Below are 57,671 nucleotides of genomic sequence, written 5' to 3'. Positions count from 1 at the left end.
GCATCCAGCCAGGCCAGGTTGCCGTTGATCGCCCAGTTCGGGCTCGGCAGCCACTGGTACTCGACCTCGACGCCGTCGACCGTGCCGGCGCCGGCATTGGTGAAGTCGCCGAAGAACGCATCGTCGGTACCGTCGCCGTCGGAGTCGTAGGCGGTGAACACCGACAGCTGGATGTCCTTGTACTCGTTGTGGAACGCGGCGAAGTTCAGGAACAGGGTCTGGTCCAGCAGCGCCATCTTGGTGCCGATCTCGTAGCTGTCGACGATCTCGTCGTCGAACGGCTCGGCCGAGCGCGGCACCGCGGTGGCGTTGGCGCGGATGTTGAAGCCGCCGGACTTGAAGCCGCGCGACGCCGAGCCGTAAACCATGATGTCCGGGGTGACCTGGTAGTCCAGCGAGACCTTCGGCGAGGTGTTCTTGAAGTTGATGGTCTTGTCGAAGTCCGCCACCACCGCGGTCGGCGTGGTGTAGCTGCCGTCGCTGTAGCTGCGGTTCAGCACCACCGCGCGCTTGTCCTCGTCGGTGTAGCGGGCGCCGACATCGAGCTTGAGGCGATCGGTCAGATCGAAGGTCCAGTCGGCGTAGAGGGCGACGCTCTCGGTGTAGACGGTGCCCTGGGTGTCGCCGAACAGGCTGCCGAGGAAGTTGTTCAGGACCTGGCCGCCGGCCTCGCCGTCGAACCAGTACAGGCCCATCACGCCGCGGGCGCGGCCGCCGCCGTCGTAGTTGACCTGCAGCTCGTTGCTGACCTGCTGGTCGCTGTAGAACGCCTTGACGTCGACGATCGGCGCGGTGGTCAGGTCGAAGTCGATGTTGGTCTCGGTGTCGGACTCGCGCTTGGCGATCACGTACTTCAGCGACCAGTCGTCGTTGACCCGCCAGCTGGCGGTCGCCGACAGCCCCTTCATCGAGGTGTCGTTGATGTTGGGCATGCCGTTGCGCACGTCGTAGCGGTCGTCCAGCGGCGGGAAGTCGCCGTACTGCGGGAACAGCGCGTTGAACGGGTTCGGCGCCAGCATCTGCGCGCCGCGCACGCCGGACTGGTCGTCCATCCAGTCGTAGGCGACCTGGATGTTGAAGTCGTCGCTGACGTAGGCGCCGAGCTGGGCGCGCATCGCCAGGATCTCCTTGTCGCTGACCTTCTGCCCGGTCACCCGGTTCTCGCCGTAGCCGTCGCTGTTGAGGCTGGCCACCGAGATGCGGCCGCGCAGGGCGTCGTTGCCGGCCAGCGAACCGCCGATGGCGGCCTTGACGTCGAGCTTGCCGTGGCTGCCGGCGGTGACCGAGGCGAAACCGTCCAGACCGGTCGGCAGGCCGCGCGAGACGTACTTGATCGCGCCGCCGATGGTGTTCTTGCCGTACAGGGTGCCCTGCGGACCGCGCAGCACCTCGACCCGCTGGACATCGAACACGTCCAGCAAGGCCCCCTGCGGACGGGCGATGTAGACATCGTCCAGGTAGATGCCGACGCCGGGGTCGACGCCCCACAACGGATCGGACTGGCCGATGCCGCGGATATAGGCGGTGACCGTGCTGCTGGAGCCGCGCGCGGCATAGATGGTCAGGTTCGGCACCTCGGCATCGAGGTCGGAAATGTCCTCCACGCCCATCTTGTCGAGCGCGTCGGCGGTGAACGCGGTCACCGCGACCGGCACGTCCTGCAGGGTCTCCTCGCGCTTGCGGGCGGTGACCATCACCGTGTCCAGGGTGGCGGCGGCACGCTGCTCGCCCTGCGCGGCGCCGGCGTCGGTCTCCTGCGCCCAGGCGCTGGGCGCCAGCAGCGCACAGGCGATCGCGATGCTCAGGTGTCTGCGGTTCATCTCGTATCCTCTCCCCAAAGTGCAGTACGTGCTTGTTGACTGCCGGCTGTTGACGGCCGGCCGGTGGCGGCGCCGGTCGTTTCGCTGACGGCGCAACCCGCCATGGCGCCAAAGACTAGGTACGGGGACGGTCAACGACAGCTGTACCTTCGGACAATGCCCCTGTGTGGCCGGCTTGCCGAGACTCTTGCCAAACCAGAATCTGCGCCTTTCCGTCGCCGGTCCCGCATCGGCGGACCTGCCGGGAGGGCGATCCATGAGGCTGGCGGCACCGCCGTCCGCCCACGTACCGGGGATTTTCGATGGCGTTCGTGATCGTGCTGGCCGCACTGTGTTTCCTGATGTTCGTCGCCTACCGCGGCTACAGCGTGATCCTGTTCGCGCCGGTGGCGGCGCTTGGCGCGGTGCTGCTGACCGACCCGTCGCTGGTCGCTCCGATGTTCACCGGCCTGTTCATGGACAAGATGGTCGGCTTCATCAAGCTGTACTTCCCGGTGTTCCTGCTCGGCGCGATCTTCGGCAAGCTGATCGAGATATCCGGCTTCTCCAAGTCGATCGTCGCCTCTACGATCAAGCTGGTCGGCGCACAGCGGGCGATGCTGTCGATCGTGCTGGTCTGCGCGCTGCTCACCTACGGCGGCGTCTCCCTGTTCGTGGTGGTGTTCGCGGTGTACCCGTTCGCGGCCGAGCTGTTCCGCCAGAGCGACATCCCCAAGCGGCTGATCCCCGGCACCATCGCGCTGGGCGCATTCACCTTCACCATGGATGCGCTGCCGGGCACTCCGCAGATCCAGAACATCATCCCGACCGCGTTCTTCGGCACCGACTCCTGGGCGGCGCCGGTGCTGGGCGTGCTCGGCGGCGTGTTCATCCTGATCGTCGGCATGACCTGGCTGGAGAGCCGGCGCCGCAAGGCCGCCAAGGCCGGCGAGGGCTACGGCGATCCGGCGACCCTGCTCAACGAACCGCCGCCGTTCACCGGCGGCAAACTCGCCAACCCGTTCGTGGCGATCCTGCCGCTGATCCTGGTCGGGGTGTCCAACAAGGTGTTCACGATCTGGATCCCGCAACTGTATGGCGCCAGCCACAGCTTCGAACCGGCGGTGGTCGGCAACGCCGCGCCGGTGGTGCAGGAAGTGTCGAAGATCGCCGCGATCTGGGCGGTCCAGGGCGCGCTGCTGGTCGGCATCGCCAGCGTGATCGCGTTCGCCTGGAAGCCGGTGATGGCCAGTTTCGCCGAAGGCACCAAGAGCGCGGTCGGCGGCGCCCTGCTGGCGTCGATGAACACCGCCTCGGAGTATGGCTTCGGCGCGGTGATCGCCGCCCTGCCCGGCTTCCTGGTCGTCGCCAACGCGCTGGGCGCGATCCCCAACCCGCTGGTCAACGAAGCGGTCACGGTGACCGCGCTGGCCGGCATCACCGGTTCGGCATCCGGCGGCATGAGCATCGCGCTGGCGGCGATGGCGGACACCTTCATCGCCAACGCCGACGCCGCCGGGATCCCGATGGAGATCCTGCATCGGGTCGCGTCGATGGCCTCCGGCGGCATGGACACCCTGCCCCACAACGGCGCCGTGATCACCCTGCTCGCGGTCACCGGCCTGACCCACCGCCAGGCCTACAAGGACATCTTCGCGATCACCGTGATCAAGACGATGGCGGTGTTCGTGGTGATCGGCCTGTTCTACGCGACCGGCTGGGTGTGAAGCCCTGCCCGCCTCATCGATAACAGGCGCCGAAGCCCTCCCGCGACCGGGCCTGTCCCTGAAACCTCATCGCCGCTCCTGCGGTCGCGCACGCCATCCGAACCCGAGCGTCACGGTACGTCCCGGCGCCGGCTCGAAGAATCGGCGATTGCCCTCGTTGACGATCACCGAACCGGCGAAATCGCGGTCGAAAAGATTGTCGATGCGGGCAAAGCCATGCCAGCCGCTGCCGGCATGGCGCCAGTCCAGGCGCAACGCGACCCGCGCGTGACCGGGCGCGGCATCGCTGTTGATGTCGTCGACCGGAACCGATGACGCCAGCCGCGTCTCGACCGCGGCGCCGAAGCGGTCGTCATCCGAACGCCAGGCCAGCTCCGCGAAGCCCGACGCCCGCGCCACGCCGGGCAAGCGGTTGCCGTCGGCCACCGTGCGGGTCTCGGCGACGCCGTTGCGCACGACACGGTAGCCGAACGCGTGGACGAAGCGCGCATCGATCCAGTTGGCGGCGAGCACGTACGACCATCCGGCACCGATGTCTCCGTCCAGCCCCAGCTCCACTCCCATCCGGCGGGTCCGGCCGGCGTTGGCGTAGCGGGTCCGCCCGCCCTGGCTCAACGCCGGCACGATCTCGTCGCGACCTTCGATCCGGTACAGCGCCAGCGAGCCGCGCATCGCAGGCCCTCGCCAGCGCAATCCGACCTCACCGGAACCGAAATGCGCAGGCACCAGTCCGGTATTGAAGCCGGCACCGCCGTCGGGCCGGTATGCCAGCTCGGTCACCGTCGGGGTCTCGAAGCCGCGGCCGACACTGGCGAACAGTTCGCCGCCGGTCCGGTCGTCGCCGAATCGCCGCGCGACACCGAGCGAGACGGCCTGCTCGTCGTAGTCGAGCCGGCCGCTGTCGTCGCCGTTGCCGGCAGCGATGTAGCGATCGTCGGATGCGAACGCGACCCGGCTCGCCCGCACCCCCGCCAGCGCCGTCCACGGCCCCGCGAATCGCCAGTCGCCGACCAGGTAGGCGTCGCGGGTGCGGACCCGGTTGTCCTCGTCGCGGCGCAGGCGCCCGCGGACGCCCGGCACCGGGTTGCCGTCCGGACCCGCCACGAAGTTCTCGTAGCCCTTGCGCGCCTCGTCCAGCCAGGCCGCCTCCACGCCCAGCGCCAGCGACGCCGTCCGCCATTGCCAGCGATGCCCCGCTTCCATCCCGTGCGACCGCCGCGCCACGTCGATCACGCCGCCGCCACTGCCCGGGGCGGCCTGCGCGCCTTCCGGGATCGCCAGCACCTGGACGATGTCGCGCTGGATCGCATGCACACCGATCCAGCTCTGGTCGCCATCGGCGGCATCGTGCTGCCAGCGCAATCCCAACTGGTGGTTGTCGATCCGCTTGCGGGTGTTCCAGCGCAGCGCCGCCGGATCGGTGCCATGACGATCGCGTCGCCACGTCTCGCGATCCAGACCGAGCGGGTCGTCGGTATCGGGCTGGACCAGGCTCTGGGCGGCGATGCGGACAAGCTGATCCGGATGCGGCTGCCATTCCAGTACCGCGCCCAGCTGGGTCCGCCGCGCGTCGCTGTGCGGGCGTTCGCCCTGCACGTCGAGCCGGCTCGCACCGGCCCGCCAGCGCAGCCGCCCGCCGTCGCTGCCGGCACGCGCGGCCAGGCGGCGGCTGCCACGATCGTCGGCCCATGCATCGATGCCGCTGCGCGGCTCCTGCGACAGCTCGGTGTGGCCGACGATCACGCCGCCGGCGGCATTGCCGTACTGCAGCGCCAACGGACCGCGCAACACCTCGATCCGGTCCAGCATGTCGAGCGGAAAGGTCGCCGCCTGTCCCTGGCCGTCCGCGGCACTGCCCGGAATGCCGTCGACGACCAGGCGCAGTCCGCGCACCCCGAAGCTGGAACGGGCACCGAAGCCGCGACTCTGGACCTGCAGGTCCTGGGCGAAGTTGTGCCGGTCCAGCACCGCGATGCCCGGCACCCTGGCCAGGGGTTCGGCCAGGCTGCTCTCGCGCTGGCCGCGATGAAGAGCATCGCCGGACACCACCGACACCGCTCCGGGGAAGTCCGCCAACGGGCGGACCCGGCCGAGGACGCGCACGGTGTCGAGCGTGGCCGCGTCCTCCGCTGCCGGGGCCGAAGCCTGCGCCCCGGCCTGCGTCGCCAGCACCAGCAGTTGCAACGCGACAGCGGACACGACGACACGGCGGCGGCAGCCGTGCGCGATCAGCGATGACGAAGCCATCAATCCCCCAGCAGACATTCAGATCCCAGACCCGTTCCAGGCGGCCATCTTGCCCGCTCGCCCCGCTCGCGGCGACCCGCCCCGCGCGGTTCCATGCGCAAGCGGCTCTGGCCATGTCGCGGCCGGCGAATTAGTATTTTGACTAACCGCGCCACCCTCGTAGCACTCGAACCGTGTCCGCCCCCACCCGCAAGATCGTCCACGTCGACATGGATGCGTTCTACGCCTCCGTGGAACAGCGCGACGACCCCGCGCTGCGCGGGCAGCCGGTGGTGGTCGCCTGGCGCGGCGCGCGCTCGGTGGTCTGCGCGGCCAGCTACGAGGCGCGCAGGTTCGGCGTGCGCTCGGCGATGCCGGCATTGCGGGCCGAACGGCTGTGTCCGCATGCGGTCTTCGTCGCGCCCGACTTCCAGCGCTACAAGGCGGTGTCGCGGCAGGTCCGCGAGATCTTCGCCCGCCATACCGAGCTGATCGAACCGCTTTCGCTGGACGAGGCCTATCTCGACGTCACCCGGACCAAGACCGGGATGCCCTCGGCGACGGCGACCGCCGAGGCGATCCGCGCCGCGATCCGCGAGGAGACCCGGTTGACCGCCTCGGCCGGGGTCGCGCCGAACAAGTTCCTCGCCAAGATCGCCTCGGACTGGCGCAAGCCCGACGGTCTGTTCGTGCTCAAGCCGCATCAGGTCGAGGCATTCCTGACCCCGCTGCCGGTCGGCCGCCTGCCGGGCGTCGGCAAGGTCACCGAACGGCGCCTGGGCAAGCTCGGCATCGCCACCGTCGGCGACCTGCGCACGCTCGGTGGCGAGCAACTGGAGACGATGTTCGGCCGCTGGGGCGCGCGCCTGCACCGGCTTTCGCTGGGCATCGACGACAACCCGGTTGAGCCCAGCCGGCCGACCATGCAGGTCTCGTCGGAGGACACCTTCCCCGACGACCTGCCGCTGGACGCGCTGGCGCCGCACATCGAAAGGCTGGCGGAGAAAACCTGGGCGGGCTATGCCCGCGAGCGCGAACGCGACCCGCAGCGGATCGCGCGCACCGTGGTGCTGAAACTGAAGACCGCCGACTTCCGCATCCTCACCCGCAGCCTGACCCTGCCGACCCCGCCCGAGGGCGCGGCGGCGCTGGCCGAGGTCGCCTGCGGCCTGCGCGAACGCGTCGACCTGCCGGCGGACACGCTCTACCGGCTGGTCGGCGTCGGCGTATCCGGGTTCGCCGATGCCGACGAAAGCCTGGCGCAGACCGATCTGTTCGAGGCGGACCGGGGCCGGCGATAGCCTGTGGACGATCAGTCGACCGCCATGCCCTCGATCGGCACGTCGTAATGGATCCGCTTCGAGGGCTCCGGGTCGAGGGTGTAGTGCCACCATTCCTGCGGATAATTGCGAAACCCGTGCCGTTCCATCGCCGCGCGCAGTCGATCGCGGTTGCCGCGCTGTTGCGGGCTCGCCTGCGGCGAGTCGGTATTGGCGCGCGGATCGAAGAAATCGAACGGCGTGCCCATGTCCAGCGGACGACAGGCGCCGTCCCGGTCGCATTCGAGCAGGGTCAGGTCGACCGTCGCGGCGCGGCTGTGGCCGGACAGCGCCGCGATGTATTCGCCGCGCAGCGCGCGCTTGGGCAGGTTCGGGTAGTAACGCGCACGAGCGACCGGGTCGTCGTCCTCCTCGATCCAGCGCATGAAACGGCGCACCGCCCGCACCGGTCGATAGCAATCGAAGATCCGCAGCCGCAGCCCCTGCGCGCGCAGGTCGGACTCGACCGCGGCCAGCGCATCGGCCGCCGGCGCCAGCAGATAGCAGCGCGCCGCCGCGTATCCGTCCACCGGTGCCCCGGTGAAGTTGTCGTCGCCGGCGTAACGGATGTCCAGATCGATATCGGGAACCCGCTCGCGGATGTCGACCAGGCCCGCCTCCGCGGCGGTCGTCGCGGTGGAGAACATCGGCGCATCGACCGGCGCGCTCGCCGGCTCCGCGATCACCGCGCCGGCGCCACAGCCGCTCGCCAGCGCGATCGCCAACAGCGCCGCCGACGCGACCCGCATCCGCGTGCCTCCGGCAACGGTCTCAGCGTTCACAGCCGCGCACCCGCACAAAAGCCAGGTCCTCGTAGTCGGAACTGAAGTCGCCGTCGGGATCGACCTTGGCCAGGGTCATCCGTGGCGACGAGGTGGCGGTGGCCGGATGCAGGTCCATCCAGGCCTCCGGGTCGATGGTGTCGTCGTCCCAGTCGATCAGCGCGCGCCCATGCACCCGCATGATCCGTCCGGACAGCCGCGGCGACTTGGTGGCGACGAAGCGCACACCACCGTCGGCTTCGCACAAGCGGGCCTCGCCCAGCCACGGATCGCGGTAGACGCCCAGGTAGGCGCTCATGTCGATCGCGTGCGCGGGACGCCGACCGGACGTGTCCGGCAGGCGCGATCGGCGCGGCCCTTCCTGCTCGCGCTCCAGCGCCGCGGCGAGCGTCGCCACCGAGGTGCCCGACTCCGGCCGGACCAGATAGTCGAGCAGGACCGAGGTCAGCACCGTGCGCGCTGCGCTTCCGTCGCCGTTGATCATCACCACGAAGCCCGAGCGGCGATCGGGCAGCAGCATCAGCACCGAGTACATGCCGGCCAGAGTGCCGGTGTGCGAGACCGTCCACTCGCCGTGGACGTCGGCCAGTCGCCATCCGTAGCCATAGGCGCGTATGTGGGTATCGTCCCAGTCGCGACTGCGTGCCGACAACGGCAACGGCGTGTGCGCCGTCCACAGCGCCTCGCGCTGCGCACGCGGCAGCCATTGCAACTGTTCGGGCGTCGGCACCAGCCAGTTGCGCGCCCAGGCCAGCATGTCGTCGAGGCCGCAGCGGATGCCGCCGGCCGCCGCCGAGGTGATCGCCGGCACGGTGTCGCCGTCGACCCGGATCGCGACATTGCCCTGCCCGTCGCGCATGTGCGGCTGGGCGACGCTGCCGGCATCGGCGCGGGACCACTCGCCGACCCGGCAACCGGACAGCCCGAGCGGTTCGAACACCTCCCCGCGCAGCAGCGATTCGTAGGAGGCGCCACCGGCCGCGGCCGCGACCTCGCCAGCGACCACGTACAACAGATTGTCGTAGGCATAGCCGGACCGGAAGCTGCGCTCGGGCTTGAGGTGGGCCAGCCCGGCGATGATGTCGCCGCGATCGAAGCGGTTGGGCTCGGGCCACAGCATCAGGTCGCCGGCACCTTCCGGCAGGCCGCTGTTGTGGATCAGCAGGTCGCGTACCTGCATCTGTTCGGTGACCCAGTCCTCATGCATGCGGAACCGCGGCAGATGACGGGTGACCGGATCGTCCCAGCGCAGCTTGCCGGCATCGACCAGCCGCGCCAGCAGCGCGGTGGTCATGGCCTTGCTGTTGGAGGCGATCTTGAACAGCGTGGCGTCGGTGACCGGGTCGCCGGAACCGGCGACGGTCTCGCCGCCGGTACGGGTGTAGACGACCTCGCCGTCCTCGATCACTCCCATCGCCATGCCCGGCAGCCCGAACCGCGCCATCGCATCGTCGAAGGCGCGGTCGAGGGCCGAAGGATCGCGGGCGGTCGGGGGTGTTGCGGCGCCGGCCGGCAGCGCCATCAGCAGAGCCAGGCAGGCACCGACCGCCGACCTTGTGCGGCCAGTGCCCTTGCGGCGTGCGGCTCGCTTCCCGCAGTCGCTCAGAAGCTCCACGATACGATCAGCTGTCCGTACCTCGGCGACTGCAGGAAACGCTCCTTGCCGAAGAACTCGTCCCGATCGCCGACACCCGGCTCCAGTTCCTGATAGACCCACACCGGCTCCTGGCGGTTGAACACGTTATAGACAGAGAACTTTGCCTCAAGCTTGCCGGCATCGAAAGTGCGCTCGTATGCCAGGCTCAGGCCGAGGTCGATGATCCACGGCATGCGCCCGGCGCCGCCCCGCGGAGAGTGCTCGAACACGCGGTCATCAGTGCTCCAGGTGTCGCCGTCCTGCGCGTTCTCGGGCGGCGTGCAGTTCTCCACGCAGATGAAGTAGCTGTGGTAGCTCTTCCAGTTGTACGGGTTTCCAACGCCGAGTGCGGTGATCGGACCGCCCGAACGCGCATCCAGCGTCGCACCGACCCGCCAGTTGTCGTTGAATGCATAGGTGCCGCGCAGCTTGATCTGATGACGGTGATCGTTGGCCAGCGGGCCGTCTCCGCGATAGTTGACGAACGGATCGTCGAAGTTTTCGGTGCGACCGGTGTCACCAAAATTGGTGTCGGTGTTGACCGGCCCCTCGGCGTTGCCTTCGTTCCACGACAGGGTGTAGGACGCATTGAGTGCCCACTTGCCATCCCAGGCGCGATCGACCTGGAACTCGAGCGCCTTGTAGGTACGGTCGGGCTTGACCCAACCTCGCTGTCCGGTGGGTGTCGAACCGACATACTCCCATTCGCCATTGATGTACTCGTAGTTGTCGGCCTCGGTCCAGTAGCCCGCCTTCGAGGTATCGATCGTCAGGTAGCCGTCGTCGACACCGTCGCAATCGGTATCGCCCCAGACAGTGACGTCCTCGCCGGGATTGGCCATCACCCAACGGCTGGCGATACGACCGCAGTGCGTCGCGGTGATGTTCATGTCGTCGATCGCATTGTTGAGCTTTCGATAGATGCCGCGCACCCCCCATGACCATGTCGAGTTCAGCTGCTGCTGGAAGCCCAGGATCAGTTCGTCCTGGTAGACCGGGTCCATGTCCTTGTCGACCTCGGCGCGCAGGTCTCCGACGCTGCCGTCGCCCTGACTGTTGTCGAAGCCGAACTGGGTGCCGAGAATCGGCACCGCATACTGCACGCCATCGCGCTCGCGAATCTCCCAGCCATCGAATCCGTAATAGGTACGCTCGTCGAGCAACGCACCGCCTTGCTTGATGTTGATCACATTGGCGACAGGCAGGAAGTAGCGACCGATATTGCCGAATACCTTGGTGGTGGAATCGCCCCTGACATCCCAGGAGAATCCCAGCCGGGGCGCCCACATATCGTCCATTTCGATGTAGGTACGTCCCTCGGCGTCGCGATTGTCGAAGCTCTCGTTGCGGATACCCAGATTCAGCACCAGGTTGTCGCTGACCGACCAGTTGTCTTCGAGATAGAAGGCTTCGTTGACGCTCTCGAACTCGCCGAATATGGAGTATCTGCGAGCCCGCACATAGGCGGTGTAACCGGGCGGCACGATGCCCGCTCCCGGAATCTGGGCACCCGGCGTGGTCGAGTAGACGTTGTACTGGATGCCACCGGGACCGGCATAGACCTGGTCAAGATCGGAGGTGTTGCTCTCACGATCGATGCCGAAGCGCAGCAGGTGATCCCCCATCGCCCATTCGAAATCGGCCCGGGCCTGCTCGCGCTGATCATTGCGATCATAGATCGTCGCATTGTTGGTACACCCCAGGGGCACCCCTGGATCGGGAACACCGGAAGCCCGGGTGACGTAGTTGCAATCGCCATCGCTCGGTGAGGCGGTGATGTTGTCCCTTTCGCTGTTGCCGTACATCAGCTTCATCGACAGGTTGTCGCTCAGGTAGGACGTCCAGGTCAGGGCCCAGTTGTCTCCACCATTTTCCGAGTACGACCTGCTGAGCCGGTCTCCGACACGGTTGTCGTCGAAATCGTACGCAAAGGTCTCATTGTCGACGCGGTTCTTGTTGGAGAACGCCATCAGGCTTAGCAGATTGTTGTCGTTCAACTGCCAGTCCATCGTCGCGCCCCAGAAGCCGTCGTCCGACTCCCCGCGCGTGAAACTGGTGCCCCCGTTGTTGGTGCTCTCGGGCGATATGTCGCGTCCCTCGTACATCGCAAAGAAGAACAGGCGATCGCGGACTATCGGTCCCGAAGCCCAAAGGTTCACGCGCGCGGAATCGGTACTGTCCCGGCTGCGCGTAAGATACCGATCACCGTCCAGATAGCTGTCGCGGGCGGAGGACTTCCAGGCGCGCGGCGAGAAAACGAGCTTGCCGCCACCATGGAACTCGTTGCTGCCCGACTTCGCCAGCGCATTGACCACACCGCCGGTGGTGCGGCCGAACTCCACCGAGTAGCCGCCGGTCTTGACCTGGAACTCCTGGTAGAAGTCGAACGGGGCTTCGGAGAAACCGACCCGGTTATAGAAGTCGGTGACGTTCAGACCGTTGATGTAGAACGCGTTCTCGGCCACCGACGAACCGCCGAACGAGATGCCGCCAAAGCCCGCCGAACCACCGGCCACGCCCGGCGCCAACAGCGCGACCGAGGCGACGTTGCGGTCCACCGGCATCCGCGCGATTTCCTCGGCGGTGATGTTGGTCGCCGACTCGGTCGAGCTCACGTCCACCGGCGAGATCACCCGCGAACCGATGACCTGCACCGCGGCCATGTCGACCACGCCTTCGGCACCAAGATTGACGGTAGTGGCGTTGCCCAGCGAAACGCTGACGTCGATCGCCTGCCCGACCGCCTGGCCGTCACGGCTGACCTGCAACGTATAGTTGCCGACCGGCAACTGGGACAGGCGGTAGCTGCCATTGGCGCCGACCGATACCGAACGGGTCAGACCCGTTTCGGGATTGATGACGGTGATCATGTCCCCTGCATTGGCGCGGCCGGCAATGGCGCCGTTGACGTTCTGGGCCAGCGCCGTCGCCGGCGCCATCGAGGCCAGGCAGACGCCCATCGCCACATAGAGCGCTGTCTTTCGCAAAGCCGTGCCGTACATGTCGTCTAGTCCCCCGAGCATTGGTTGTGATTGAGGTATGCGGCGTCCATGCCGCAGAAGCCCGGACAAGGCCATCCCCGCCTTGTCCGGACGGGTCGGCCCCGGCATCCGCCGGGCCCGTTGCCACCGGGTCGTCCATCCGTGCTCCTGAGCGGTGAACGCACCGTCCCTGGCGCGCAACGCCTCCGCTTCCCGGCAGAGGCTTCCTAACGCGCGTCCGGGTCGGGACCCAGGACCTGGGCACTGAACCGGTAGTCCCACTGGTCGAAGTAGAGATTGCCCCCCTGCCACTCCACTTCGCCGCGCTGCGAGTCCACCGTTTCCGAGCGGAAGTGCCGCTTGGGCGGAAACAGTGGCTGCGAATAATCGTCGTTGAAGGCGATCCGGTACGCGTCCAGGCCACCCAGGTAGAACCAGCGCAGGTCCTCGTCGTCGCTGTCGAGCAGGCCACTGGTCACGTCCATCGGCACCCAGCCGTAGGGCGCCAGGTACATCCAGCCCCAGTCGTGCAGGTTGTCGTAGTCGCCGTCGGAATAGACCATGCCCGACTGCCAGCGGGTCGGAATGCCGTTGAGCCGCAGCAGGCTCATCAGCAGCAGGGTCTGCTGGCCGCAGTCGGCATGGCCGGTGCGCAGCGCGTAGTCGCTGATGTTGGAAATCGTCGAATACTCGCGCGCCGAGGCCCACGGAATCCGGTCGACCGCGGCAAACAGCCTGCGCGCGATCCTGTAGGGATTGCTTTCGTCGCCGACGACCTGCTGCGAGAAGCGCCGCAACTCGTCGGTGAACACGATGTGCGGCGCACGCTCGGCCAGGAACGGCGCCAGCCCGGCATCCGCCTCGGTCGCCACCACCCGCTCGGGATCGATCGCATGGTACTGGCCGCGCACGGTCATCTCGTACTCGACCGAGAACTCGGTCGGCTCCCCCGCGACCGCCACCCGGCTCATGTGCACGGTGCGTTGCAACGTCGCCTCCGGCGCCAACACGTGCGCCTCGGGAGTCGTACCCAGCAGGCGGATGTCCTCCTGCTGGCCCGGGATCGCACGCGGATACGGAATCCACGCGCTCAGCGGCTCGCCGGCCGGCACCGCGTCGGCATCGACGATCAACGACTGGACGACCCGGATCCGCCGGGGCGCCACGTGCACGCGCCCCTCGGCCTTCGCCGCATCGCGGACCTCGGCATGGTGGGCGTTGAGGGTTTCCATCGGACCGGAACCGCCGCCGCGCGGCTGCGCGCGCCGCGCCGCGGCCTCGGCATTGACCCGGAACAGGTTGGACACGGCGCGCGCGAAGTAGCGTCGCTCGCCGTCGATGAGCAGGTGTTCCAGCGCACCGGACGCATCCCAGGCGGCGAACTCGCCCGGGCGGAGATCGGGGATCTCCCGTCGCAGTCGCGCCATCACTTCGGCCGCGTCGTGCGGAAAGTCCAGGCGGATCCTACGCATCCGCTCACGCTCGAACGCCAGCGCCCGGCGGATCGGCGCCGGCGACTGGGGATCGGCGAGTCGCTCCCCGATCCGCGCCTGCGCCTCATCGAAGCGTCCGGCATCGACCAGGGCGGTCACTTCACGTACGGTGTCCGCAGCCATCGCCGATCCAGGCAGGATCATGGACAGCATCGCGACCAGGACCAGCAGATTCGCCAGCGCATGCGCCAGCAACCGGCGCGCGCGCGCGGCCGGCGGCGCTGTGGCGCGCCTGCCCCCGTCCCGATCCATGAACCCACCATTCGCCACGACACTGCCCCTGCCGCGTCAGCACGCCCTCGGTGTAACACGGTCGACACGGCAGGGTCAATAATTTATTCCAAGTTGATCATATTTCTGAAATAAGTATTCTCAGGGCGGTCCGGAGCGATCGGCCGGTGGCGATCGCTGCCGCCAGCGCCGCGGATCGTTTCGCAGTGGCGATGCGCACGCGGGTGCGCGCAAACCAGAGGGATGCAACTCATGCGAGCACGCGTGCCTGACTCACCCCGGTCGCAGCAGCGCCCTGCCGGCCCGCCATGGTCCGGTCCTGGCTCCAGACCGCGAATCCGCACGCCGCTGCTGGCCGCCGCCTTCGCCGTCGCCTGCATGCTCGTGGCGATGCCGGCGACGGCCTTCGAACGCCCGCGCCCGCATCCGGTCGACGCCGAAACCGGGGCCACCGGAATCGCCGGCGTGCGGGCCGAACAGCTCACCCCCGAGTTCTGGACCCGGCGCCTGTCCGACCCGGACCGTGTGGTGATGGACCGCGCCGCGATCGCGCGCCAGAACCTGCGCCTGTTCGCCGAGGATCGCTCGGTCCGCGACCTCGACGCCCTGCCGGCACAGATGCCGCGGGCCGAGGTCACGCGCTGGATCCGCGCGGCTTCGTCGCCACCGACACGCGAGCTGTTCGACGCGTCCGGTGGGAGCTTCGACGGCATCGACGCGCTCGAGTCGGCGCTGGCGCTGGACCGCATTGCCGACACGGTGACGGTACGCCACGGCCTGGTGGTCGAACGCGCCGACATGCGCGGCTACCCGACCGCGATGCGGGTGTTCAGCGCACCCGGCGATACCGACATCGACCGATTCCAAGAGACCGCGCTGTTCCCGGGCACACCGCTGGCGATCCTGCACGAGAGCCGCGACGGCGCGTGGTGGTTCGCGGTCAGCCCGCGCTACGCCGCCTGGATCCGCAAGCAGCACGTGGCGACCGGCGATCGCGACCGCGTACTCGGGTACCGCCATCGCACGCCCTACCTGGTGGTGACCGGCGCCACTGTCGACACCGTGTACAACCCGGAAGTGCCGCAAGTGTCGGAGCTGCAACTGGACATGGGCGTGCGGGTACCGCTGCTTGCCGACTGGCCGGCCGATCGCCCGGTCAATGGACAGGCGGCCTACACCGGCCATGTGATCGAACTGCCGATCCGCGATGCCGACGGAAGCCTTCGCTTCACCCCGGCGCTGCTGCCGCGGACCCGCGACGTCGCCGCCGACTACCTGCCGTTGACCCAGGCCAACCTGCTGCGACAGGGCTTCAAGTTCCTCGGCGAACGCTACGGCTGGGGGCATTCCTACAACGCCCGCGATTGCAGCGGCTTCGTCTCCGAGATCTATCGCGCGTTCGACGTGCAACTGCCGCGCAACACCAGCGCCCAGGGCGTGAGTCCGGTATTCAACACCGTGCGCTTCGACGAGAACGACGACCGCCGGAAACGGCTGGAGGTACTGCGCACCCTGCAGCCGGGCGACCTGATCTACATTCCCGGGCACGTGATGATGGTGATCGGCCAGTACCAGGGCGCGCCCTACGTGATCCACGACGTCACCGGCATCACCCTGGGCGAAGCCGATGGCTCGCGCCGCCGCATCGCCCTCAACGGGGTCTCGGTGACGCCACTGGAGCCGCTGCTGGCCAGCGGCGACGCCGCCCTCGTCGACCGCATCTACAGCATCCAGAAGATCAGGCCTTGAGCCGGACGCCATGACCAACGCACCGGGAGGGGAAACGGGTGATTCGCAATCGAAGATACCGACCGCAGCGGCCGACGGCTTCGCCCCGTCGCGCCAGGCATTGACCCGCAGCCCGATCAGGACACCCGAATGAAAGTCACCGACATCCGGATCGGCATGCTGCGCGTGCCGCTGAAGACCCCGTTCAAGACCGCGCTGCGCACCGTCGACACGGTCGAGGACATCGTGGTGATGGTCCATACCGACAGCGGCCACGTCGGCTACGGCGAGGCCGCCGCCACCGCGGTGATCACCGGCGACACCCACGGCTCGATGATCGAGGCGATCCGCAAGTGCATACGTCCGCGCCTGATCGGCGCCGACGTCGCCGACCTCAACCGCAACACGCGGATCGTGCAGACCGCGCTGGAACGCAACTTCAGCGCCAAGGCGGCGGTCGAGATCGCGCTGTACGACCTGTTCGGACAGCTCTACGGCGCGCCGCTGTACAAGCTGCTGGGCGGCGGCGACCCGGTCATCACCACCGACATCACCATCAGCGTCGACTACATCGACAAGATGGTCGCCGACTCGCTGAGCGCGGTGGAGCGCGGCTTCGAGTCGCTGAAGATCAAGGTCGGCAAGGACATCGGGCTCGACATCGAACGGGTCAAGGCGATCTACGCGGCGGTCGAGGGCCGCGCCCTGCTCCGCCTCGACGCCAACCAGGGTTGGAGCGCCAAGCAGGCGGTCTACGCGATGCAGGCACTGGAGGATGCGGGGGTGCAGCTCGAGCTGCTGGAGCAACCGGTGAAGGCCCAGGACATCCGCGGCCTGAAGTACGTCACCGACCGCGTGCACACGCCGGTGATGGCCGACGAGAGCGTGTTCGGGCCGACCGAGGTGATCGACCTGATCAAGATGCACGCCGCCGACATCATCAACATCAAGCTGATGAAGACCGGCGGTCTGTCCAACGCGATACGGATCGCCGACATCGCCTCGCTCTACGGCGTGGAATGCATGATCGGCTGCATGATAGAAACCAGCATCAGCGTCGCCGCCGCCGTCCACCTGGCGGTCGCCAAGTCGGAGGTGATCACCAAGGTCGACCTCGACGGCCCGTCGCTGTGCCGCTATGACCCGGTCGACGGCGGGGTGATCTTCAACGAGTCGGAGATATCGATCGTCGATGCACCGGGGCTGGGCATCCGCGAGGTCCGCGGGCTGGAGATGCTGGAGGAGTGACGGCGACGCCGCCATTCCGCCACGACCGCGTTTCGGAGGTATGCTTCTGGACATGTCGCCCCTGCTGAAGATCCGCGCCGAGCGCGACCGGATGTCGGCCATCGAGCGCCGGATCGCGGACTTCCTGCTCGACAATGCGCACCTGCTGCGCGACTACTCGTCGCAGCAGTTGGCCAGCGCGCTCGGCATCAGCCAGTCGAGCGTGGTCAAGTTCAGCCAGAAACTCGGCTTCAAGGGCTATCCCGACCTCAAGTTCTGCATCGGCGAGGCGCTGGCCCGCGAGGGCGCCGGCGAGCCGCAGTTGCCGGACCGGGAGCCGGATTCGGGACCGCACGTCGCCCTCGCCGAGTCGCTGTGGCGGGCCAAGGCGCTGGCCGAACAGGAGACCCGCCTGCTCAACCCGGTCGAACAGATCGACGCGATCGTCAAGGCGATCTCGGGAGCCGGCCGGGTCTTCATCTGCGGCCTCGGCCAGGACGGCATCCATGCCCGCGGTCTCGGCCTGCGGCTGTCGCTGGTGGGCATCGCCACCGTCGAACACGCCGACCCGGTGCTGATGGCCGCCAGCGTCTGTTCGGCGGGAGCGGGCGACGTGCTGATCGTATTCTCCGAGCACGGCAAGCAGCCGGAGCTGTGCCATATCAGCCGCCAGTTCCGCGCACGACGCGGCCGGATCATCTCGGTGACCCGGCACAGCGCCAATCCCTTGCGCGCGCATGCCGACGCGTCGCTGCTGATCTCCGCACACGACGAGCATCCGCATGTCGAGCCGCTGCTGTACCAGGCCGCCCTGCAGCAGATGCTCGACCTGATCCTGGTCCTGGTGTGCCAACATTCACCCGACTACGTCGCCCACTACGGCAACAGTCTGGAACACGTCCAGCAATTGCTCGATCCCTGACCGCCGACCGAGGACTCCTTCCGCCATGCCGATCGCCGTCCCGCTCAGCCGCTCCCGCCCTCACCGTTCATGGCGAAGCGCAGTGCGATCGGGCGTGCTGCTGGCGGGCCAGCTATTGGCGGGCATGCTGCTGGCGGGCGCGCAGCTCTCGGCACCGGCACGGGCGGCCACTCCCTGGAGCCAGGCGCAGCAGGCGGTGGTGGTCACCGCTGCGGACTGGGACGCCAGCGCGGGACAGCTGCACCGGTTCGAGCGACGCGGCGATGGCTGGCACAGGGTCGGCCCGGCCCTGCCGGTCCAACTGGGACGCAACGGCAGTGCCTGGGGCCTGGGCCTGCACCCGCAGCGTCCCGATGACGGGACTCCGGTCAAACGCGAAGGCGACGGCCGCAGCCCGGCCGGAATCTTCGCCATCGCCGAAGCGTTCGGCTACGCCGACGACGCCGGCATCGAACTTCCCTATCGGCCGATGCGGCAGTCGAGCTATTGCATCGACGTGCGCGGATCCGCGCTGTACAACCGCATCGTCGACGCCGAGCGGGTCGGCGCGGACGCGGTGCGCGGTTCGACCGAACCGATGCGCCTGGACCTGCACAACGACGGCGACCAGCGCTACAAGCTGGGCTTCGTGATTGCCCACAACCCCGGCAACCGCGACGGCGCCGGAAGCTGCATCTTCGCCCACCTGTGGAAGAACGCCGATACCCCGACCGCCGGCTGCACCGCGATGCCCGAGCCGGCGATGGCGCGACTGCTGGACTGGCTGCGTCCGGCGGACCGGCCGATCTTCGTGCTGATGCCCGCTTCCGAGTACGCCCGTCTGCAGGCGCCCTGGCACCTGCCCTCCATCGACCGCACCGCTTCCCGCAAGGACATCGCGCATGAGTGAACCGTCCACCACCGCCCACGGCCAGGGTCCGACCGTCATCGACAACGACACGGGCATGGTGCGGGCGGTCAGCCGCTGGCAGATCGTCGGCCTGTCGATCAACGACGTGATCGGTAGCGGCATCTACCTGCTGCCCGCCAGCACGGCGCTGCTGTTGGGCCCGGCCAGCCTCTGGGCGGTGCTGCTGGCCGGCGTCGCGGTGGGACTGCTGGTGCTGTGCTACGCGCAGGCCGGCAGCTACTACGACGATGCCGGCGGCAGCTACCTGTATGCCCGCGATGCGTTCGGCGACTTCATCGGCTTCGAGGTCGGCTGGATGACCTGGCTGACCCGGGTCGCGTCCGCTGCGGCGCTCAGCAGCGGCCTGGCGCTTGCGGTATCCAAGTTCTGGGCGCCGGCCGGCGAAGGCTGGGGCTGGACCGCGGTGGTGGTCGGCTCCATGGCCTTCTTGACCTTCATCAATGTGATCGGCGTGCGCTCGGCCGCCCGCACCGGCGTCGCCCTGGTCCTGGCCAAGATGGCGCCGCTGCTGTTCTTCATCGTCGTCGGCGCGTTCTTTGTCGACTGGTCGCAGGCGGTCGCGATGGGCGCACCGCCCACCGACAAGCTGGGCGAAGGCGCGCTGCTGCTGCTGTATGCCTACGCCGGCTTCGAGAACACGCCCGCCGCGGCAGGCGAGTTCCGCAACCCCCGACGCGACGTGCCGTTCGCGCTGCTCACGATGATCGTGCTGGTGAGCCTGATCTACGTCGCCGTGCAGGTGGTGGCACAGGGCACCGTCCCCGACCTGGCGGCCTCGAAGTCACCGCTGGCCGACGCCGCGGAGACATTCGCCGGTCCCGCCGGCGCCCTGCTGCTCACCATCGGCGCGGCCATCTCGATCCTCGGCAGCAACAGCAACACCATGCTGTTCGGTCCCCGCTACCTGTACGCCCTGTCGGCGGACGGCTACGGCCCGGCGATCCTGTCCCGCGTGCATCCGCGCTTCCACACGCCGACCGTGGCGATCGTCGTCACCGGCATCCTGGCGCTGGCGCTGGTGCTCGGCCAGCAGTACGGGGGCAGTGGTGTGTCCGAGGCCTTCGCCAATCTGGCACTGCTCTCCGTCGTCGCCCGTCTGTGCAGCTACATCGGCACCTCGGCCTCGCTGTTGGTGCTGCGCAAGCGCTACCGCGACCGCCCGAACGCGCTCGCCCTGCCCGGTGGGCCGCTCATCCCGGCCCTCGCCCTGCTGCTGTCGCTGGCACTGATGGCCAGCGCCGGCGCCGGCAACCTGATCGCCGCCGGCGTCGCGGTGCTGGTCGGCGCGCTGATCTATCTGCTGCGACGCAAACCAGCGGCCTGACCGCGACCGCACATCTGTAGGAGCGGCGTGAGCCGCGATGAGGCTTTCACGGCAAGGCTCTTCGCGGCTTACGCCGCTCCTACGAAGATCCCGGCTACCAAAATCCCGGGAAGGCCCGATCGCATGGCCGGTGCGATGATCCACTAGCTGCGGCGCAAGCCGGCGACCGGATCGCGACCGCACATCTGCAGGAGCGGCGTAAGCCGCAATGAAGCTTTCACGGCAAAGCCCAATCGCGGCTTACGCCGCTCCTGCGAAAACCCCGACAGGTCCGAGCGCATGGTCGGGACCTTGATCTACGCGCTGCAGTGCAAATCGGCAGCCTGACCGCTCCTGCGAAAGGCGTTCGCCTGTGCTGCCCCTGTAGGAGCGGCGCGAGCCGCGATCTCCCGGGTCCGGAGACAGGCCCCCTTGCGGCTTACGCCGCTCCTGCGACGGCGTCCTTTCGCAGGACAGGCAAACAAAAAGCGGGCCGAAGCCCGCTTTCTGCGTATCCAGCATGGGTCGCGCGGCTTACTCGGCCGCGACGCCCTCGCCTTCCTCGACGGCCTTCATCGACAGGCGGATGCGGCCCTGCTTGTCGACTTCCAGCACCTTGACCTTGACCACGTCGCCTTCCTTGAGCTTGTCGCTGACCTTCTCGACGCGCTCGTTGGAGATCTGCGAGACGTGGACCAGACCGTCCTTGCCCGGCAGGATGGTCACGAATGCACCGAAGTCCATGATCTTGGCGACCTTGCCTTCGTAGATGCGGCCCGGCTCGACGTCCGAGGTGATCTGCTCGATGCGGCTCTTGGCGGCCTGGGCGGCGGCGGCGTTGACCGAGGCGATGACGATGGTGCCGTCGTCCTGGATGTCGATCTGGGTGCCGGTTTCCTTGGTGATCGCCTGGATGGTAGAACCGCCCTTGCCGATCACCTCGCGGATCTTGTCCGGATGGATCTTCAAGGTCAGCAGGCGCGGGGCGAACTCGCTCAGCTCGCCACGCGGCGCGGTCAGCGCCTGGGCCATTTCGCCGAGGATGTGCAGACGACCGGCCTTGGCCTGGGCCAGCGCGGTCTTCATGATCTCCTCGGTGATGCCCTGGATCTTGATGTCCATCTGCAGGGCGGTCACGCCGTTCTCGGTACCGGCGACCTTGAAGTCCATGTCGCCGAGGTGATCCTCGTCGCCGAGGATGTCGCTCAGCACGACGAAATCATCGCCTTCCTTGACCAGGCCCATCGCGATGCCGGCGACCGGCGCCTTGATCGGCACGCCCGCGTCCATCAGCGCCAACGAGGAACCGCAGACCGAGGCCATCGACGAGGAACCGTTCGATTCGGTGATCTCCGACACCACGCGGATGGTGTACGGGAACTCCTCCATCGTCGGCATCACCGCCAGCACGCCGCGCTTGGCGAGGCGGCCGTGGCCGATCTCGCGACGCTTCGGGCCCATCATGCGGCCGCACTCGCCGACCGAATAGGGCGGGAAGTTGTAGTGGAACAGGAAGTGTTCCTTGTACTCGCCGGAGACCGCGTCGATGACCTGGCCGTCGCGCGCGGTGCCGAGGGTGGCGACCACGATCGCCTGGGTCTCGCCGCGGGTGAACAGCGCCGAGCCGTGGGTGCGCGGCAGCACGCTGACCTTCGAGCTGATCGGGCGGACGGTGTCGAGCGCGCGACCGTCGATGCGGACCTTGGTGCCCAGCACGGCGCTGCGCATGGTCTGGTACTCGAGCTCGCCGAATTCCTTCGACATCTCCGAGCCGCTCCAGCCCTCGGCCTCGGCGCGGCCGGCAAGGGCCTCCATCACGTCCTTCTTGATCGCCGAGATCGCGTCGCGGCGCTGCAGCTTGTCGCGGACCTGGAAGGCCTCGGCCAGCTTGTCGCCAACGGCCGTCTTGAGGTCGGCGATCATCGCCTCGTTCTTGGCCGGCGCCTGCCAGTCCCAGGACTTGGTGCCGGCCTCGACGACCATCTCGTTGATCGTGTTGATGACCTTCTGCATCTCGCGATGGCCGAACATGACCGCGCCCAGCATCACGTCTTCCGACAGGCCCTTGGCCTCGGACTCGACCATCAGCACCGCGCTGGAGGTACCTGCGACGACCAGCTCCAGCTCGGAGTCGGCCAGCTCGCTCACGGTCGGGTTCAGCAGGTACTCGCCGTTCTTGTAGCCGACCTTGGCGGCGCCGATCGGACCCTGGAACGGGGCGCCGGTCAGGGCCATGGCGGCCGAGGCGCCGATCAGCGCCGGGATGTCGGCGTCGATTTCCGGGTTCAGCGACATCACCGTGGCGATGATCTGGACTTCGTTCTTGAAGTCTTCCGGGAACAGCGGACGGATCGGACGATCGATCAGGCGCGCGGTCAGCGTCTCCTTCTCGGTCGCGCGGCCCTCGCGCTTGAAGAAGCCGCCCGGGATCCGGCCACCAGCGTAGAACTTCTCCTGGTAGTCGACGGTCAGCGGGAAGAAGTCCTGACCCTCGCGGGCGGTCTTCGCCGCAACCGCGCTGACCAGCACGACGGTGTCATCCATCTTCACGATCACGGCGCCGCCGGCCTGGCGGGCAATCTCGCCGGTTTCCAGGGTGACCTGATGGTTGCCGTACTGGAAGGTCTTGGTAATTTTCGCCACGTTGGGTTCCTTCGTTTCGATGCTGGCCGGCCAGGCCCCTGCCCTGCCGGATTGGCCGTGGAGCGACCGGTGGTAGAGGCATCCGCCTGATCCGGATGCCGCTCAAAAACAAGCCGCGGCGCTTGCGGCGCCGCGGCGGGAGTCTGGATCAGCGGCGCAGACCGAGCTTCTCGATCAGGGCCTTGTAGCGCGCGTTGTCTTTGCGCTTGAGATAGTCGAGCAGGCTGCGACGACGGTTGACCATCATCAGCAGGCCGCGACGGCTGTGGTGATCCTGCTTGTGCTGCTTGAAGTGCTCGGTGAGCGTCTGGATGCGAGCGGTCAGCAGGGCGACCTGGACTTCCGGCGAACCGGTGTCGTTGGTGCCGCGGGCGTGTTCCTGGATGACTTTGCTGGTGTCGATGGACATCGTTTTATTGCCTCTTTGCCGCGAGGTCCGCAGGAATCACCGGGACGATGGAAACACCGAACCGGCGCACCGCGTGGCCCGCCGTTGGAATGAAATGACTAAACAGGGTGCTCGCCCTCGGGAAAGCGGCGAAATTGTAACAGTTTCCCCGGCCCGCGCGCGACCCGCCGGCGACATTCGGCACGAATCCGCGGCCGGCCCTCGTGCCGTCCCGTTCAGGAAAGCCCGGGCCAGCCGGGACCGAGGCTCACTGCCCGGCCACCGCCCAGCGGAACATCCGGCTCGGCGCGATGGCGTCGCCGTCCGCACGGCCGATCCCGAGGCAGCGACCGTCGCGATCCAGGATCGCCACCGGCTCGGCGCCCGGAGCCAGCCCGTTCAGCGGTGCCGGCTGACCGTGCGCGAGCCGTTGCTCGCCGTCGACGTCGACGGTCACCGAGGGCAGCCCGGCCAGTCCGGCCTCGATCGGCAGCAGGCAGGCCAGCAACGCCTCATCGCCCTGCCCGGCCAGCGCCTGCAACTGCTCCAGGGTGTGCATGGCCGGCGCCACGAACGGCTCGACCCACAGCCGGCGCAGCATCGACACGTGCGCGCCGCAGCCCAGCGCCTCGCCCAGGTCGCGGACCAGGCTGCGGATGTAGGTGCCCGAGCCGCACTCCACGAGCAGGCACAGACGGTCGCCGTCGCGGCCGGTCACCTCCAGGCGCTCGACCACGACCTCGCGCTCGGGCGCTTCGATGGCCTCGCCGCGCCGGGCCTTGGCATACAGCGGCTCGCCCCCCTGCTTGAGCGCCGAAAAAATCGGAGCGCGCTGGCGGATGCGACCGCGCAGCGGGGCCAGGACGGCCTCCATCCGCGCGTCGTCGATCTCGGGAACCGGCCGTTGCCGCAGCACCTGGCCGTCGGCATCGTCGCTGTCGGTGGTCGCCCCGAGCACCGCCTCGGCCACGTAGGCCTTGCGCGACCCCAGCAGCAGACCGGCGATCTTGGTCGCTTCGCCGAAGCAGATCGGCAGCAGGCCGGTCGCCAGCGGGTCGAGGCTGCCGGTGTGCCCGCCCTTCTCGGCGCGGAACAGGCGGCGGACCTGCTGCAGGGCCTGGTTGGAACTCAGCCCGGTCGGCTTGTCGAGCAGCAGGATGCCGTCGAGCGGGCGGAAACGGGTACGGGCACGTCGGCTCATGCGGAAATCGGCGGGGCGTGCGTTGCGGGGAACGGAATCGCGGTGAAATCGCGGCGGCGCCGGACGCGAGTCCCGCAACGCCGCCGCGAGAGGCGATCAGTCGCGGTCCGGACCGTCTTCGGGGTCGGCCGCCGGCGACAGATCGCGCAGCAGGTTGTCGATCCGCTCGCCGCGGTCGACGGAATCGTCGTAGTGGAAGTGCAGTTCGGGCACGTGGCGCAGCTTGACCGCGCGCCCGAGCTTGAAGCGCAGCTCGCGCGACAGCTCGCGCAGGGCCTTGACCGCCTCGGCCGAGCGCTCTTCCTGCAACGCGGTCACGAACACCTTGGCATGGGCCAGGTCGCGGGTGACCTCGACATCGGACACGCTCACCGAGGGCAGGCCGTGCTCGCGCACGGCTTCGTGCACGATCGTGCCCAGCTCCCGACGGAGCTGGGCCGATACGCGATCGGTGCGATGGAAAGACTTGGTCGGCATGGCGGTCAGAGCGTGCGCTGGACCTCGATGCGCTCGAAGCACTCGATCTGGTCGCCCGACTTGATGTCGTTGTACTCCTTCACGCCGATACCGCACTCGGTACCGTTGCGGACCTCGTCGACGTTCTCCTTGAAGCGACGCAGCGACTCCAGCTCGCCCTCGAAGATCACGGTGTTGTCGCGCAGCACGCGGATCGGCTTGTGGCGCTTGACCACGCCCTCGACCACCATGCAACCGGCAACCGCGCCGAACTTGGAGCTGCGGAACACGTCGCGGACCTCGGCGGTACCGATGATCTCCTCGCGGATCTCCACGCCGAGCAGACCGGACGCCACCTGCTTCACCTGGTCGATCACGTCATAGATGATCGAGAAGTAGCGCAGGTCGACACCGTGGGTCTCGATGACCTTGCGGGCCGAGGCGTCGGCGCGGACGTTGAAGCCGATCACCGTGGCCTTGGAGGTCGCGGCCAGGGTCGCGTCGGACTCGGTGATGCCGCCGACGCCGCCGCCGATCACGTTGATGCGGATGTCGTCGGTCGACAGCGCGGTCAGCGCGTCGCGCAACGCCTGCACCGAACCCTGCACGTCGGCCTTCACCACCAGGTTCAGGGTCTGCTGGCCTTCGCCGGAGCCCATCTGGGCGAGGATGTCCTCCATCCGGTTGCCGGCCTGGGCGACCAGGCGCGACTCGCGGCGCTTGGCGTCGCGCTGCTGCGCGACTTCCTTGGCCAGGCGCTCGTCGTCGACGACCACGAAGTCGTCGCCGGCATCGGGCACGCCCGACAGGCCCAGGACCTGGACCGGGATCGACGGCGTGGCGCTGTCGACCTGCGAGCCGGTTTCGTCGAACAACGCACGCACGCGGCCGTACTGCACGCCGCAGACCAGGTAGTCGCCCTTCTCCAGGGTGCCCTGCTGGACCAGCACGGTCGCGACCGGACCACGGCCCTTGTCGAGCGAGGACTCGATCACCACGCCGGTCGCGCGGCCTTCGACGATCGCGGTCAGCTCGAGCACTTCCGCCTGCAGCGAAATCGCGTCCAGCAGCGCGTCGATGTTCTGGCCGGTCTTGGCCGACAGCTCGACGAACTGGATGTCGCCGCCGAATTCCTCGGCCACCACTTCCTGCGCCATCAGCTCGGTCTTGACCCGGGTCGGATCGGCGTCGGACTTGTCGACCTTGTTGATCGCCACCACCAGCGGCACACCGGCCGCGCGGGCATGCTGGATCGCCTCGATCGTCTGCGGCTTGACGCCGTCGTCGGCGGCGACCACCAGCACCACGATATCGGTCAGCTTGGCGCCACGGGCGCGCATCGACGAGAACGCCGCGTGGCCCGGGGTATCCAGGAAGCTGATCACGCCCTTGTCGGTTTCGACGTGATAGGCGCCGATGTGCTGGGTAATGCCGCCGGCCTCGCCGGTGGCGACCTTGGTGCGGCGGATGTAGTCCAGCAGCGAGGTCTTGCCGTGGTCGACGTGACCCATGATGGTCACCACCGGCGGACGCGACAGCTTCTCGCCCTTGGCATCCTCTACGTGGGCCAGCAGCGCGTCCTCGGCGCTGTCCTCGCTGGCGCGGACCGCCTTGTGACCCAGCTCCTCGGTCACCAGCACCGCGGTGTCGTGGTCGATGCTCTGGGTGATGGTCGCCATCACGCCCATCTTGAACAGCGCCTTGACCACCTCGCCGCCCTTCAGCGCGAGCTTCTGCGCCAGGTCGGCAACGGTGATGGTGTCGCCGATCTCGACCTCGCGCACCACCGGAACGGTCGGCTTGGAGAAGCCATGCGGACCGGCGCCGGTGCGGGACTGCTCGGCCTGGCGGCGACGCGGCTTGCCGCGGGCACTGGAGGAACGGCGTGCACGCTCGGAAGCGCTGAGGTGCATCTGCCCGGCGAAACGCTTGGCGCTGTCGTCGTCGGAACCCGCCGGCGCGCCGCCACGTGGCTTGTGCCGGCCGCCCGCTCCGCGATCGTCCTCGCGACTGGCCGGCGTCTTCGGGTGCCCATGACCGCCGGCCTTGCGCGGCGCGGCCTCGGGCGCGGCTTCGGGTTCGGCGGCAGGCGCGGCGGCGGCCAGCGCCGCTTCCTCGACCTTGCGACGCTCGGCCTCCTCGGCCTCGCGCTTGGCGCGCTCGGCTTCCTCGGCGCGGCGCTTGTCGGCCTCGGCCAGGCGCTGCTGCTCCTCGATGTTGCGCTGGCGCGACTCCTCGAGCTTGCGCAGGATTTCCTCGCGCTCGTTGTCGCCGCCGGCCGCGTCGGCGCCGGAGCCTTCGCTCGGGCGCACCAGGGTGACCTTCTTGCGCACGACCACGTCGACGGTGGAACGGCTCTTGCCGCCACCCACCGTCAGCTCCTGCTTGCGGCTGCGGTTGAGAGTGATCTTCTTCGGCGACGAACCTCCCTCGGTGGACTTCTCGTCCTTGCCGTGGGTACGACGCAGGAAGCCGAGCAGCTTGACCTTTTCGGTACTGGTCACGACCTGGTCGGGGTCGCTGAACGGCATACCGGCCTCGGCCAGCTGTTCCAGCAACTTATCGACCGGCGTGTTCACCAGTGCGGCCAGCTTGCGAATGGTGGTTTGTTGCGACATTCGGTTTCCGTGTCTAGTGGCGCGGAACGGAGCCCGCGCAGGGTGTCGCCATTCTAGTCCCGCATCGCGTCCGGACAAGTCGGCGTCGTGCGGGACCTGAACGGCCCGTCCACAGCCCGGCGCGAGCCGGGGCTGCGAAGCCGGCGCGTCCCTGTCGGGTCGCACCGACCGTCAATGGCTTACTCGAACCAGTGCTTGCGCGCTTCCATGATCAGCGCGGCCGCACGGTCCTCGTCGATACCTTCGATATCGGTGATCTCGTCGGTTGCGGCGTCGGCCAGATCCTCGCGGGTGACCACGCCCTGTGCCGCCAGCGCGAACGCGGTGGCCTCGTCCATGCCCTCCAGCGACAGCAGGTCGGCCGCGGGCTGGTGCTCGTCGAGCTCCTCCTCGGCCGCCAGCGCCTCGTTGAGCAGCGCGTCGCGGGCGCGGGCGCGCAGCTCCTCGACGATGTCCTCGTCGAAGCCCTCGACCGCCAGCAGCTCGCCGACCGGAACGTAGGCGATCTCCTCGACCGTCGAGAAGCCCTCGGCCACCAGGATGCCGGCGATCTCCTCGTCGACCTCGAGCTTCTCCTGGAACAGATCGCGCGCGGCGCCCTGCTCGGCTTCCGACTTCGCGGTCACCTGGTCCTGGGTCATCACGTTGAGCTGCCAGCCGGTCAGGCGGCTGGCCAGGCGCACGTTCTGGCCGCCCTTGCCGATCGCCTGGGCGAGACGGTCCTCGGCGACGGCCAGGTCCATCGAATGCCGCTCCTCGTCGACGATGATCGACTGCACCTCGGCCGGCGCCATCGCGTTGATCACGAACTGGGCCGGATTGTCCGACCACAGCACGATGTCGACGCGCTCGCCGTTGAGCTCGTTGCTCACCGCCTGCACGCGCGAACCGCGCATGCCGATGCAGGCACCGATCGGATCGGTGCGATTGTCGTGCGCGAGCACCGCGATCTTGGCGCGATCGCCCGGATCGCGGGCGCAGGCCTTGATCGAGACCAGGCCCTGACCGACTTCCGGCACCTCCAGCTTGAACAGCTCCATCATGAACTCGGGGGCGGCGCGGCTGATGAACAGCTGCGGGCCGCGCGGTTCGGAGCGCACGTCGAACAGGTAGCCGCGGACACGGTCGCCGGCGCGCAGCACGTCGCGCGGAATGCCCTTGTCCTTCTGGATGATCGCCTCGGCGTTGCCGCCCAGGTCGACGAAGATGTTGCCGCGCTCGACCCGCTTGACGATGCCGGTGACCAGTTCGCCGACGCGGTCCTTCCAGGCGTCGACGACCTGCTGGCGCTCGGCCTCGCGCACGCGCTGCACGATCACCTGCTTGGCGGCCTGCGCGGCGATGCGGCCGAAGTCCGGGTTCTCGATCTGCTCCTCGATGAAGTCGCCGATCTCGACGCCTTCGGCCTCGTCGACCGCGTCCATCATCCGGATCTGGCGATCCGGCGATTCCATGACCACGTCGTCGGCCACGACCTCCCAACGGCGGAAGGTCTCGTAGCTGCCGTCCTTCTGGTCGATGGACACCCGCACCAGCACGTCCTGCTCGTGGTAACGCTTCTTCGCCGCCGAGGCCAGCGCGGCCTCGATCGCCTCGAAGATCACGTCGTGGGGCACGCCCTTCTCGTTGGCGACCGCATCAACGACCAGCAACAGATCCTTGCTCATTCGGATAGACCTTTGAAAACTTGGGTTACTCGGCTTCGGATGCAGGAGGTCATGCCTCCACATCCCCCACCAGCCCCTCCGGGACTGGCCGCCCCCTTGACTCAAGGGGGCTGAAAAACGGATAGACCTTTGAAAACTTGGGTTACTCGGCTTCGGATGCAGGAGGCCATGCCTCCACATCCCCCACCAGCCCCTCCGGGACTGGCCGCCCCCTTGACTCAAGGGGGCTGAAAAACGGATAGACCTTTGAAAACTTGGGTTACTCGGCTTCGGATGCAGAAGGCCATGCCTCCACATCCCCCACCAGCCCCTCCGGGACTGGCCGCCCCCTTGACTCAAGGGGGCTGAAAAACGGATAGACCTTTGAAAACTTGGGTTACTCGGCTTCGGATGCAGGAGGCCATGCCTCCACATCCCCCACCAGCCCCTCCGGGACTGGCCGCCCCCTTGACTCAAGGGGGCTGAAAAAACAGTTGCGACTATTGGTTGCGATTATCGACCGCCCGCTTCCATTGTTCCGCTCATTTCTTCCGTCCCTGACGCCCCGCCGCATCCTTTCCCGGCCGGGATGGCGCCAGGCCCAGCGCGGCCCAATCGGGAACCAGGCGCGCCTTCTCGATGTTGTCGAGTGCCACGCCCAGACGATTGCCATCGACCTCGAACACGACCTCGTCCCCGCCCGCCTCGACGATCACGCCCTGCAGCCGGCGACGGCCGTCCTGCGGCAGCTTCAACACGACCTTGGCCGCCTGGCCCTGGAAGCGGCTGAACTGCGCCGGAGTGAACAAGGGGCGGTCCAGCCCCGGCGACGACACCTCAAGGGTGTAGTTGCCGCTGATCGGATCCTCGACGTCGAGCTGCGCCGACACTTCGCGGCTGACCGCTTCGCAATCCTCGATGCCGACCGCCCGCGCATCCTCTCCCGCCGCCTCGGCCTCGGGCACGTCGATGTACAGACGCAACACCGCCCCGCCGGGTGCGGGCAGATATTCCACGCCGAGCAGCTCGACGCCAAGCGACGCCACGGTCGGGGCCAGAAGAGCTGAGATTTCGGTTGCCTTGTCCATCACGCGCTCGACCTCGCTTGCGATTACGAATGCCCCGGTTCCGAACGGGCCGCCCACAGGCGGCCCCGGAAACGACAAAGGGCCCGATGGGCCCCTTGTCCGGCACTGCTGGATTTCGGCGCGACCGCACGAGCAGAGTGCGATCACAAAGCCCAGGCCCTGGTCCAAAAAGAAAGCCTCTCTTGAGGCTTTCTTCGGATCCGCATGTCTGCGAACCCGAGGACCGAAGCTGGTAGCGGGGGCAGGATTTGAACCTGCGACCTTCGGGTTATGAGCCCGACGAGCTGCCAGACTGCTCCACCCCGCATCAGGCCGCCTATTATAGCAGTGAAGTGTTGCTACGCAACCCCTATTCACGCCAACAAGCGGAAAACTTCGATACACGCTCCTGCGGAGCATGCATCCGGACGCACGTGGCGCCCGTTGCCGGCACGGATCAGCCGGCGAACGCCTTCTGGCACCAGGCCATGATCGGATTCCATGCCAGACCCAGCGCCAGCAACGCCAGCGCATTGACCCCGAACACGATCCGCAACGGCCGGTTCGGCTGCGCTTCGGGCACCTGTCCTTCCGGTGCGTCGAAGTACATCGCCTTGATCACGCGCAGATAGTAGAACGCACCTACCACCGCGAACACAACACCCACGATCGCCAGCCACATCATGCCGCCGTCCAGTGCCGCACGCAGCACCGCCAGCTTGGCCCAGAAACCCAGGAACGGCGGCACGCCGGCCAGCGAGGCCATGATGCACAGCACCAGTCCGGCCATCCACGGATTGCGCGCGTTCAGGCCCTTGTAGTCATCGATCTCGTCGGCCTCGAAGCCGCGGCTCGACAGCACCACGATCGCGCCGAAGGCCGCCGCCGACATCAGCGCATAGCTGATCGCGTAGAACATCGCCGCGGAGAAGCCCTGCGCGCCGCCGCCGGCGAAGCCGATGAACAGGAAGCCCACGTGCGACACGGTCGAGTACGCGAGCAGGCGCTTGAGATTGCTCTGCACCAGTGCACCGAGGTTGCCCAGCATCAGCGACAGCACCGCCAGCGCCGCCAGCATCAGCCGCCAGTGATCCTCCAGCGGGCCCGCGGCCACCTCGAGCAGGCGATAGGTCATGCCGAACGCGGCCAGCTTCGGCGCGGAGCCGATGAACAGCGTGATCGGGGTCGGCGCGCCCTGGTAGACATCGGGCAGCCACATGTGGAACGGCGCGGCGCCGAACTTGAACGCGATGCCGGCGACCACGAACACCAGGCCGGTGACCAGCATCAGCGACGACGAGGACTCGCGTGCGGCCGCGGCGATCGTTGCCAGGTCCAGCGAACCGGTGGCGCCGTAGACCAGCGACAGGCCGTACAGCAGCAGGCCCGACGCCAGCGAACCGAGCACGAAGTACTTGATGCCCGACTCCGAGCCCAGCGGGCTGTCGCGATCGGTCACGACCAGCGCATAGGAGCACAGCGACAGCATCTCCAGGCCGACGTAGATCATCACCAGCGAGTTCGACGACACCAGCAGCATCATGCCCAGCACGGCAAACAGCATCAGCACCGTCACCTCGCCCTTGTACAACCCGCGCTCGCGCAGGTAGGGCCAGGTGTAGATCAGCGCCAGCGCGGACACCGCGCAGATCGTCAGCTTGAGCACATCGGCGGCGACGTCGCGGACGAACATGTCGCCGAGCACGCTGCCGTGACCGCCGGCGCCGGTGGCGATCATCGCGACCACGCCCAGCAACAGCACGATGCCCAGCAGGTGGGTAAGAAAGCGCCGGCTCTCGCCGATGAACAGATCGAGCATCAGCAGCGCAAAGGCACCACCGACCATCACCAGTTCTGGCAACAGCGGCAACAGGTCGGCAGCGGTGCGTACGGGCATGTTCATGGAGCTGACCTCAACCTCAAAGCTTCGACGTGGCGATCTGCATCGCCAGATTCGCGATCGACGGCTCCATCAGGTCCGTCAGCGGCTTGGGCCACACGCCCAGCAGCAGCACACCTGCGGCGAACACGCCGAGGACGAAGGCCTCGCGGGCATTGATGTCCTTGAGCTCGGCGACGTGGGCGTTGCCGACCTCGCCCCAGATCGTCCGCTTGACCAGCCACAGCGTGTAGGCGGCGCCGATCACCAGGGTGGTCGCGGCGGCGAACGCGATCAGCGGATGCTTCTGGAAGCTGGCCAGGATCACCATGAACTCGCCGACGAAGCCGGAGGTACCGGGCAGGCCCGAGTTCGCCATCGCGAACAGCACCACGAACGCGGCGAACCACGGCATCACGTTGGCGACGCCGCCGTAGTCCTTGATCATGCGACTGTGCATGCGGTCGTACAGCACGCCGACGCAGGTGAACATCGCGCCGGACACGAAGCCGTGGCTGATCATCTGCACCATCGCGCCCTGCAGGCCCAGCCGCGCGGCGTCGTAGTTGCCGAAGTCGCGGACCAGCCCGAACGCGATGAAGGTACCGATGGTGACGAAGCCCATGTGCGAGACCGACGAGTACGCGATCAGCTTCTTCATGTCGTCCTGCACCAGCGCGACCAGGCCGACGTAGATCACCGCTATCAGGCTCAGCGCGATCACCAGCCAGGCCCATTCCTGCCCGGCGTCGGGGACGATCGGCAGGGTGAAGCGCAGGAAGCCGTAGCCGCCGATCTTCAGCATGATCGCGGCCAGGATCACCGAGCCGGCGGTCGGCGCCTCGACGTGCGCGTCCGGCAGCCAGGTATGGACCGGGAACATCGGCACCTTGACCGCGAACGCGGCAAGGAAGGCGAAGAACAACCACATCTGCTCGGTGGCGTTGAGCTGCAGCTGGTACATGTCGGCCAGCTGCCAGCTGCCGCCCTTCAGGTACAGGTAGATCAGGCCGACCAGCATGAACACCGAACCCAGGAAGGTGTAGAGGAAGAACTTCACCGACGCATAGACACGGCGCGGGCCGCCCCAGACGCCGATGATGATGAACATCGGGATCAGCATGCCCTCGAAGAAGACGTAGAACAGCATCGCGTCGAGCGCGCTGAACACGCCGATCATCAGGCCCTCAAGGACCAGGAACGCGGCGTAGTACTGGTTGACCCGCTTGTCGACCGAGCCCCAGGCGCTGATCAGCACCAGCAGCGAGGTCAGCGTGGTCAGGCCGATCAGGGCGACGGAGATGCCGTCGGCGCCGAGGCTGTACTGGATGTCGTAGGCCGGGATCCAGGCATGGCGTTCGACGAACTGCATCGTCGGACTGGCCATGTCGAAGCCGGTGAACAGGAACACGCTCAAACCCAGCGTCACCAGCGCGACCGTGCTGGCGAACCAGCGCGCGGCGTTGGCGCGTTCGTTGCCGAAGGCAAGGGTCGCCAGACCGCCGAAGATCGGCAGCCAGATCAGCAGGCTCAGCAGTGGAAATGCATTGTCCAAGGGCAGGTTGTCCAGAGGCAGGCCGTTCAAGGGCTCGGTGGTCACGTCGCGGTCCTTGTCAGGTCAGGGCCCGGATGAGCACGGCCAGGAGCACGATCAGGCCGAGGATCATCGCGAAAGCGTAGTGGTAGAGATAGCCGGACTGGGCACGCCGGGTCAGCTGCGCCACCAGGTCGACGACCCGGGCGCTGCCATTGACGATCACCCCGTCGATCAGCTTGCTGTCGATCGCGCGCGAGACGCGGCCCAGCAGCACACCGCCGCCGGCGAAGCCGTCGATCCACAGATTGTCGAAGCCGTACTTGTTCTCCAGCACCCGTACCGGCCAGGCCAGCGCGTGGCGCGCCTTCGCCGGCAGGTCCGGCTTGATCAGGTACATCAGCGTGGCCAGGGCGAAGCCGGAGAAGGCCAGCCAGAACGCCGGCGCCTGGAAACCGTGCAGGGCGAACTTGAGCGGACCGTGCCACATCTCCGCGCCGACCGCGGCGACGGTGTCGCGTGCCGTCTGCAGGTCGATCGCACCCAGGAAGAACGGCAGCTGCGCATGGTGCCCGGCCCAGTCTGTGCCGAACAGCATCGGACCGGCGGTGAAGTAACCGATCAGGACCGACGGGATCGCCAGCAGGATCAACGGCACCGTCACCACCCACGGCGACTCGTGCGGGGTATGCGCATGGTGGCCGTGATCGTGCGCCTCGTGCTCGTGCGCCAGGTCCTGGGCATGGCCGTTGCTGTCCGCTTCCGGGGCGACATAGTGATCCGGCGCCGGAGCGTGGAAGCGCTCCTTGCCGTGGAAGGTCAGATACAGCAGGCGGAAGCTGTAGAACGCGGTCACGAAGGCGCCCAGCAGCACCGCCCAGTAGGCGTACTGCGAGACCCAGCTGGCGTGCTCGCCGGTGGCCGCGTGATGAGCGGCCTCGATGATCGTGTCCTTGGAGTAGAAGCCGCTGAAGAACGGCGTACCGACCAGGGCCAGGGTGCCGAGCAGACTGGTGACATAGGTGATCGGCATGTACTTGCGCAGGCCGCCCATCCGGCGCATGTCCTGCTCGTGGTGCATGCCGATGATCACCGAGCCGGCGGCCAGGAACAGCAGCGCCTTGAAGAAGGCGTGGGTCATCAGGTGGAACACCGCCGCGCTGTAGGCCGACACGCCCAGCGCCACGGTCATGTAACCCAGCTGGGACAGGGTCGAATACGCGACCACGCGCTTGATGTCGTTCTGCACGATGCCGATCAGGCCGGTGAAGAAGGCGGTGGTCGCACCGACGAACAGCACCATGTTCAGCGCGGTCTCGCTCATCTCGAACAGCGGCGACATGCGCGCGACCATGAAGATGCCCGCGGTCACCATCGTTGCGGCGTGGATCAACGCCGAGATCGGGGTCGGGCCCTCCATCGAGTCGGGCAGCCAGACGTGCAGCGGTACCTGCGCCGACTTGCCCATCGCGCCGATGAACAGACAGATGCAGATCACCGTCGCGACCAGCCACTCGTGGCCCTCGATGATGCTGATGGTCGCGCCGTCGAGCACGTTCGGCGCATTGGCGAACACCACGCCGTAGTCGAGCGAACCGAACATCAGCAGGATGCCGCTGATGCCGAGCAGGAACCCGAAATCGCCGACGCGGTTGACCAGGAACGCCTTCATGTTGGCGAACACCGCGGTCGGCTTCTTGAACCAGAAGCCGATGAGCAGGTACGACACCAGGCCGACCGCTTCCCAGCCGAAGAACAGCTGCAGGAAGTTGTTGCTCATCACCAGCATCAGCATCGAGAAGGTGAACAGCGAGATGTAGCTGAAGAAGCGCTGGTAGCCCGGATCCTCCTCCATGTAGCCGATCGTGTAGATGTGCACGAGCAGCGACACGAAAGTGACCACCACCATCATCATCGCGGTCAGCTTGTCGACCATGAAGCCGACGTGGGCCTCGTAGCCGCCGATCTGGAACCAGGTGTAGACGTTCTCGTTGAACGGCGCGGCGCCCTGCCCCGCCAGTTGCCACAGCACCTGGCCGGACAGCGCGCAGCTGACCGCCACGCCGAGAATGGTGATCCAGTGGGCCCCGGCGCGACCGACCTGACGGCCGAACAGGCCGGCGACGATCGAGCCCAGCAGCGGTGCGAGCACGATCGCCAGCAGCACCGATTTGGAAATGACGACATCCGTACCCGGCATGGGATCAGCCCTTCATGCTATCGATTTCGGCGACGTTGATCGTGCGCCGGTTGCGGAACAGCGTGACCAGGATCGCCAGACCGATCGCGGCCTCGGCCGCGGCCACGGTGAGAATGAAGAACACGAACACCTGCCCGGCCTGGTCGCCCAGCTGCCTGGAGAAGGTGATGAAGTTGATGTTCACCGCGAGCAGCATCAGCTCGATGCACATCAACAGCACGATCACGTTCTTGCGGTTGAGGAAGATGCCGGCAACGCTGATGCAGAACAGCGTCGCGCCCAGGGTCAGGAAGTGTCCCGGGGTCAGGCCCGAAAACAGACCGGCACCCAGCAGGCCAGCGCCCGACAAGCCCGTCGCGAGCACGCTCATGCCTTGCCCTCCTCTGCCGCCGACGCATCATCGCCGGCCGCCGGTACCGGACGCACGGCGTCCATCTTGATCATGCGCACGCGATCGGCCGCGCGCACCCGTGTCTGCTCGCCCGGGTTCTGGTGACGGGCGCCTTCGCGCCGGCGCAGGGTCAGCATTACCGCGGCGATCACCGCCACGGTCAGGATCACCGCGGCGATCTCGAACGGCAGCAGGAACTTGGTGAACAGCGCACGCGCCAGCCAGGCGGTGTTGGACACGCCCTCGGCCTCGGCGGCATCGGGGGTCAGCGGGATGGTCGACTGCACCTTCACGCCGATCAGCACCAGCATCTCGACCAGCATCACCACCGCGACCACCAGTCCGACCGGCAGGTAGCGTACGAAGCCCTCGCGCAGCGGCGCGACGTCGATATCGAGCATCATCACCACGAACAGGAACAGCACCATCACCGCGCCGACGTAGACCAGGATCAGGGCCACGCCGAGGAACTCGGCACCGGCGATGATCCAGACGCAGGCCACCGAGAAGAACGTCAGCACCAGCGACAGCGCCGCGTGCACCGGGTTCTTCACGCTGATCACCGCGATGCCGGAAAGCACGGCCGCGGCAGCGAAGACGAAGAATGCGATCGTTGCGAAGTCCATGGGCATTTACCGGAAGGGCGCGTCGGCGGCGCGGCGCTCGGCGATCTCGGCTTCGAGACGGTCGCCGATCGCCAGCAGCTGCGGCTTGGTGACGATGTTCTGTCCGCGCTGGTCGAAGTGGTACTCGTGGATGTGGGTCTCGACGATCGAGTCCACCGGGCACGATTCCTCGCAGAAGCCGCAGAAGATGCACTTGAACAGGTCGATGTCGTAGCGGGTGGTGCGGCGGGTGCCGTCCTCGCGCTTGTCCGAGTCGATGGTGATCGCCAGCGCCGGGCACACCGCCTCGCACAGCTTGCAGGCGATGCAGCGCTCCTCACCGTTGGGGTAGCGGCGCAGCGCATGGATGCCGCGGAAGCGCGGCGACTGCGGCGTCTTCTCCATCGGGTACATCAGGGTGTACTTCGGCCGCCACAGATACTTGAAGGTCAGCCACAGCCCCTGTGCCAGCTCGATGAGCAGCAGGCTCTTGAAATAGGAAACGATCTTGTTCATGCCCCTGCCCTATTGCCCCGGCTCGAACACGCCGTAGTACGCCATCAACGCGACGACGCAGATCCAGGCGATCGTGATCGGAATGAAGACCTTCCAGCCCAGCCGCATGATCTGGTCGTAGCGGTAGCGCGGGAACGACGCGCGGAACCAGATGAAGCAACTGGCGAAGAAGAACACCTTGGCCAGCAGCCACCACCAACCGTCGACCGACAGCAGCGGAATGCCCAGGCCCTGGAACGGGCTCAGCCAGCCGCCGAGGAAGAAGATCGCGGTCAGGAAGCTGATCAGGATCATGTTCGCGTACTCGGCGAGGAAGAACAGCGCGAACGCCGACCCCGAGTACTCGACCATGTGACCGGCGACGATCTCCGACTCGCCCTCGACGACGTCGAACGGCGCGCGGTTGGTCTCGGCCACGCCGGAGATGAAATAGACGACGAACAGCGGCAGCAGCGGCAGCCAGAACCACTCGAACAGGCCGGCGTTGCCCGACTGCGCCATCACGATCTCGCTGAGATTCAGGCTACCGGCGGACACCATCACACCGACCATCGCGAAGCCCATCGCGATCTCGTAGGACACCACCTGCGCGGCCGCGCGCATCGCGCCGAGGAAGGCGTACTTCGAGTTCGAGGCCCAGCCGGCGAGGATGATGCCGTAGACGCCCAGCGAGGTCATCGCCAGCAGGTACAACAGACCGGCATTGGCGTTGGAAAGCACCAGCTTGGTATCGAACGGCACCACCGCCCAGGCCGCGAAGGCCGGCGCCAGCGCCAGCAGCGGCGCCAGCTTGTACAGGAACGGCTCCGCCCGGGTCGGCTGGATGACCTCCTTGAACAGCAGCTTGAACACGTCGGCGAAGGCCTGCAGGATGCCCTTGCCGACATACATCGGCCCGTGGCGGACATGCATCCAGCCGATCAGCTTGCGCTCCCAGACCACGTAGAACGCAACGGTGATGATCACCGGCATCGCGATCAGCAGGACCTTCAGCACGATCCACAGGATCATGCCGAAGGTGCCCAGCGACATGAACCACTCGTGGATCGGGTCAACGAACGTCGCCAGCATTTCAGGCCCTCCCCCCGTTGACGCGCCCCTGGCCCAGCGGCGCGGTGGCGCCATGGCCGGACTCGATCAGCACCGTGCCCGGCGCGATCCGCGCGTCCACGGTCACCGGCAGCGTCGCGGTACCCGTGGTGGTCGTGAACTTGCCCATCGCACCGTCCTGCAGGCCCAGGGTGGACGCGTCCTGGGGATTGAGGACGGCCGCCGGACCGGTGTTGAGCGGATGGGCCTGCAGCGCGCTGGCGCGGCGGACCACCGCGTCGCCGCGGTAGATGCCCGGCACGGCGACGATCTCCAGCCCATCCGAAGCCAGGTAGGGCGCCAGACCGGCGACCGGCGCGACGTCGCGCGCTACCCCTTCCGAGCGCAGCCCGGCCAGGTCGGTGAAGTCGAAACCGGCCGCCTGCAACGCACCGCCGAGGGCGCGCAGCACGCGCCAGCCGGCACGCGCCTCGCCCGGCAACTTGCCGGCGGCCTGGGCCGTCTGCTCGCGACCGTCGAGGTTGGTCAGGGTCGCCTCGACCTCCGGCAGCGCGCCGATCGGCAGGATCACGTCGGCGACCGCGCGGGTCGACGCGCAGGCGAAATGGCTGAACGCCACCACCTGGGCCGAGGCCAGCGCCTTATTGGCGTTGCCGGCAGAGGCGAAATCCAGGCCCGGCTCGATGCCGTAGATCAGGTAGGCCGCACGCGGCTCGGCCAGCATCGTGCGCGCGTCCCGCGAGGTCGGCAGCACGCCAGCGTCGGCCAGGCCGACCGCGTTGGCGCCCTGCGGGATGCGGCACAGCTTCGCGCCGGTCGCCTCGCACAGCTCGCGCGCGGCGCGGCGGATGGCCGCGGCATGCAGACCGTTCTCGGCGATGCCGCCGACGATCACCGCGGCGTGGCTGGCGCCGTCCAGTGCCCTGGCCAGCTCGCCGTTCGCGATCGCCGCGTCCATGGCCGACGGCGCGACGATCTGGCGGCTGGCCAGGTCGAACGCGAAATCGAAGTCGGCCGGATTGACCACGTGCACCCGGGCGCCGTTGCGCCAGGCCTTGCGCACGCGCTGGTGCAGCAGCGGCAGCTCGTGGCGGAGATTGGAGCCGATGATGACGATCGCGTCGGCCGAATCGAAATCGGCGACCGGCATGTCGAAGGTCGCAGCCACCGCGGCATCGGTCAGATCGCTCTGGGCGATGCGATGGTCGATGTTGCCGGTACCCAGCGAGGATGCCAGGCGCGCCAGCAGCGCGCCCTCCTCGTTCGAGGTGGCCGGATGCGCCAGGATGCCGAGGTCGTCGCCGGCGTTGTCGCGCAGGATCGCCGCCGCGCGCGCCAGCGCCTCGTCCCACGACGCCTCGCGCCAACCGTCCTCGCCACTGCCGTCGCGGATCATCGGCACGGTGGCGCGATCGGCCGCGTACAGGCCCTGGTGCGAGTAGCGGTCGCGGTCGGACAACCAGCACTCGTTGACCGCGTCGTTGTCGCGCGGCACCGCGCGCAGCACTTCGCCGCGGCGCACGTGCAGGTACAGGTTGCTGCCCATCGCATCGTGGTAGCCCAGCGACTCGCGCGCGGTCAGCTCCCACGGACGCGCCTTGAACTGGAACACCTTGTTGGTCAGCGCGCCGACCGGACAGACATCGATGACGTTGCCGGACAGCTCGGTGGTCAGCGGCTTGCCGTCGAAGGTGCCGATCTGCAGGTTCTCGCCGCGGTTCATGCCGCCCAGCTCGTAGGTACCGGCGATCTCGGCGGTGAAGCGCACGCAGCGGGTGCACTGGATGCAGCGGGTCATCTCGGTCGCGACCAGCGGACCGATGTCCTCGTCCGGGACCACGCGCTTGCGCTCGACGAAGCGGCTGACCGAGCGGCCGTAGCCCATCGACAGGTCCTGCAGCTCGCACTCGCCGCCCTGGTCGCAGATCGGGCAGTCCAGCGGGTGGTTGACCAGCAGGAACTCCATCACGTTGCGCTGCGACTTGAGCGCCTTCTCGCTGCGGGTGAACACCTTCATGCCATCGGCGACCGGGGTCGCGCAGGCCGGCAACGGCTTGGCAGAGGCGCGACCGCCCATCTCCGCGTCGACCAGGCACATGCGGCAGTTGGCCGCGATCGACAGCTTGTCGTGATAGCAGAAGCGCGGGATCGGAATGCCGGCCTTGTCGGCGGCCTGGATGATCATCGAGCCCTTCGGCGCATGCATCTCGACGCCGTCGATCTCGATGGTCACATGATCGGGCGGCACGTTCGGGTTGGCGGGTTGCGCGCTCATGCGGCCTCCTCCACCTTGCCCGCGGCCTGGTCGTCGACCAGGAAGCGCTTGTTCACGATCGCGTACTCGAATTCGTTCCAGAAGTGGCGCAGGAAGCCCTGCACCGGCCACGCGGCGGCCTCGCCGAACGCGCAGATGGTGTGGCCCTCGATCTGGCCGGCGGCCGAGCGCAGCATCTGCAGGTCCTCGAGCGTGGCCTGCTTCTCGACGATGCGGGTCAGCATGCGGTACATCCAGCCGGTGCCCTCGCGGCACGGCGTGCACTGGCCGCAGCTTTCCTTGAAGTAGAAGCGCGCGATGCGCTGGCAGGCGCGCACCATGCAGGCGCTGTCGTCCATCACGATGACCGCGCCCGAACCCAGGCCGGAGCCGGCCTTCTGGATCGAGTCGTAGTCCATGGTCAGGCCGAGCATCACCTCGCCCGGCAGCACCGGCATCGACGAGCCGCCCGGAATCACCGCCTTGATGGTGCGGCCCGGACGCATGCCGCCGGCCAGCTCCAGCAGATCGGCGAACGGCGTGCCGAGGCGGATCTCGTAGTTGCCGGGACGGGCGACGTGGCCGGACACCGAGAACACCTTGGCGCCGCCGTTGTTCGGCTTGCCCAGGTTGAGGAACCACTCCGGACCGTTGCGCACGATCGCCGGCACCGATGCGTAGGTTTCGGTGTTGTTGATCGTGGTCGGCTTGCCGAACAGGCCGAAGTTGGCCGGGAATGGCGGCTTGAAACGCGGCTGGCCCTTCTTGCCCTCCAGCGACTCCATCAGCGCGGTTTCCTCGCCGCAGATGTAGGCGCCGGCGCCGAGCGCGCCGTGGATGTCGATATCGACGCCGCTGCCGAGCACGTCCTTGCCCAGCCAGCCGTGCTCGTAGGCTTCCTTCAGGGCCTGTTCGAAGTGCTCGAACGGCTCATGATGGAACTCGCCGCGCAGGTAGTTGTAGGCGACGGTGGAGCCGGTCGCGTAGCAGGCGATCGCCATGCCCTCGACCACCGCGTGCGGGTTGTAGCGCAGGATGTCGCGATCCTTGGCGGTGCCCGGCTCGGACTCGTCCGAATTGCACAGGATGTACTTCTGGGTCTCGCTGCCCTTGGGCATGAAGCTCCACTTCAGGCCGGTCGGAAAGCCCGCGCCGCCGCGGCCGCGCAGGCCCGACTGCTTGACCATCTCGATCACGTCGGCCGGCGGAATCTTCTCGCTCAGGATCTTGCGCAGCGCCGCGTAACCACCGGTCTTGAGGTAGTTCTCGTACGACCACGGGGTGTCGTAGTGCAAGGTCGTGTAGACGACGCTGTGCTCCTGCGGGGCCGATCCGACCGGGCCGTAACCCTTGGAATAGTCGTGGTGCGCCATCGCGTCCGCCTTACTCCAGTCCGTCCAGCAGCTCGTCGACCTTCGCGGCGTCGAGCTTTTCGTGGTAGTGGCCGTTGATCACGACCACCGGGGCGCCGCAGCACGCGGCCAGGCATTCTTCCTCGCGCTTGAGGAAGACGCGGCCGTCGGCGGTCGATTCGCCCAGCTTGCAGCCAAGCTTGCCCTCGGCGTGCCGGACCAGGTCCTCGGCGCCGTTGAGCCAGCAGCTGATGTTGGTGCAGAAGGCGACGTTGTTGCGGCCCACCTTCTGGGTCTCGAACATCGAATAGAACGATGCGACCTCATAGGCCCACACCGGCGGAATGTCCAGGTACCTGGCGACCGCGGCGATCAGCTCGTCGCTGAGCCAGCCATCGTTCTGCTCCTGCGCCGCATGCAGCCCCTGCAGCACGGCAGAGCGCTTGCGGTCCGGCGGGAACTTGGCCAGCCAGTGGTCGATATGGGCCCGGGTCTTGTCGGACAACGCGACCATCGGGTCGACGTTGCGGCAGGCCTCGAAATTTCCGGTCGCCTTCATTCGTTCAAATCCTCAGCGGCCGCCATGCGCCCTCGATGGGCGCATCAGCGGTCGATCTCGCCGAACACGATGTCGTAGGTGCCGATCATCGCCACCACGTCGGCCAGCATGTGGCCCTTGACGATCTCGTCCATCGACGAGAGGTGGGCGAAGCCCGGCGCGCGCAACTTGACGCGGAACGGCTTGTTGGCGCCGTCGGACACCAGGTAGCAGCCGAACTCGCCCTTGGGCGCCTCGACCGCGGCATAGGTCTCCCCGGCCGGCACGCAATAGCCTTCCGAGAACAGCTTGAAGTGGTGAATCAGCGCTTCCATGTCGTCCTTCATGCCTTCGCGCTTGGGCGGAGCGACCTTGAAGTTGTCGACGATCACGGGGCCGGGGTTGGCCTTGAGCCACTTCACGCACTGCTTGATGATGCGGGTGGACTCGCGCATCTCGGCGACGCGGACCAGGTAGCGGTCGTAGCAGTCGCCATTGACGCCGACCGGGATGTCGAAGTCGACATCCGCGTACTTGGCGTAGGGCTGCTTCTTGCGCAGGTCCCAGGCGATGCCGGAACCGCGGATCATCGGACCGGTCATGCCCCAGGCCAGCGCCTGCTCGGGCGAGACCACGCCGACGCCGACGGTGCGCTGCTTCCAGATGCGGTTGTCGGTCAGCAGGGTCTCGTACTCGTCGACGCGCTTGGGGAAGTCGTCGGCGAACGCGTCCAGGTAGTCCAGCAGCGAACCTTCGCGCCACTCGTTGAAACGCTTGAGCTTGCCGCCCTTGCGCCACGGCGACTCCTTGTAGCGCGGCATCTGCGCCGGCAGGTCGCGGTAGACGCCGCCGGGGCGGTAGTAGGCCGCGTGCATGCGCGCGCCGGAGACCGCTTCATAGCAGTCCATCAGCTCCTCGCGCTCGCGGAACGCGTACAGGAACACCGCCATCGCGCCCAGGTCGAGCGCGTTGGAGCCGATCCACATCAGGTGGTTCAGGACGCGGGTGACTTCGTCGAACAGGGTGCGGATGTATTGCGCGCGCTCGGGCGCCTCGATTCCCAGCAGGGTCTCGATCGCGCGCACGTAGGCGTGCTCGTTGCACATCATCGACACGTAGTCGAGGCGATCCATGTAGCCGATCGACTGGTTGAACGGCTTGGATTCGGCCAGCTTCTCGGTGCCGCGATGAAGCAGGCCGACGTGCGGGTCGGCACGCTGCACGACTTCGCCGTCCATCTCCAGGATCAGGCGCAGCACACCGTGCGCGGCCGGATGCTGGGGACCGAAGTTCAACGTGTAGTTGCGGATCTCGGCGCCACGGCCGAGTCCGGAGGTGTTGGACGCGCTCACTTGCTGGCCTCCACGCGCTGGGCGGCCTCGCCCTTGGCGGTCTGGTAACGCGCATCGTCGCGGATCACGCGCGGCACGCCCACGCGCGGGTCGATCGAGACCGGCTCGTAGACCACGCGCTTGCGCTCGGCGTCGTAGCGGACCTCGACGTTGCCGATCAGCGGAAAATCCTTGCGGAACGGATGGCCGACGAAGCCGTAGTCGGTCAGGATCCGGCGCAGGTCCGGGTGCCCCTCGAAGACGATGCCGTACATGTCGAACGCCTCGCGCTCGAACCAGTTGGCGCCCGGCCACACCGGGGTCAGCGAGGCGACCACCGGCAGGTCGTCGTTGTCGGCGAAGGTGCGCAGGCGCACCCGCAGGTTGTGCTGGACCGACAGCAGGTGGGCGACCGCGGCGAAGCGGCGCTCCGGTGCGGCGGCGGCGCCGTTGGGCTGCTCGCCCCAGACGAAGCGGCCGGCACTCTTGCCGTCGACGCCGCGGGAAAAGCCTTCCGAGGACACGTCGGTATCCCACTCGTCGCTGCCGTAGCTCAGGTAGTCGACACCGCTGACGTCGACCAGCTGCTCGAAGCCGAACTCGTCACGCAGCGCGACCGCGGCGGCGAACCAGGCGTCGGCGGCGACATCGAGGGTGAGCTCACCGCGCGGCTCGGCGATGTCGACGACGGCCTCGACGAAACGCGCGCGCAGTCGCCCGGCGAGTTCGTGATGGTTCGCGCTCATGCCGCCGCGTCCTCGCGACCGGCGCCGATCAGCGGATTCTGGCCACTGCGACGGATCTTCTTCTGCAACTGCAGGATGCCGTAGACCAGGGCCTCGGCGGTCGGCGGACAGCCCGGCACATAGACATCGACCGGCACCACGCGGTCGCAGCCGCGGACCACGGCGTAGGAATAGTGGTAGTAGCCGCCGCCGTTGGCGCAGCTGCCCATCGAGATCACCCACTTGGGGTCGGGCATCTGGTCATAGACCTTGCGCAGCGCCGGGGCCATCTTGTTGACCAGGGTGCCGGCGACGATCATCACGTCGGACTGGCGCGGCGACGGGCGGAACACGACGCCGTAGCGGTCGAGGTCCAGGCGCGCGGCGCCGGCGTGCATCATCTCGACCGCGCAGCAGGCCAGGCCGAAGGTCATCGGCCACATCGAGCCGGTACGGGCCCAGTTCCACAGCGCGTCGAGACTGGTGGTGACGTAACCCTGCTGCATCACCGGGTTGTCGGCCTCCGGGCGCAGGATGTCGTCCAGCCGCCCTTCCGGCAGCGGGTTGTTCATCAGCCCCGCGATGGTCTGGCTCACTCCCATTCCAGGGCTCCCTTCTTCCACACGTAGACGAAGCCGAGCAGCAACATGCCGGCGAACAGGCCCATCTCGATCAGGCCGACGATGCCCAGCTCACGGAATACCGTGGCCCACGGCACGATGAAGATGATTTCCAGATCGAAGATGATGAACTGGATGGCGATGAGGTAGTAGCGCACATCGAACTGCATGCGCGCGTCCTCGAAGGCCTCGAAGCCACATTCGTAGGGGGAGAGTTTCTCCGCGCTCGGACGCTTGGGTCCGAGGACATTGCCCACGATGAGCAGGGCGACGCCAATACCGCTGGCGACGATCAGGAACAGCAGGGTCGGCAGGTATTCGGCCAGCACGTGTGTTCTCTCGGCTATGGCCACGCAAGCGCGGCTTGGCTCGGCGCCGCAGCGCCACCGGGCCCTCCCCGGTCACGCTTGGCGCGATCTGCGGGAAGGCTCGAATGTATGGTGCCCAAGGGGGGACTCGAACCCCCACGACTCTCGTCGCTACCACCTCAAGGTAGTGCGTCTACCAATTCCGCCACCTGGGCAAATTCCGTCTTCCTGACGTTGTGGCAACCGTGCGTACCGACCGACTGCCGCTGCGATTATGACCGATCGCCGCCCCGCCTTCCTGGCCGGGCGTCAAACTCGTGTTGCGGGACCGCCTCAGTTGCCTTCGACCGGCGCCTGGACCGCTTCTTCCGGCTGCGGTGCCGGCGAAGCCTCGGCCGGCGCCTCGGCAGCCGGGACCTCGACCTGCTCGCCGGCCGCGCTGGACGGCGCTTCCGGGATCGACGGCGCAGCGGCCGGCACGGCGGCGTCGTCGGCCTGCGGCGCCGCCGGAACTTCCGTCATCAGTCCCAGGTCGCCGTCGGGGGCGTCCGCCTGACGGGCGCCATGGGTGGCCTGCCAGGCCATGAAGAAGGTGATCACGAAAAAGACCACGGCGAGCCACTTGGTCGCCTTGGTCAGGAAACTGGCCGAACCGCGCGCGCCGAACACGGTCGCCGAGGCGCCGCCGCCGAAACCGGAGCCGGCCTGGGCGCCCGCGCCGCGCTGCATCAGGATGAGCGCGATCATCGCGATCGCGACCAACACGAAGATGACATTGAGGATCAGCATCGGTTCAAGAACTCTTCAATCGTCCATGGGGCCGGACAGTGCCCGATCACCCGCGAGACGCCGCCGCAGCAGCGATGGCGTTGAAATCCGAAGCCACCAGCGAGGCGCCTCCGACCAGACCGCCATCCACGTCGGGCTGGGCAAACAGCTCGGCCGCGTTGTCGGCTTTCACGCTGCCGCCGTAAAGGATGGGCAGCGAGCCCGCAATTGTAGCATCGTGTCCGGAGATTTCGCTACGGATGAATGCGTGGACCTGCTGGGCCTGTTCCGGGCTGGCGGTCCTGCCGGTGCCGATCGCCCAGACCGGCTCGTAGGCCACCACCGCGCCGTCGAACACCCCGGCCCCGCCCAGCTCGAACAACGGCGCCAACTGCTCCTGGATGCGCCACTGGGTCCGGTCGCCTTCGCGCTCCTCCAGGCTCTCGCCGACGCACAGCACCGGCACCAGCCCGGCCGCCTTGGCAGCGAGGAACTTGCGCGCCACCAGGGTGCTGCTCTCGCCGTGGTACTGGCGTCGCTCGGAGTGGCCAACCAGGCCGTAGCGGGCACCGACGTCGACCAGCATCGCGGCCGACACCTCACCGGTATAGGCGCCCTTCTCGTTCGAGCTCACGTCCTGGGCGCCGAATGCCAGACCCTTGTCGCCATAGGCCTGGACCAGGCCGTGCAGATACGGCATCGGCGGCATGATCACCCGCTCCACGCCTTCCGGCGCCGCCACCGCGGACACCGCATCGAGCAGCTCCGCCGCGAACCGGCTATCGCCGTGCAGCTTCCAGTTTCCGGCAACGATTCTGCGACGCATGTACGGATTTCCCTGGCAGGAGATGGGTCGTTCGAGGCGCGGCATTCTAACGCAGGGGCGCGAAAATGCACGGCTAGACTGTCCGGATGAGGCGCACTTCCCACCAATCGGCCGTTGCCGCACAGCGTCTGCGCGGCCTGGCACCGATCGTCGGCGCGAACGCCCGGGTGCTGGTGCTGGGCAGCATGCCCGGCGTCGCATCGCTGGATGCGGGCCGCTACTACGCGCACGCGCGCAACCATTTCTGGCCGTTCATGGGCGAGCTGGTCGGCGCCTCGCCCGAACTCCCCTACCCCGAGCGATCCGCCCGCCTCGCCGCCGCCGGGATCGCCCTGTGGGACGTGATCGCCAGCTGCCGGCGCCAGGGCAGCCTGGACAGCGCGATACGCGACGCCGAGGCCAACGACTTCCCGGCCTTCCTCGCCCATCACACTTCGATCGGCTCGCTGCTGTTCAACGGCGCCGCCGCCGAGGCCGCCTTCATGCGCCAGGTCGAGCCGGCGCTGGCCCGCCTGGGCCTCTCGGACGGCCTGCGCTACTGCAGGTTGCCCTCGACCAGCCCCGCCAACGCGGCCCAGCCGCGAGCGGCCAAGCTGGCCGCCTGGCGCGCCGCGCTGAATGAAGCGGGGATCGCCTGCGACGGCCCCTCTTCTCTCCCGTAGAAACGGCACGAGCCGCGATCCGGTTCGAGAGGAAAGCCCATCGCGGCTCACGCCGCTCCTACGGCCAGGAGGCGATGCCGATGCCCCAACCCCCTGAGTCAGGGAGCGGTTCGCATCGCAGATGCGAATGGGGGTGTGGAGGCGCAACGGCGGGGCCCAGGGTTTGCGAAGCAAGCTTTGGGGATTCCCGGGCGCAGCCTGGGAATCGCGGCCTACGCCGCTCCTACGGTGGCCGAGCCGCCGCGCCACGGCGGCGGTTTGAACCGCGCCTACTTCAGCTTGATCTCGCGCAAGCGCTCGTCCAGATAGCCCTGGGCGGTGATCGCCTGCGGATACCGGCTCGGGTTGTCCGGACTGACGCAACCCGGCAGCACGTCGATCAGGAAATCCGGATTCGGGTGCAGGAAGAACGGCGTCGAGTAGCGCGGCTGGCGCGCGGTCTCGCCCTTGGGATTGACCACCCGGTGGGTGGTCGACGGGTACACGTGGTTGGTCAGGCGCTGCAGCATGTCGCCGATGTTGACCACGATGGTGTCCGCGTCGGCGGTGAACGGCACCCATTCGCCCTTGCGCGACAGCACTTCCAGGCCCTCGGCGCTGGCGCCGACCAGCAGGGTGATCAGGTTGATGTCCTCGTGGGCGCCGGCGCGCACGTTGGGAATGTCGTCGGCGGTGATCGGCGGATAGTGGATCGGCCGCAGGATCGAATTGCCGCTGTCGGTCTTGTCGCGGAACCAGTCCTCCGGCAGCTCGATGTGCAGGGCCAGCGCCGACAGCACCGAGCTGCCGAGCCGGTCCAGCGCCTGGTACAGCCCGTAGGCGTGTTCGCGGAAACCCTCGATCTCGGTCGGCCACAGGTTCGGCGGCATCACCTCGCGGTAGCCGGAGTCGTCGGCGATCTCGCGACCGACGTGCCAGAACTCCTTGAGGTCGTGGTGCTTGGAGTCCTTGGCGGTCTCGACCCCGAACGGGGTGTAGCCACGGGCACCGCCGGAACCGGGCACGTGGTACTTCATCTTCACCGCCTCGGGCAGGTCGAAGAACTGGCGGAACACCTCGTAGGCGCCGCCGATCCGGTCGTCGCCGATGCCGTGGCCGCGGATGCCGGCGAAGCCCCACTCACGATAGGCGGCGCCCAGTTCGGAGACGAAAGCGTCACGGTCGGCGGGCGACGCCGGGTCGGTGAAGCGACGGATGTCGAGGGTCGGAATCTGCGGACTCATAGAATCGGAACACTCCATGTGGGGTCTTCAGGCCGCCGCCTGGCGGACTGCTTCGGAAAGGGCGTCGAGGGTGGTCTGCATCAGCTCGGGAGAGTCGGCCTCGACCGTCACCCGCACCACCGGCTCGGTGCCGGAGGGTCGCAGGAACGCGCGCCCGTGGCCGGCCACCGCGGCCTGGGCCTCGGCCAGCGCGGCCTTGACCGAGGCGGCCTCGACCGGCTGACCGTTGCCGGCCTCGTAGCGGACGTTGACGGTCTTCTGCGGCACCTTGTCCAGGCCACCCAGCGCCTCGCCGAGCTTCAGCCCGCGACGCTTGAGCACTTCCAGCGCCTGCAGCGCGCTGATGATGCCGTCGCCGGTGCTGGTCCGGTCCAGGCACAGCAGGTGCCCCGAGGTCTCGCCGCCGAGTATGCCGCCGTGCGCGATCAGTTGCTGGTGCACGTAACGGTCGCCGACCTTGGCGCGGATGAAGCCGATGCCGCCGCGATCGAACGCTTGTTCGAGGCCGAAATTGGTCATCAGGGTGCCGACCACCGGCCCCTGCAGGCGCCCGCTCTGGCGCCAGTCGGTGGCCAGCAGGAACAGCAGATCGTCGCCGTCGCGCACCTGGCCGCTCTCGTCGACCAGCAGCACGCGGTCGCCGTCGCCGTCGAAGGCGATGCCCAGGTCCGCGCCGCGCGCCCTGACCTCGGCGGCCAGCGCCTGCGGATGGGTCGAGCCGACGCCGTCGTTGATGTTGGTGCCATTGGGGTCCACGCCGATGGTGTCGACACGGGCACCGAGCTCGCGCAGCACCAGCGGACCGATCTGATAGGTCGCGCCGTGGGCGCAATCCATCACGATGCGCATGCCCTTGAGATCGAAGCCTCGCGGCACCGAGTTCTTGCAGGCCTCGACGTAGCGGCCGACCGCGTCGCGGGTGCGCACGGCCTTGCCCAGCGCATCGGAATCGACGGTGCGGAACGGCTGGTCCAGCGCGGCCTCGATCGCCAGCTCGGTGGCGTCGTCGAGCTTCTCGCCGCTGGCGGAGAAGAACTTGATGCCGTTGTCGTGATGCGGGTTGTGCGAGGCGGAGATGACGATGCCGCCGTCGGCGCGCAGCGAGCGGGTCAGATGGGCGACCGCCGGGGTCGGCATCGGCCCCATCAGCTGCACGTCGACGCCGGCGGCGACCAGTCCGGCCTCCAGCGCGGCCTCGAACATGTAGTTGGAGATGCGGGTGTCCTTGCCGATCACCACCAGCGGCTTGTGTCCGCTGCTGGCGGCGGCCAGCACGTGACCGTAGGCGTTGCCCAGGCGCAGCATGAAGTCGGCCGAGATCGGGCCCTGGCCGACCCGGCCGCGGATGCCATCGGTACCGAAATACTTGCGGGTCATTGGATATCCATCTTCCGGAACGGGCGCCCGCGGCACGGGCGCGACTGCATCGATGCGGAGCCGGCTTCAGGCGGCCTCGACATCGTCCTCCGGCGCCGGCTGCTTCTGCAGCAGGGCCAGCAACTGGGCCAGGCGATCGCGCAGCTCGCGGCGGTCGCAGATCTGGTCCAGCGCGCCGTGTTCGAGCAGGAACTCCGAACGCTGGAAGCCCTCCGGCAGGGTCTCGCGCACGGTCTGTTCGATCACCCGCGGGCCGGCGAACCCGATCAACGCCTTGGGCTCGGCGATGTTGATGTCGCCCAGCATCGCGAACGAGGCGGTGGCGCCGCCGAAGGTCGGATGGGTCAGCACCGAGATGAACGGCAACCCCTTCGCACGCAGGCGCGCCAGCGCCGCCGAGGTCTTGGCCATCTGCAGCAGCGAGAACAGGCTCTCCTGCATGCGCATGCCCCCGCAGGCCGAGAAGCACACCAGCGGCGCACCGATTTCCAGCGCGTGCTCGGCGGCCAGGGCGAACTTCTCTCCGCTGACCGAGCCCATCGAGCCGCCCATGAACGCGAAATCCATCGCGCAGGCGACCAGCGGCCTGGATTTCATGGTGCCCGACATCGCGACCAGCGAGTCGCGCTCGCCGGTCGAGCGCTGCGCGGCCTTGATCCGGTCGGCGTACTTCTTCTGGTCCTTGAACTTGAGCACATCGGTCGGACCCAGCCCGGTCGCGAGCTCGGTCGTGCTGCCGGCGTCGAACAGGGCATTGAGACGGGCCCGTGCCCGGATGTTCATGTGGTGGCCGCACTTCGGGCAGACCTCGAGGTTCTCCTCGAGCTCGGGCCGGTACAGGACCGCGCCGCACTGGTCGCACTTCTCCCAGAGCCCCTCCGGCACGCTGCGCCGCTTGGCGCTGCCGGATTCGGTGCGGATGCCGGACGGCATGAGTTTCTTGAGCCAGGACATACGTTGAGTCTTTCCCGTTCAGCCATTGGGAGGTCGAGGCGGACCCCGACCGAGCGGGTCAGTTTACTGTAGGAGCGGCACAGGCCGCGATTGGGCTTGCGGAACGGCGGTCGCCGCTCCCATGGCGTCGATCGACCGTCGATGGGCCTCAGCCCCCCGGAGTCGGGGGGCGATTCGCGCGCCGGGCGAATTGGAGGGGCACGCACCTGCTGTCGTAGGAGCGGCGTAAGCCGCGAGGGCCGTCCCATGAAGGCCGCATCGCCGCTCACGCCGCTCCTGTGGCATCGATGGCCCTTCTCTGCCCTCTGCCCGACAGACTCTACCCCGGGGGGGCGCGCAGCCCGGGGATCGTGGCTCACACCTGGCCTGTGCGGTCCAGCGCCTCGCGCAATGGTGCAAGGAAGGCCCGGGCCGCGGCCGCCGGATCGACGGCATCCGCCAACGCCGCGACCAGCGCGCTGCCGACAACCACGCCATCGGCCTCCTTCGCCATCGCCGCCGCGCTGGCCGCATCCTTGATCCCGAAGCCCGCCACCACCGGGACCCGGCTGCGGGCCCGGATCGTGTGCAGTCGGTCGTTGGCGGCACCGGCATCCAGACGGTCGGCGCCGGTCACCCCGGCGTAGCTGACGTAGTACAGGTAGCCCTGCCCTTCGTCGCACAGCTGGCCGATACGGGCCGGCGAGGTCGTCGGCGAGGCCAGCAGGACCAGGGCCAGATCGTGCGCGTCGAAGCCGGCGCGGAAATCGGCGGCCTCCTCCGGTGGCAGGTCGACCAGCAGCGCGCCGTCGACCCCGGCCGCGGTCGCGGCGGCGGCGAAGGCCTCCGCGCCGCGGATCTCGACCGGATTCAGGTAGCCCATCAACACCACCGGCGTGTCCGCATCGCGCTCGCGGAACCCGCGCACCGCCTCCAGCACCCAGGACAGGCCGGCACCACGCGCGATCGCGCGTTCGGAACTGCGCTGGATGGTCGGTCCGTCGGCCATCGGGTCGGAAAACGGCACCCCGAGTTCGATCACGTCGGCACCGGCCTCGACCAGCGCGTGCATGACCGGCACGGTCGCCTCCAGCGAAGGATCGCCGGCGGTCACGAACGGCACCAGGGCCTTGCGGCCGGAGGCGGCGAGGGCCTGGAACTTGCGGTCGATGCGGTTCACAGCGAGATGCCCTCCCGAGCGGCGATGGTATGCACATCCTTGTCGCCGCGGCCGGACAGGTTGCACAGCACCAGGGCGTCCTCCGGCAGGTCGCGGGCGAGCTTGATCGCCTGCGCGATCGCATGGCTGGACTCCAGCGCCGGCAGGATGCCCTCGCTGCGGGTCAGCCGGTGGAACGCCGCCAGCGCCTCTTCGTCGGTCACCCCGACATACTCGGCGCGCCCGGTCTCCTTCAGGAAGGCGTGCTCGGGACCGACGCCGGGATAGTCGAGCCCGGCCGACACCGAGTGGGTCTCGGTGATCTGGCCGTCGTCGTCGCACAGCACGTAGGTGCGGTTGCCGTGCAGCACGCCGGGGCGCCCGGCGGCAAGCGAGGCGGCATGACGCGGGGTGTCGATGCCGTCGCCGGCGGCCTCGGCGCCGACGATGCGCACGCCCGGATCGTTGAGGAAGGCATGGAACACGCCGATCGCATTGCTGCCGCCGCCGACGCAGGCGGTGACCGCGTCCGGCAGGCGCCCGTACTCGGCCAGCATCTGCGCGCGCGCCTCGCGGCCGACCACGGCATTGAAATCGCGCACCATCCGCGGATACGGGTCGGGGCCGGCGACGGTGCCGATGATGTAGAAGGTGTCGCCGACGTTGGTGACCCAGTCGCGCATCGCCTCGTTGAGGGCGTCCTTCAGCGTCGCCGAACCGCTGGACACCGGCACCACCCTGGCGCCGAGCAGGCGCATCCGGTAGACGTTGATCTTCTGCCGTTCGATGTCGGTCGCGCCCATGTAGACCACGCACTCCAGCCCCAGCCGCGCGGCCACCGTCGCCGAGGCGACGCCGTGCTGGCCGGCGCCGGTCTCGGCGATGATCCGGGTCTTGCCCATGCGGCTGGCCAGCAACGCCTGGCCGATGGTGTTGTTGATCTTGTGCGCGCCGGTGTGGTTCAGGTCCTCGCGCTTGAGCAGGATGCGCGCGCCGCCGACCTCGCGACTGAGCCGCTCGGCGAAGTAGATCGGACTGGGCCGGCCGACATAGTGGGCCAGGTCGCGCTCGAAGGCGGCGATGAACTCGGGGTCGGTACGGGCCTGGTCGTAGGCCTCGGCCAACTCCTGCAGCGGACCGATCAGGGTCTCGGCGACGAAGCGGCCGCCGAAACGGCCGAAATGGCCGTTCGCGTCGGGGTAGAGGTTGTAGTCGATCGAAGCGCTGTCGATTGGACCCGAAGCGCTGGCCGCGCCCTGCGCGGCATGGGGGTCGGGAGTTACCACGGGAATTCTCCGGTGCCATGAAACGGCCGCGAACCGTGTCGCGGCGAGGGATGCGAAGGCCGGCGGGCGGCCGCGTCGAGCGCGGTTATCTGACCGCGGCCGCGGGCACGCGTCGCCAGCGGCGAAGCGAACGGCCAAACGGAGCGGGCGGACGACGAGGTTTCATGGCGCCTCCTATCCTACACGTCCGGCGCAGCTAGCTGCGCGGCGCGCCATCGCCATCGGCGCATCGGACCGCCTCGACGAAGGCACGCATCCGCGCCGCGTCCTTCAGCCCGGGCGACTGCTCGATGCCGCTGGAGACATCGACTCCCCAGGGCCTCGCGGTGGCAATCGCGCGGGCGACGTTGCCGGCGTCGAGCCCACCGGCCAGCAGGAACGGGCGCTCCAGCGTGTCCGGCAATCGGGTCCAGTCGAAGCGTTGGCCACCGCCTCCGGGCTCGCCCGCGGCATGGCCGTCGAACAGGAAGGCCGCGGCATGCGGGAAACTCCCCAGGCCGGCCAGCGCGCGGTCGGGGTCGCCGCCCATCGCGATCGCCTTCCAGAACGGCAGCCCGAAGCCTGCGCAGAACGCGTCGGGCTCGGCGCCGTGGAATTGCAGCAGGTCGGGGCGGACCGTCTCGACGACAGCACCGACCTCGGCGGCGCTGGCGTCCATCAGCAGCGCGACGGTGGCGATCCGGTCCGGAATCCGTGCGCGCAGCGCCGCGCCGGTCATCGGGTCCAGCCGGCGCGGACTGCGCGCGGCGAACACCAGGCCGATGAAGTCGACCCCCAGCGCGACCGCCAGATCCACGTCCTCCGGCCGGGTCAGGCCACAGAACTTGATCCGGGTCGCGCGTGCGCGTGGTTCACGGTCCTTGGGATCGCGTTCCACGGAACCCTGGCCCATCTCAGTCGTCCTCCGGCGCCGCCGGGCCCGGCGCCGGACCGCTGAGGGTCACTTCCGCCGGCAGCCCGCAATCGGCCGGATACAGCGGTCGCAGGAACATCAACCCGTTCGGCGGCGCGGTCGGCCCGGCGACGGTACGGTCGCGCCCGGCCAGCAGCTCGGCGATCCAGCCCTCGGGCTTCTCGCCGCGCCCGACCACCAGCAGGCTGCCGACGATGTTGCGGACCTGGTGATGCAGGAACGCATTGGCCTGTACCTCGACATCGACGATCTCGCCGTCGCGGCGCACGCTGATCTCGTGCAGGTTGCGACGCGCATGCGGCGCCTGGCAGTGGACGGTGCGAAACGCGGAAAAGTCGTTCTCGCCCAGCAACGCCTGGGCGGCGCGGTGCATGGCGTCCGCGTCCAGCGGTCGCCGTTCCCAACTCAGGTACTCGCGCATCAGCGCCGGGCGCACCGGCCGGTTGACCAGACGATAGCGGTAGCGGCGCGCGCGCGCCGAAAAGCGGGCATGGAAGTCCGCCGCCACCGGCACGCACCAGCGCACGCAGACCTCCGGCGGCAGCCGGGTGGTGGTGCCGAGGACCCAGCCGCGGGGCTCGCGCCGTACCGGCGCGTCGAAATGGATCACCTGGGCGCGGGCGTGGACCCCGGCGTCGGTGCGGCCGGCGCAGACCGTCGCCACCGGCTGCCCGGCAACGAAGCCCAACGCCTGCTCGACGACCTCCTGCACGGTGCGCTCCGGACGCGCGCCCTCCTCGCCCGCGCGGGTCAGGCGCTGCCAGCCGGAGAACGCCGAACCGTCGTACTCGATCGCCAGCGCCAACCGTTCGACCGCGGACGGCGCCGGTGCCTGCTCATCCACGACGGCGATACCGCGACCGGATCATTCCAGTTCGCGCAGCATCTGCATCGCCTGCTGACGCGCGGCCAGGTCGCCGTGCAGGCGCACCTCGGCCAGCAACTGGCGGGCACTGTCGCGATCGCCCAGGGCGATGTAGGCGCGGGCCAGCTCCAGGCGTTCGTTGCCGCCGCCATTGCCGGCGGTCGCATCCGCCATCACCGGCGAGGGCTCGTCCTCCGCCTCTTGCTCTTGGGCACCGTGCCAGGCGGGCGCCCCGGCGCCGGCATCGGCGGCCGGTTCCGGTCCGGCGGTCGCGGCGGCCGGCGCCGGGACCACCGCGGCGGCTTCGGAGCCGGTCGCGGTCGCCTCGTCGTCAGCGGCGGTCGGCGCCGCCACGGCAGCGCCCGCGGCGCCCGCCGCGAACGCGTCGGCAACCGACGATCGGCGCTCGCCATGGGACTCGTCGGGGGCACGGAACACCGGCTTGGCATTGCGCTGCCGCAACGCCCAGCCGCCGGCCAGCGCGGCCAGCAACAGGCCGAAGCCGCCGAACAGCCACGGCATCGCGGTCCCCTGCCCGGCGTCCTGTGGAGCGGCAGTGGCGGACTGGGTGGCCAGGCGCTGCTGCACCTCGGCCAGCTCGCTGTCCTTCAGTTCCAGCAGCTTCTGCTGCTGTTGCTGCAGCTTCTCCAGCTCGGCGATCCTGGCCTTCATCTCGCCCAGTTCGGCCTCGCGGGCCGCCAGGGTTTCCTGCGCCTGCTGCATGTCCTGTCGAAGCATGTTCCCCTCGCCTCCGGCGCTGATACCGGACTGGTTGCCGGGTGTGTTGCCGGCCTGGTTCGCATCGCTCGCGCCCGGCGGCACGATCTCCAGCCGTGCGTCGGCCACCGCGGCCTGCTGCGCCTGGCCCGAGGCAGGCGCCGGCACGCCGACCCGGCCCGCATCGGCCGGCTGCGGCACGGTCGCGACCGGTTGCCGCCACTGACGGGTCTGCTCGCGGACCAGTTCGTCGGCCTCGGCGCGCTCGAACCCGGCCATCGCCTCGGCATCGGGAATCCGCAGCACCGCGCCTGACTTGACCTGGTGGATGTTGCCGCCGATGAAGGCTTCCGGGTTGGCCTGCAGCAAGGCCACCATGCGCTGGTTGAGGCTGAGCCCGCGGGCACCATCGATGCGGCTGGCGATGTGCGACAACGTGTCGCCGCTGCTCACCTGGTAGCTGTCGCCGTCGATCCGGCGCACCGGACGCGCCACCGCGGCCGGACGCGGCTGCGCGGGGGCGGTCGCCACCGGAGGCGGCTCGGGCGTCGGTTCGGTCGGCGGCGCTGTCGGCACCGTGGTCCCGGCATCCCCGGCCGCCACCGCATCGGCCGCGGCCTCGTCGGACACCGCCGGCTCGCGCACGATCTGGTTCGACGGCGCGACGGTCGGCGCCTCGATCGGAGGCTGTGCCGCGGCCGACACCGTGCGCGGCGCATCCAGCAGCGCCGAGTACTCGCGCACCAGCCGCCCCTGCCCCCAGTCGACCTCGATCAGGAAGGTCAGCGCGGCCTGGTCGACCGGCTGCGCGCTGGTGACCCGCACCACCGGGTTGCCGGCGTTGTCGAGGCCGACCATGAAGCGCAGGTTCGACACCACGCCCTGCGGCGGCTCCAGACCGACGCGGGCAAAGGTCTCCGGCGAGGCCAGTCGCGCCTGCAGGCGCTCCAGCTCGGCCGGGTCGTTGGAGATGATCGGGATTTCGGCCAGCAACGGCTGGTCCAGACGCGATCGCACCACGATCTCGCCCAGACCCAATGCCGACGCCGAACTGCTGGCCACCACCAGCGCGAGCGCCAATGCACTACGTGCCAACGCACAACGCGCGAACTGCTTCACAAGAGCACCTGTTTCGTCTCCCCCAGATTGCCGACTCTAGCCGGCGCGGCGTGCACGGCGCAACGCGTGACGGCGATCGCCCTGCAACCACGCCCGGCCAGCGAGGCGGGAGCGAAGGCCCCCGCCCCGAGCGACATCGATGCCGATATCCGGACCGGCTCGCGGCTCACTCCGCCGCGACCAGCTCGGCCAGCTGCACCGCGTTCAAGGCCGCGCC

The 57,671-nt window shown here is 68.2% G+C and carries 46 protein-coding genes and 2 tRNA genes (2 of these 48 running past the window's edge); 8 read left to right on the top strand and 40 right to left on the bottom strand.

Annotation, left to right across the window (positions count from 1 at the left end; all coding sequences use genetic code 11):
• On the bottom strand, positions 1 to 1,820 hold the 5' portion of the coding sequence (locus C9I47_RS07515) for a TonB-dependent receptor (protein WP_111266189.1). Its footprint begins 391 nt before the window's first position; the window shows 1,820 of its 2,211 coding nt (coding positions 1–1,820); the start codon lies at positions 1,818 to 1,820; its stop codon lies off the left edge, out of view.
• Positions 1,821 to 2,122: 302 nt separating this feature from the next.
• Between C9I47_RS07515 and C9I47_RS07510 the strand changes: the two genes are divergently transcribed.
• Positions 2,123 to 3,526 (top strand): GntP family permease, encoded by a 1,404-nt coding sequence (locus tag C9I47_RS07510; protein WP_111266188.1) that lies wholly within the window; start codon positions 2,123 to 2,125, stop codon positions 3,524 to 3,526.
• 66 nt (positions 3,527 to 3,592) lie between these two features.
• Here C9I47_RS07510 and C9I47_RS07505 read toward each other — a convergent pair whose 3' ends face one another.
• Positions 3,593 to 5,773 (bottom strand): TonB-dependent receptor family protein, encoded by a 2,181-nt coding sequence (locus C9I47_RS07505; RefSeq protein WP_190238629.1) that lies wholly within the window; start codon positions 5,771 to 5,773, stop codon positions 3,593 to 3,595.
• A gap of 173 nt (positions 5,774 to 5,946) precedes the next feature.
• Here C9I47_RS07505 and dinB point away from each other — a divergent pair, with 173 nt between their 5' ends.
• Positions 5,947 to 7,053, top strand: coding sequence for a DNA polymerase IV (gene dinB / locus C9I47_RS07500; protein ID WP_111266186.1), 1,107 nt, complete (start codon positions 5,947 to 5,949; stop codon positions 7,051 to 7,053).
• Between the two features lie 11 nt (positions 7,054 to 7,064).
• Here dinB and C9I47_RS07495 read toward each other — a convergent pair whose 3' ends face one another.
• From C9I47_RS07495 to C9I47_RS07480, 4 genes are all read right to left on the bottom strand, one after another.
• A complete protein-coding gene (locus tag C9I47_RS07495; RefSeq protein WP_111266185.1) occupies positions 7,065 to 7,820 on the bottom strand; it encodes a M15 family metallopeptidase in 756 nt (251 codons plus the stop codon).
• 22 nt (positions 7,821 to 7,842) lie between these two features.
• A complete protein-coding gene (locus C9I47_RS07490) occupies positions 7,843 to 9,375 on the bottom strand; it encodes a serine hydrolase domain-containing protein (protein WP_111266184.1) in 1,533 nt (510 codons plus the stop codon).
• Positions 9,376 to 9,455: 80 nt separating this feature from the next.
• Positions 9,456 to 12,491, bottom strand: a complete 3,036-nt coding sequence (locus C9I47_RS07485; protein ID WP_111266183.1) for a TonB-dependent receptor — start codon at positions 12,489 to 12,491, stop codon at positions 9,456 to 9,458.
• A 206-nt stretch (positions 12,492 to 12,697) separates the two neighbouring features.
• Positions 12,698 to 14,215 (bottom strand): transglutaminase-like domain-containing protein, encoded by a 1,518-nt coding sequence (locus C9I47_RS07480; RefSeq protein WP_223250322.1) that lies wholly within the window; start codon positions 14,213 to 14,215, stop codon positions 12,698 to 12,700.
• A 369-nt stretch (positions 14,216 to 14,584) separates the two neighbouring features.
• On the opposite strand from C9I47_RS07480, the gene C9I47_RS07475 reads away from it, so the two are divergent.
• The 5 genes from C9I47_RS07475 (at position 14,585) to C9I47_RS07455 (ending at position 20,305) form a co-directional block, all read left to right on the top strand.
• On the top strand, positions 14,585 to 15,943 hold the full coding sequence (locus C9I47_RS07475; RefSeq protein WP_223250321.1) for a C40 family peptidase: 1,359 nt from the start codon (positions 14,585 to 14,587) through the stop codon (positions 15,941 to 15,943).
• 129 nt (positions 15,944 to 16,072) lie between these two features.
• Complete coding sequence (locus tag C9I47_RS07470) at positions 16,073 to 17,170, top strand: dipeptide epimerase (RefSeq protein ID WP_111266181.1); 1,098 nt, start codon at positions 16,073 to 16,075, stop codon at positions 17,168 to 17,170.
• A 52-nt stretch (positions 17,171 to 17,222) separates the two neighbouring features.
• A complete protein-coding gene (locus C9I47_RS07465) occupies positions 17,223 to 18,071 on the top strand; it encodes a MurR/RpiR family transcriptional regulator (RefSeq protein ID WP_111268024.1) in 849 nt (282 codons plus the stop codon).
• An 82-nt stretch (positions 18,072 to 18,153) separates the two neighbouring features.
• A complete protein-coding gene (locus tag C9I47_RS07460) occupies positions 18,154 to 18,960 on the top strand; it encodes a L,D-transpeptidase family protein (protein WP_190238628.1) in 807 nt (268 codons plus the stop codon).
• The gene (locus C9I47_RS07455; RefSeq protein WP_111266179.1) at positions 18,953 to 20,305 is read left to right on the top strand and encodes an APC family permease; all 1,353 of its coding nucleotides are present in this window, start codon (positions 18,953 to 18,955) and stop codon (positions 20,303 to 20,305) included. The genes C9I47_RS07460 and C9I47_RS07455 overlap by 8 nt, the downstream gene beginning before the upstream one ends.
• A gap of 513 nt (positions 20,306 to 20,818) precedes the next feature.
• Here the strand turns inward: C9I47_RS07455 and pnp are convergent.
• From pnp to tpiA, 25 genes are all read right to left on the bottom strand, one after another.
• Entirely contained in the window at positions 20,819 to 22,927 is a 2,109-nt protein-coding gene (gene pnp / locus C9I47_RS07450; RefSeq protein WP_111266178.1) for a polyribonucleotide nucleotidyltransferase, read from the bottom strand.
• A gap of 148 nt (positions 22,928 to 23,075) precedes the next feature.
• Complete coding sequence (gene rpsO, locus C9I47_RS07445) at positions 23,076 to 23,336, bottom strand: 30S ribosomal protein S15 (protein WP_111266177.1); 261 nt, start codon at positions 23,334 to 23,336, stop codon at positions 23,076 to 23,078.
• A gap of 247 nt (positions 23,337 to 23,583) precedes the next feature.
• Positions 23,584 to 24,516, bottom strand: coding sequence for a tRNA pseudouridine(55) synthase TruB (gene truB, locus C9I47_RS07440; protein WP_111266176.1), 933 nt, complete (start codon positions 24,514 to 24,516; stop codon positions 23,584 to 23,586).
• A gap of 96 nt (positions 24,517 to 24,612) precedes the next feature.
• The gene (rbfA, locus tag C9I47_RS07435) at positions 24,613 to 24,993 is read right to left on the bottom strand and encodes a 30S ribosome-binding factor RbfA (protein ID WP_111266175.1); all 381 of its coding nucleotides are present in this window, start codon (positions 24,991 to 24,993) and stop codon (positions 24,613 to 24,615) included.
• 5 nt (positions 24,994 to 24,998) lie between these two features.
• Complete coding sequence (gene infB / locus C9I47_RS07430) at positions 24,999 to 27,590, bottom strand: translation initiation factor IF-2 (RefSeq protein ID WP_111266174.1); 2,592 nt, start codon at positions 27,588 to 27,590, stop codon at positions 24,999 to 25,001.
• Between the two features lie 179 nt (positions 27,591 to 27,769).
• Positions 27,770 to 29,257 (bottom strand): transcription termination factor NusA, encoded by a 1,488-nt coding sequence (gene nusA / locus C9I47_RS07425; RefSeq protein ID WP_111266173.1) that lies wholly within the window; start codon positions 29,255 to 29,257, stop codon positions 27,770 to 27,772.
• Between the two features lie 521 nt (positions 29,258 to 29,778).
• The gene (rimP, locus tag C9I47_RS07420) at positions 29,779 to 30,381 is read right to left on the bottom strand and encodes a ribosome maturation factor RimP (protein ID WP_111266172.1); all 603 of its coding nucleotides are present in this window, start codon (positions 30,379 to 30,381) and stop codon (positions 29,779 to 29,781) included.
• A gap of 173 nt (positions 30,382 to 30,554) precedes the next feature.
• Positions 30,555 to 30,631 (bottom strand) — tRNA-Met (locus tag C9I47_RS07415).
• A gap of 129 nt (positions 30,632 to 30,760) precedes the next feature.
• Positions 30,761 to 32,206, bottom strand: a complete 1,446-nt coding sequence (gene nuoN / locus C9I47_RS07410) for an NADH-quinone oxidoreductase subunit NuoN (RefSeq protein WP_111266171.1) — start codon at positions 32,204 to 32,206, stop codon at positions 30,761 to 30,763.
• A 16-nt stretch (positions 32,207 to 32,222) separates the two neighbouring features.
• Entirely contained in the window at positions 32,223 to 33,737 is a 1,515-nt protein-coding gene (locus tag C9I47_RS07405; RefSeq protein ID WP_111268023.1) for an NADH-quinone oxidoreductase subunit M, read from the bottom strand.
• A gap of 58 nt (positions 33,738 to 33,795) precedes the next feature.
• Positions 33,796 to 35,916 (bottom strand): NADH-quinone oxidoreductase subunit L, encoded by a 2,121-nt coding sequence (gene nuoL, locus C9I47_RS07400; RefSeq protein WP_111266170.1) that lies wholly within the window; start codon positions 35,914 to 35,916, stop codon positions 33,796 to 33,798.
• Between the two features lie 4 nt (positions 35,917 to 35,920).
• A complete protein-coding gene (nuoK, locus tag C9I47_RS07395; RefSeq protein WP_223250355.1) occupies positions 35,921 to 36,223 on the bottom strand; it encodes an NADH-quinone oxidoreductase subunit NuoK in 303 nt (100 codons plus the stop codon).
• Between the two features lie 59 nt (positions 36,224 to 36,282).
• Positions 36,283 to 36,933: an NADH-quinone oxidoreductase subunit J gene (locus tag C9I47_RS07390; RefSeq protein WP_111268022.1), complete on the bottom strand. Its 651-nt coding sequence runs from the start codon at positions 36,931 to 36,933 to the stop codon at positions 36,283 to 36,285.
• A gap of 6 nt (positions 36,934 to 36,939) precedes the next feature.
• Complete coding sequence (nuoI, locus tag C9I47_RS07385) at positions 36,940 to 37,428, bottom strand: NADH-quinone oxidoreductase subunit NuoI (protein ID WP_111266168.1); 489 nt, start codon at positions 37,426 to 37,428, stop codon at positions 36,940 to 36,942.
• Between the two features lie 9 nt (positions 37,429 to 37,437).
• Positions 37,438 to 38,499: an NADH-quinone oxidoreductase subunit NuoH gene (nuoH, locus tag C9I47_RS07380; RefSeq protein WP_111266167.1), complete on the bottom strand. Its 1,062-nt coding sequence runs from the start codon at positions 38,497 to 38,499 to the stop codon at positions 37,438 to 37,440.
• A gap of 1 nt (position 38,500) precedes the next feature.
• The gene (gene nuoG / locus C9I47_RS07375; RefSeq protein WP_111266166.1) at positions 38,501 to 40,753 is read right to left on the bottom strand and encodes an NADH-quinone oxidoreductase subunit NuoG; all 2,253 of its coding nucleotides are present in this window, start codon (positions 40,751 to 40,753) and stop codon (positions 38,501 to 38,503) included.
• On the bottom strand, positions 40,750 to 42,105 hold the full coding sequence (gene nuoF / locus C9I47_RS07370; RefSeq protein ID WP_111266165.1) for an NADH-quinone oxidoreductase subunit NuoF: 1,356 nt from the start codon (positions 42,103 to 42,105) through the stop codon (positions 40,750 to 40,752). The genes nuoG and nuoF overlap by 4 nt, the downstream gene beginning before the upstream one ends.
• Positions 42,106 to 42,115: 10 nt before the next feature.
• Positions 42,116 to 42,643 carry an NADH-quinone oxidoreductase subunit NuoE gene (nuoE, locus tag C9I47_RS07365; protein WP_111266164.1) on the bottom strand — a complete coding sequence of 176 codons (528 nt, stop codon included), beginning with the start codon at positions 42,641 to 42,643 and terminating at the stop codon, positions 42,116 to 42,118.
• A 44-nt stretch (positions 42,644 to 42,687) separates the two neighbouring features.
• Complete coding sequence (locus tag C9I47_RS07360) at positions 42,688 to 43,974, bottom strand: NADH-quinone oxidoreductase subunit D (RefSeq protein WP_111266163.1); 1,287 nt, start codon at positions 43,972 to 43,974, stop codon at positions 42,688 to 42,690.
• On the bottom strand, positions 43,971 to 44,699 hold the full coding sequence (locus C9I47_RS07355) for an NADH-quinone oxidoreductase subunit C (RefSeq protein WP_111266162.1): 729 nt from the start codon (positions 44,697 to 44,699) through the stop codon (positions 43,971 to 43,973). The genes C9I47_RS07360 and C9I47_RS07355 overlap by 4 nt, the downstream gene beginning before the upstream one ends.
• Complete coding sequence (locus C9I47_RS07350) at positions 44,696 to 45,280, bottom strand: NuoB/complex I 20 kDa subunit family protein (RefSeq protein WP_111266161.1); 585 nt, start codon at positions 45,278 to 45,280, stop codon at positions 44,696 to 44,698. The genes C9I47_RS07355 and C9I47_RS07350 overlap by 4 nt, the downstream gene beginning before the upstream one ends.
• Entirely contained in the window at positions 45,271 to 45,627 is a 357-nt protein-coding gene (locus tag C9I47_RS07345) for an NADH-quinone oxidoreductase subunit A (RefSeq protein WP_111266160.1), read from the bottom strand. Before C9I47_RS07345 ends, C9I47_RS07350 begins: the two co-directional genes overlap by 10 nt.
• 109 nt (positions 45,628 to 45,736) lie before the next feature.
• Positions 45,737 to 45,821 (bottom strand) — tRNA-Leu (locus C9I47_RS07340).
• A 118-nt stretch (positions 45,822 to 45,939) separates the two neighbouring features.
• Entirely contained in the window at positions 45,940 to 46,395 is a 456-nt protein-coding gene (secG, locus tag C9I47_RS07335; protein WP_111266159.1) for a preprotein translocase subunit SecG, read from the bottom strand.
• A 46-nt stretch (positions 46,396 to 46,441) separates the two neighbouring features.
• Positions 46,442 to 47,200 (bottom strand): triose-phosphate isomerase, encoded by a 759-nt coding sequence (gene tpiA, locus C9I47_RS07330; protein ID WP_111266158.1) that lies wholly within the window; start codon positions 47,198 to 47,200, stop codon positions 46,442 to 46,444.
• An 86-nt stretch (positions 47,201 to 47,286) separates the two neighbouring features.
• Between tpiA and C9I47_RS07325 the strand changes: the two genes are divergently transcribed.
• On the top strand, positions 47,287 to 47,862 hold the full coding sequence (locus tag C9I47_RS07325) for a DNA-deoxyinosine glycosylase (protein ID WP_111266157.1): 576 nt from the start codon (positions 47,287 to 47,289) through the stop codon (positions 47,860 to 47,862).
• 269 nt (positions 47,863 to 48,131) lie between these two features.
• On the opposite strand, the gene C9I47_RS07320 is transcribed toward C9I47_RS07325, so the two are convergent.
• From C9I47_RS07320 to C9I47_RS07285, 9 genes are all read right to left on the bottom strand, one after another.
• Positions 48,132 to 49,085, bottom strand: a complete 954-nt coding sequence (locus tag C9I47_RS07320) for an isopenicillin N synthase family dioxygenase (RefSeq protein ID WP_111266156.1) — start codon at positions 49,083 to 49,085, stop codon at positions 48,132 to 48,134.
• A 27-nt stretch (positions 49,086 to 49,112) separates the two neighbouring features.
• Positions 49,113 to 50,462, bottom strand: coding sequence for a phosphoglucosamine mutase (gene glmM, locus C9I47_RS07315; protein ID WP_111266155.1), 1,350 nt, complete (start codon positions 50,460 to 50,462; stop codon positions 49,113 to 49,115).
• Positions 50,463 to 50,528: 66 nt separating this feature from the next.
• Positions 50,529 to 51,416 carry an acetyl-CoA carboxylase, carboxyltransferase subunit beta gene (gene accD / locus C9I47_RS07310; protein ID WP_111266154.1) on the bottom strand — a complete coding sequence of 296 codons (888 nt, stop codon included), beginning with the start codon at positions 51,414 to 51,416 and terminating at the stop codon, positions 50,529 to 50,531.
• A 355-nt stretch (positions 51,417 to 51,771) separates the two neighbouring features.
• The gene (gene trpA / locus C9I47_RS17900; RefSeq protein WP_223250320.1) at positions 51,772 to 52,575 is read right to left on the bottom strand and encodes a tryptophan synthase subunit alpha; all 804 of its coding nucleotides are present in this window, start codon (positions 52,573 to 52,575) and stop codon (positions 51,772 to 51,774) included.
• Positions 52,572 to 53,786, bottom strand: coding sequence for a tryptophan synthase subunit beta (trpB, locus tag C9I47_RS17895; protein ID WP_223250354.1), 1,215 nt, complete (start codon positions 53,784 to 53,786; stop codon positions 52,572 to 52,574). The genes trpA and trpB overlap by 4 nt, the downstream gene beginning before the upstream one ends.
• 250 nt (positions 53,787 to 54,036) lie before the next feature.
• Positions 54,037 to 54,732: a phosphoribosylanthranilate isomerase gene (locus C9I47_RS07300; RefSeq protein WP_111266153.1), complete on the bottom strand. Its 696-nt coding sequence runs from the start codon at positions 54,730 to 54,732 to the stop codon at positions 54,037 to 54,039.
• Between the two features lies 1 nt (position 54,733).
• Positions 54,734 to 55,597, bottom strand: coding sequence for a tRNA pseudouridine(38-40) synthase TruA (gene truA, locus C9I47_RS07295; protein WP_111266152.1), 864 nt, complete (start codon positions 55,595 to 55,597; stop codon positions 54,734 to 54,736).
• Positions 55,598 to 55,618: 21 nt separating this feature from the next.
• Positions 55,619 to 57,454: a FimV/HubP family polar landmark protein gene (locus C9I47_RS07290; RefSeq protein ID WP_111266151.1), complete on the bottom strand. Its 1,836-nt coding sequence runs from the start codon at positions 57,452 to 57,454 to the stop codon at positions 55,619 to 55,621.
• 166 nt (positions 57,455 to 57,620) lie between these two features.
• On the bottom strand, positions 57,621 to 57,671 hold the 3' portion of the coding sequence (locus tag C9I47_RS07285) for an aspartate-semialdehyde dehydrogenase (RefSeq protein WP_111266150.1). 963 nt of this gene lie beyond the right edge of the window; only the last 51 of its 1,014 coding nucleotides appear in the window; its start codon lies off the right edge, out of view; it ends in the stop codon at positions 57,621 to 57,623.

The sequence above is a fragment of the Marilutibacter maris genome (assembly GCF_003233695.1).
In the GTDB taxonomy this organism is placed as follows: Bacteria; Pseudomonadota; Gammaproteobacteria; order Xanthomonadales; family Xanthomonadaceae; genus Marilutibacter; species Marilutibacter maris.
The sequence above is the reverse complement of the archived record's forward strand: the minus strand, read 5'-3'. Positions and strand labels throughout refer to the sequence as shown.

Excerpts from the sequence above, each read along its gene's own strand:
- C9I47_RS07510 (WP_111266188.1), top strand. The coding sequence starts at position 2,123 with ATGGCGTTCGTGATCGTGCTGGCCGCACTGTGTTTCCTGATGTTCGTC.
- C9I47_RS07505 (WP_190238629.1), bottom strand. The coding sequence starts at position 5,773 with ATGGCTTCGTCATCGCTGATCGCGCACGGCTGCCGCCGCCGTGTCGTC.
- C9I47_RS07495 (WP_111266185.1), bottom strand. The coding sequence starts at position 7,820 with ATGCGGGTCGCGTCGGCGGCGCTGTTGGCGATCGCGCTGGCGAGCGGC.
- C9I47_RS07490 (WP_111266184.1), bottom strand. The coding sequence starts at position 9,375 with ATGGCGCTGCCGGCCGGCGCCGCAACACCCCCGACCGCCCGCGATCCT.
- C9I47_RS07485 (WP_111266183.1), bottom strand. The coding sequence starts at position 12,491 with ATGTACGGCACGGCTTTGCGAAAGACAGCGCTCTATGTGGCGATGGGC.
- C9I47_RS07480 (WP_223250322.1), bottom strand. The coding sequence starts at position 14,215 with ATGGATCGGGACGGGGGCAGGCGCGCCACAGCGCCGCCGGCCGCGCGC.
- C9I47_RS07475 (WP_223250321.1), top strand. The coding sequence starts at position 14,585 with ATGCCGGCGACGGCCTTCGAACGCCCGCGCCCGCATCCGGTCGACGCC.
- C9I47_RS07470 (WP_111266181.1), top strand. The coding sequence starts at position 16,073 with ATGAAAGTCACCGACATCCGGATCGGCATGCTGCGCGTGCCGCTGAAG.
- C9I47_RS07465 (WP_111268024.1), top strand. The coding sequence starts at position 17,223 with ATGTCGCCCCTGCTGAAGATCCGCGCCGAGCGCGACCGGATGTCGGCC.
- C9I47_RS07455 (WP_111266179.1), top strand. The coding sequence starts at position 18,953 with ATGAGTGAACCGTCCACCACCGCCCACGGCCAGGGTCCGACCGTCATC.
- rpsO (WP_111266177.1), bottom strand. The coding sequence starts at position 23,336 with ATGTCCATCGACACCAGCAAAGTCATCCAGGAACACGCCCGCGGCACC.
- truB (WP_111266176.1), bottom strand. The coding sequence starts at position 24,516 with ATGAGCCGACGTGCCCGTACCCGTTTCCGCCCGCTCGACGGCATCCTG.
- rbfA (WP_111266175.1), bottom strand. The coding sequence starts at position 24,993 with ATGCCGACCAAGTCTTTCCATCGCACCGATCGCGTATCGGCCCAGCTC.
- infB (WP_111266174.1), bottom strand. The coding sequence starts at position 27,590 with ATGTCGCAACAAACCACCATTCGCAAGCTGGCCGCACTGGTGAACACG.
- nusA (WP_111266173.1), bottom strand. The coding sequence starts at position 29,257 with ATGAGCAAGGATCTGTTGCTGGTCGTTGATGCGGTCGCCAACGAGAAG.
- nuoN (WP_111266171.1), bottom strand. The coding sequence starts at position 32,206 with ATGAACATGCCCGTACGCACCGCTGCCGACCTGTTGCCGCTGTTGCCA.
- nuoL (WP_111266170.1), bottom strand. The coding sequence starts at position 35,916 with ATGCCGGGTACGGATGTCGTCATTTCCAAATCGGTGCTGCTGGCGATC.
- C9I47_RS07390 (WP_111268022.1), bottom strand. The coding sequence starts at position 36,933 with ATGGACTTCGCAACGATCGCATTCTTCGTCTTCGCTGCCGCGGCCGTG.
- nuoI (WP_111266168.1), bottom strand. The coding sequence starts at position 37,428 with ATGAACAAGATCGTTTCCTATTTCAAGAGCCTGCTGCTCATCGAGCTG.
- nuoH (WP_111266167.1), bottom strand. The coding sequence starts at position 38,499 with ATGCTGGCGACGTTCGTTGACCCGATCCACGAGTGGTTCATGTCGCTG.
- nuoG (WP_111266166.1), bottom strand. The coding sequence starts at position 40,753 with ATGAGCGCGCAACCCGCCAACCCGAACGTGCCGCCCGATCATGTGACC.
- nuoF (WP_111266165.1), bottom strand. The coding sequence starts at position 42,105 with ATGGCGCACCACGACTATTCCAAGGGTTACGGCCCGGTCGGATCGGCC.
- nuoE (WP_111266164.1), bottom strand. The coding sequence starts at position 42,643 with ATGAAGGCGACCGGAAATTTCGAGGCCTGCCGCAACGTCGACCCGATG.
- C9I47_RS07355 (WP_111266162.1), bottom strand. The coding sequence starts at position 44,699 with ATGAGCGCGAACCATCACGAACTCGCCGGGCGACTGCGCGCGCGTTTC.
- C9I47_RS07350 (WP_111266161.1), bottom strand. The coding sequence starts at position 45,280 with ATGGGAGTGAGCCAGACCATCGCGGGGCTGATGAACAACCCGCTGCCG.
- secG (WP_111266159.1), bottom strand. The coding sequence starts at position 46,395 with ATGCTGATCCTCAATGTCATCTTCGTGTTGGTCGCGATCGCGATGATC.
- tpiA (WP_111266158.1), bottom strand. The coding sequence starts at position 47,200 with ATGCGTCGCAGAATCGTTGCCGGAAACTGGAAGCTGCACGGCGATAGC.
- C9I47_RS07325 (WP_111266157.1), top strand. The coding sequence starts at position 47,287 with ATGAGGCGCACTTCCCACCAATCGGCCGTTGCCGCACAGCGTCTGCGC.
- C9I47_RS07320 (WP_111266156.1), bottom strand. The coding sequence starts at position 49,085 with ATGAGTCCGCAGATTCCGACCCTCGACATCCGTCGCTTCACCGACCCG.
- glmM (WP_111266155.1), bottom strand. The coding sequence starts at position 50,462 with ATGACCCGCAAGTATTTCGGTACCGATGGCATCCGCGGCCGGGTCGGC.
- accD (WP_111266154.1), bottom strand. The coding sequence starts at position 51,416 with ATGTCCTGGCTCAAGAAACTCATGCCGTCCGGCATCCGCACCGAATCC.
- C9I47_RS07300 (WP_111266153.1), bottom strand. The coding sequence starts at position 54,732 with ATGGGCCAGGGTTCCGTGGAACGCGATCCCAAGGACCGTGAACCACGC.